The sequence below is a fragment of the Paenibacillus caui genome (assembly GCF_019904135.1).
Classification (GTDB): Bacteria; Bacillota; Bacilli; order Paenibacillales; family Paenibacillaceae; genus Fontibacillus; species Fontibacillus caui.
In genome coordinates this window covers 1-57,671 of sequence record NZ_JAIOGQ010000003.1, presented here as the reverse complement: position 1 = coordinate 57,671, position 57,671 = coordinate 1, and the positions used below count along the sequence as shown (strand labels likewise).

The 57,671-nt window shown below is 52.2% G+C and carries 51 protein-coding genes, 2 tRNA genes and 1 pseudogene; 3 read left to right on the top strand and 51 right to left on the bottom strand.

What is annotated here, in order from left to right; translation table 11 throughout:
* Positions 1 to 241 precede the first annotated feature (241 nt).
* Positions 242 to 1,507, top strand: a complete 1,266-nt coding sequence (locus K7397_RS02680; protein ID WP_223066401.1) for a sensor histidine kinase — start codon at positions 242 to 244, stop codon at positions 1,505 to 1,507.
* 146 nt (positions 1,508 to 1,653) lie between these two features.
* Here K7397_RS02680 and K7397_RS21265 read toward each other — a convergent pair whose 3' ends face one another.
* From K7397_RS21265 to K7397_RS02670, 3 genes are all read right to left on the bottom strand, one after another.
* Positions 1,654 to 1,824, bottom strand: coding sequence for a hypothetical protein (locus K7397_RS21265; RefSeq protein ID WP_237690623.1), 171 nt, complete (start codon positions 1,822 to 1,824; stop codon positions 1,654 to 1,656).
* Positions 1,825 to 1,855: 31 nt separating this feature from the next.
* Positions 1,856 to 2,260: a hypothetical protein gene (locus K7397_RS21260; protein WP_237690622.1), complete on the bottom strand. Its 405-nt coding sequence runs from the start codon at positions 2,258 to 2,260 to the stop codon at positions 1,856 to 1,858.
* A gap of 232 nt (positions 2,261 to 2,492) precedes the next feature.
* Positions 2,493 to 2,600: a YjcZ family sporulation protein gene (locus tag K7397_RS02670; protein ID WP_223066400.1), complete on the bottom strand. Its 108-nt coding sequence runs from the start codon at positions 2,598 to 2,600 to the stop codon at positions 2,493 to 2,495.
* A 192-nt stretch (positions 2,601 to 2,792) separates the two neighbouring features.
* On the opposite strand from K7397_RS02670, the gene K7397_RS02665 reads away from it, so the two are divergent.
* The gene (locus K7397_RS02665) at positions 2,793 to 3,194 is read left to right on the top strand and encodes a YmaF family protein (protein ID WP_223066508.1); all 402 of its coding nucleotides are present in this window, start codon (positions 2,793 to 2,795) and stop codon (positions 3,192 to 3,194) included.
* 57 nt (positions 3,195 to 3,251) lie between these two features.
* Here the strand turns inward: K7397_RS02665 and K7397_RS02660 are convergent.
* The 17 genes from K7397_RS02660 to lspA all read right to left on the bottom strand — a co-directional run bounded on the left by K7397_RS02660 (position 3,252) and on the right by lspA (position 22,111).
* Positions 3,252 to 3,325: transfer RNA gene (locus K7397_RS02660), tRNA-Ile, on the bottom strand.
* A 20-nt stretch (positions 3,326 to 3,345) separates the two neighbouring features.
* A tRNA-Met gene (locus K7397_RS02655) sits at positions 3,346 to 3,419 on the bottom strand.
* A 60-nt stretch (positions 3,420 to 3,479) separates the two neighbouring features.
* Positions 3,480 to 3,689: a hypothetical protein gene (locus K7397_RS02650; protein ID WP_223066513.1), complete on the bottom strand. Its 210-nt coding sequence runs from the start codon at positions 3,687 to 3,689 to the stop codon at positions 3,480 to 3,482.
* Positions 3,690 to 3,876: 187 nt separating this feature from the next.
* Positions 3,877 to 5,376: an ABC transporter substrate-binding protein gene (locus K7397_RS02645; protein WP_223066399.1), complete on the bottom strand. Its 1,500-nt coding sequence runs from the start codon at positions 5,374 to 5,376 to the stop codon at positions 3,877 to 3,879.
* Entirely contained in the window at positions 5,373 to 6,266 is an 894-nt protein-coding gene (locus tag K7397_RS02640) for an ABC transporter ATP-binding protein (RefSeq protein ID WP_223066398.1), read from the bottom strand. The genes K7397_RS02645 and K7397_RS02640 overlap by 4 nt, the downstream gene beginning before the upstream one ends.
* A gap of 3 nt (positions 6,267 to 6,269) precedes the next feature.
* The gene (locus K7397_RS02635; protein WP_223066397.1) at positions 6,270 to 9,191 is read right to left on the bottom strand and encodes an ABC transporter permease; all 2,922 of its coding nucleotides are present in this window, start codon (positions 9,189 to 9,191) and stop codon (positions 6,270 to 6,272) included.
* The gene (locus tag K7397_RS02630; protein WP_223066396.1) at positions 9,191 to 10,333 is read right to left on the bottom strand and encodes an efflux RND transporter periplasmic adaptor subunit; all 1,143 of its coding nucleotides are present in this window, start codon (positions 10,331 to 10,333) and stop codon (positions 9,191 to 9,193) included. The genes K7397_RS02635 and K7397_RS02630 overlap by 1 nt, the downstream gene beginning before the upstream one ends.
* On the bottom strand, positions 10,299 to 11,207 hold the full coding sequence (locus tag K7397_RS02625) for an ABC transporter ATP-binding protein (protein WP_237690621.1): 909 nt from the start codon (positions 11,205 to 11,207) through the stop codon (positions 10,299 to 10,301). The genes K7397_RS02630 and K7397_RS02625 overlap by 35 nt, the downstream gene beginning before the upstream one ends.
* A gap of 249 nt (positions 11,208 to 11,456) precedes the next feature.
* Positions 11,457 to 12,098, bottom strand: a complete 642-nt coding sequence (gene pyrE / locus K7397_RS02620) for an orotate phosphoribosyltransferase (RefSeq protein ID WP_223066395.1) — start codon at positions 12,096 to 12,098, stop codon at positions 11,457 to 11,459.
* The gene (gene pyrF, locus K7397_RS02615; RefSeq protein WP_237690632.1) at positions 12,091 to 12,816 is read right to left on the bottom strand and encodes an orotidine-5'-phosphate decarboxylase; all 726 of its coding nucleotides are present in this window, start codon (positions 12,814 to 12,816) and stop codon (positions 12,091 to 12,093) included. The genes pyrE and pyrF overlap by 8 nt, the downstream gene beginning before the upstream one ends.
* Before the next feature lie 74 nt (positions 12,817 to 12,890).
* Complete coding sequence (carB, locus tag K7397_RS02610; RefSeq protein WP_223066393.1) at positions 12,891 to 16,112, bottom strand: carbamoyl-phosphate synthase large subunit; 3,222 nt, start codon at positions 16,110 to 16,112, stop codon at positions 12,891 to 12,893.
* Between the two features lie 2 nt (positions 16,113 to 16,114).
* Positions 16,115 to 17,251 carry a carbamoyl phosphate synthase small subunit gene (locus K7397_RS02605; RefSeq protein WP_223066392.1) on the bottom strand — a complete coding sequence of 379 codons (1,137 nt, stop codon included), beginning with the start codon at positions 17,249 to 17,251 and terminating at the stop codon, positions 16,115 to 16,117.
* A gap of 46 nt (positions 17,252 to 17,297) precedes the next feature.
* The gene (locus K7397_RS02600) at positions 17,298 to 18,593 is read right to left on the bottom strand and encodes a dihydroorotase (protein ID WP_223066391.1); all 1,296 of its coding nucleotides are present in this window, start codon (positions 18,591 to 18,593) and stop codon (positions 17,298 to 17,300) included.
* 91 nt (positions 18,594 to 18,684) lie between these two features.
* A complete protein-coding gene (locus tag K7397_RS02595) occupies positions 18,685 to 19,599 on the bottom strand; it encodes an aspartate carbamoyltransferase catalytic subunit (protein WP_223066390.1) in 915 nt (304 codons plus the stop codon).
* Positions 19,596 to 20,150 (bottom strand): bifunctional pyr operon transcriptional regulator/uracil phosphoribosyltransferase PyrR, encoded by a 555-nt coding sequence (pyrR, locus tag K7397_RS02590; RefSeq protein WP_223066389.1) that lies wholly within the window; start codon positions 20,148 to 20,150, stop codon positions 19,596 to 19,598. The genes K7397_RS02595 and pyrR overlap by 4 nt, the downstream gene beginning before the upstream one ends.
* Positions 20,151 to 20,648: 498 nt before the next feature.
* Positions 20,649 to 21,611, bottom strand: a complete 963-nt coding sequence (locus K7397_RS02585) for an RluA family pseudouridine synthase (RefSeq protein WP_237690630.1) — start codon at positions 21,609 to 21,611, stop codon at positions 20,649 to 20,651.
* Positions 21,612 to 21,616: 5 nt separating this feature from the next.
* A complete protein-coding gene (lspA, locus tag K7397_RS02580) occupies positions 21,617 to 22,111 on the bottom strand; it encodes a signal peptidase II (protein ID WP_223066387.1) in 495 nt (164 codons plus the stop codon).
* Between the two features lie 223 nt (positions 22,112 to 22,334).
* Between lspA and K7397_RS02575 the strand changes: the two genes are divergently transcribed.
* Positions 22,335 to 23,072, top strand: coding sequence for a TraR/DksA C4-type zinc finger protein (locus K7397_RS02575; protein WP_223066386.1), 738 nt, complete (start codon positions 22,335 to 22,337; stop codon positions 23,070 to 23,072).
* Here the strand turns inward: K7397_RS02575 and K7397_RS02570 are convergent.
* The 31 genes and pseudogenes from K7397_RS02570 to K7397_RS21975 form a co-directional block, all read right to left on the bottom strand.
* On the bottom strand, positions 23,059 to 23,427 hold the full coding sequence (locus tag K7397_RS02570; protein ID WP_223066385.1) for a DUF5665 domain-containing protein: 369 nt from the start codon (positions 23,425 to 23,427) through the stop codon (positions 23,059 to 23,061). The genes K7397_RS02575 and K7397_RS02570 overlap by 14 nt on opposite strands.
* A gap of 150 nt (positions 23,428 to 23,577) precedes the next feature.
* Positions 23,578 to 26,676 (bottom strand): isoleucine--tRNA ligase, encoded by a 3,099-nt coding sequence (ileS, locus tag K7397_RS02565; protein ID WP_223066384.1) that lies wholly within the window; start codon positions 26,674 to 26,676, stop codon positions 23,578 to 23,580.
* A 462-nt stretch (positions 26,677 to 27,138) separates the two neighbouring features.
* Entirely contained in the window at positions 27,139 to 27,633 is a 495-nt protein-coding gene (locus K7397_RS02560) for a DivIVA domain-containing protein (protein ID WP_223066383.1), read from the bottom strand.
* 180 nt (positions 27,634 to 27,813) lie between these two features.
* Positions 27,814 to 28,599 carry a YlmH family RNA-binding protein gene (locus K7397_RS02555; protein ID WP_223066382.1) on the bottom strand — a complete coding sequence of 262 codons (786 nt, stop codon included), beginning with the start codon at positions 28,597 to 28,599 and terminating at the stop codon, positions 27,814 to 27,816.
* Positions 28,600 to 28,607: 8 nt separating this feature from the next.
* A complete protein-coding gene (locus K7397_RS02550) occupies positions 28,608 to 28,868 on the bottom strand; it encodes a YggT family protein (RefSeq protein ID WP_273545563.1) in 261 nt (86 codons plus the stop codon).
* Between the two features lie 8 nt (positions 28,869 to 28,876).
* Positions 28,877 to 29,326 carry a cell division protein SepF gene (locus K7397_RS02545; protein WP_223066380.1) on the bottom strand — a complete coding sequence of 150 codons (450 nt, stop codon included), beginning with the start codon at positions 29,324 to 29,326 and terminating at the stop codon, positions 28,877 to 28,879.
* Positions 29,326 to 30,021, bottom strand: coding sequence for a YggS family pyridoxal phosphate-dependent enzyme (locus K7397_RS02540; protein WP_223066506.1), 696 nt, complete (start codon positions 30,019 to 30,021; stop codon positions 29,326 to 29,328). The genes K7397_RS02545 and K7397_RS02540 overlap by 1 nt, the downstream gene beginning before the upstream one ends.
* Positions 30,022 to 30,027: 6 nt before the next feature.
* Positions 30,028 to 30,882 (bottom strand): peptidoglycan editing factor PgeF, encoded by an 855-nt coding sequence (gene pgeF / locus K7397_RS02535; RefSeq protein WP_223066379.1) that lies wholly within the window; start codon positions 30,880 to 30,882, stop codon positions 30,028 to 30,030.
* A gap of 101 nt (positions 30,883 to 30,983) precedes the next feature.
* The gene (locus K7397_RS02530; protein ID WP_223066378.1) at positions 30,984 to 31,328 is read right to left on the bottom strand and encodes a YlmC/YmxH family sporulation protein; all 345 of its coding nucleotides are present in this window, start codon (positions 31,326 to 31,328) and stop codon (positions 30,984 to 30,986) included.
* 123 nt (positions 31,329 to 31,451) lie between these two features.
* Complete coding sequence (gene sigG, locus K7397_RS02525; RefSeq protein ID WP_223066505.1) at positions 31,452 to 32,234, bottom strand: RNA polymerase sporulation sigma factor SigG; 783 nt, start codon at positions 32,232 to 32,234, stop codon at positions 31,452 to 31,454.
* 105 nt (positions 32,235 to 32,339) lie between these two features.
* Positions 32,340 to 33,062: an RNA polymerase sporulation sigma factor SigE gene (gene sigE, locus K7397_RS02520; protein ID WP_223066377.1), complete on the bottom strand. Its 723-nt coding sequence runs from the start codon at positions 33,060 to 33,062 to the stop codon at positions 32,340 to 32,342.
* Positions 33,063 to 33,168: 106 nt separating this feature from the next.
* Positions 33,169 to 34,137 (bottom strand): sigma-E processing peptidase SpoIIGA, encoded by a 969-nt coding sequence (gene spoIIGA, locus K7397_RS02515; protein ID WP_223066376.1) that lies wholly within the window; start codon positions 34,135 to 34,137, stop codon positions 33,169 to 33,171.
* A 278-nt stretch (positions 34,138 to 34,415) separates the two neighbouring features.
* Positions 34,416 to 35,525, bottom strand: a complete 1,110-nt coding sequence (gene ftsZ / locus K7397_RS02510; RefSeq protein ID WP_223066375.1) for a cell division protein FtsZ — start codon at positions 35,523 to 35,525, stop codon at positions 34,416 to 34,418.
* A gap of 63 nt (positions 35,526 to 35,588) precedes the next feature.
* On the bottom strand, positions 35,589 to 36,842 hold the full coding sequence (gene ftsA, locus K7397_RS02505; protein ID WP_223066374.1) for a cell division protein FtsA: 1,254 nt from the start codon (positions 36,840 to 36,842) through the stop codon (positions 35,589 to 35,591).
* Between the two features lie 220 nt (positions 36,843 to 37,062).
* On the bottom strand, positions 37,063 to 37,827 hold the full coding sequence (locus tag K7397_RS02500) for a cell division protein FtsQ/DivIB (protein WP_223066373.1): 765 nt from the start codon (positions 37,825 to 37,827) through the stop codon (positions 37,063 to 37,065).
* A 62-nt stretch (positions 37,828 to 37,889) separates the two neighbouring features.
* Positions 37,890 to 39,170: a UDP-N-acetylglucosamine 1-carboxyvinyltransferase gene (murA, locus tag K7397_RS02495; protein WP_223066372.1), complete on the bottom strand. Its 1,281-nt coding sequence runs from the start codon at positions 39,168 to 39,170 to the stop codon at positions 37,890 to 37,892.
* A gap of 16 nt (positions 39,171 to 39,186) precedes the next feature.
* Complete coding sequence (gene murB / locus K7397_RS02490; RefSeq protein ID WP_223066371.1) at positions 39,187 to 40,092, bottom strand: UDP-N-acetylmuramate dehydrogenase; 906 nt, start codon at positions 40,090 to 40,092, stop codon at positions 39,187 to 39,189.
* 178 nt (positions 40,093 to 40,270) lie between these two features.
* Positions 40,271 to 41,383, bottom strand: coding sequence for an undecaprenyldiphospho-muramoylpentapeptide beta-N-acetylglucosaminyltransferase (murG, locus tag K7397_RS02485; RefSeq protein WP_223066370.1), 1,113 nt, complete (start codon positions 41,381 to 41,383; stop codon positions 40,271 to 40,273).
* Between the two features lie 4 nt (positions 41,384 to 41,387).
* Positions 41,388 to 42,485, bottom strand: a complete 1,098-nt coding sequence (spoVE, locus tag K7397_RS02480; protein ID WP_223066369.1) for a stage V sporulation protein E — start codon at positions 42,483 to 42,485, stop codon at positions 41,388 to 41,390.
* Between the two features lie 51 nt (positions 42,486 to 42,536).
* Positions 42,537 to 43,958 (bottom strand): UDP-N-acetylmuramoyl-L-alanine--D-glutamate ligase, encoded by a 1,422-nt coding sequence (gene murD, locus K7397_RS02475; RefSeq protein WP_223066368.1) that lies wholly within the window; start codon positions 43,956 to 43,958, stop codon positions 42,537 to 42,539.
* A 12-nt stretch (positions 43,959 to 43,970) separates the two neighbouring features.
* On the bottom strand, positions 43,971 to 44,930 hold the full coding sequence (mraY, locus tag K7397_RS02470; protein ID WP_223066367.1) for a phospho-N-acetylmuramoyl-pentapeptide-transferase: 960 nt from the start codon (positions 44,928 to 44,930) through the stop codon (positions 43,971 to 43,973).
* 16 nt (positions 44,931 to 44,946) lie between these two features.
* Positions 44,947 to 46,356, bottom strand: a complete 1,410-nt coding sequence (locus K7397_RS02465) for a UDP-N-acetylmuramoyl-tripeptide--D-alanyl-D-alanine ligase (RefSeq protein WP_337926667.1) — start codon at positions 46,354 to 46,356, stop codon at positions 44,947 to 44,949.
* Entirely contained in the window at positions 46,356 to 47,846 is a 1,491-nt protein-coding gene (locus K7397_RS02460; protein WP_223066365.1) for a UDP-N-acetylmuramoyl-L-alanyl-D-glutamate--2,6-diaminopimelate ligase, read from the bottom strand. Before K7397_RS02460 ends, K7397_RS02465 begins: the two co-directional genes overlap by 1 nt.
* A gap of 113 nt (positions 47,847 to 47,959) precedes the next feature.
* Complete coding sequence (locus tag K7397_RS02455; protein ID WP_223066364.1) at positions 47,960 to 49,933, bottom strand: stage V sporulation protein D; 1,974 nt, start codon at positions 49,931 to 49,933, stop codon at positions 47,960 to 47,962.
* A 150-nt stretch (positions 49,934 to 50,083) separates the two neighbouring features.
* Positions 50,084 to 52,309 carry a penicillin-binding transpeptidase domain-containing protein gene (locus K7397_RS02450; RefSeq protein WP_223066363.1) on the bottom strand — a complete coding sequence of 742 codons (2,226 nt, stop codon included), beginning with the start codon at positions 52,307 to 52,309 and terminating at the stop codon, positions 50,084 to 50,086.
* A gap of 21 nt (positions 52,310 to 52,330) precedes the next feature.
* Positions 52,331 to 52,756 carry a hypothetical protein gene (locus K7397_RS02445; RefSeq protein WP_223066362.1) on the bottom strand — a complete coding sequence of 142 codons (426 nt, stop codon included), beginning with the start codon at positions 52,754 to 52,756 and terminating at the stop codon, positions 52,331 to 52,333.
* A gap of 27 nt (positions 52,757 to 52,783) precedes the next feature.
* A complete protein-coding gene (rsmH, locus tag K7397_RS02440; RefSeq protein ID WP_223066361.1) occupies positions 52,784 to 53,737 on the bottom strand; it encodes a 16S rRNA (cytosine(1402)-N(4))-methyltransferase RsmH in 954 nt (317 codons plus the stop codon).
* A gap of 38 nt (positions 53,738 to 53,775) precedes the next feature.
* Positions 53,776 to 54,213 carry a division/cell wall cluster transcriptional repressor MraZ gene (gene mraZ, locus K7397_RS02435; RefSeq protein WP_223066360.1) on the bottom strand — a complete coding sequence of 146 codons (438 nt, stop codon included), beginning with the start codon at positions 54,211 to 54,213 and terminating at the stop codon, positions 53,776 to 53,778.
* A gap of 215 nt (positions 54,214 to 54,428) precedes the next feature.
* Positions 54,429 to 55,694 (bottom strand): adenosylhomocysteinase, encoded by a 1,266-nt coding sequence (locus tag K7397_RS02430; protein WP_223066359.1) that lies wholly within the window; start codon positions 55,692 to 55,694, stop codon positions 54,429 to 54,431.
* Between the two features lie 54 nt (positions 55,695 to 55,748).
* Positions 55,749 to 57,377, bottom strand: a complete 1,629-nt coding sequence (gene bshC / locus K7397_RS02425) for a bacillithiol biosynthesis cysteine-adding enzyme BshC (RefSeq protein WP_223066358.1) — start codon at positions 57,375 to 57,377, stop codon at positions 55,749 to 55,751.
* A 182-nt stretch (positions 57,378 to 57,559) separates the two neighbouring features.
* Positions 57,560 to 57,671, bottom strand: a pseudogene (locus K7397_RS21975) (group II intron maturase-specific domain-containing protein); the annotation flags it as partial.

Sequence of the window (57,671 nt, the reverse complement as noted above, 5' to 3'; positions counted from 1 at the left end):
CGCGGCTTCCATGTTTATTTCTGCAGGTTCAGCTCCCAGGTTTGAAAACCCCAACCTTCGCATATTATGCAATGGCATTCTTCTAAATTATTCGCCTATTACTCAAACTTTTCTAAAACAAATTTAGAACTTCGTCATGAAACGACAGCTTTCCATATAAAAGTTTAGTATTTTTATTCTACATAGGTGAATGCATCAGATCGAAGGTACAGATTCTGGAATAAGGGGTTCGAACAAGGCCATGTTGCTGGAAAAATTACTTCTTAATGTCCTTATTGTGTTAGCTCCTGTTCTGGTCCATACAGCTTTTGGCGAACGCAGACGTTTTTTTCAGTCTCCCTATTTGATAGGCGTGCTGCAAGGAGCTTCATCTTCACTATGCTTGATTTTCTCCTATTACGCGCTGGATCTTTACTGGGATCTCAGATATGTTCCGCTTGTCATTTCCACGATTTATGGCGGGCCGCTCGCAGGCTTTATCAACTACCTCATGATTATGATTACCCGCAGCTATCTGTCCGGAAGTTTCATATGGTACGGATATATAAGCGTTACATTGACTTTTTTGGGAACTTTATTATTTTGCAAAATGACCAAACGATTAACCGGAAGCCGCCGAATCAAGGCAGCAACTCTTGTTTCCCTGCTTCCCTCTATAGTGATGCTGCTTGTGCTCCTTTCATCTTCAGCCCTTAAACAGGTTCAAAAGCCTGTTGGTTTTGATCCCTTTGTGGCAGTCCTGTTTCTAGGATCGATTCAAAGCTTGGGGACCTGGTTATCGTGCATGCTTCTGGAATTCAACCATGAACGAACCAGCATGAGAGAGGAGATTCAACGCGCGGAAAAGCTTAAAACATTAGGTGAAGTCGCGGCATCCATTGCGCATGAAATCCGCAACCCGCTTACGGTAGTTCAGGGTTTTTTGCAGTTGATGAGCGTTACGGGCTGCGAGGGCAAAAAACAAAATTATTTGCATATCGCGCTCGAAGAGCTGGCACGGGCAGAATCGGTCATCCATGATTATCTGAATTTTTCAAAACCGAAATTGACGAAGTGCGAGACGTTTTGCTTGTCTGAACTCATTGAGAATATCATTATCCTGTTAACGCCGCTGGCCAGCTACAAAGGAATACGCTTCGATAGCCGAACGCAAGGGCCCATACTCATTTATACCGATCGCAGTCAGCTCCAGCAGGCTTTAGTCAACGTAATTAAGAACGCGGTGGAAGCTTCAACCGAGAACGCAGTTGTACAGATTAATCTGGAGTTAAAAGGCAAACAGGTTGAGCTTAAAATTATTGACGAGGGCAAAGGTATGACCCCGGAAGAGATCCGCCGGATCGGAACGCTGTTTTACACGACAAAAGAAAATGGAACCGGTCTAGGCACCTCCGTTGCTGTACGAATCGTCGAGGAAATGAAGGGAAGAATGAATTATGAAAGTGAAAAAGGCAAAGGCACGGTCTGCATCATTTGCTTGCCTTTAGAATTGCAAGACAGCATATGACTTCTGTCAAGCATAATCCGTCCTATTTTATTTCTGCCTCCACCCCTTTCAGCTTAGCAAATCGGATTCCTCTGCCCGAGCAAAAAGGACGAGCCGTCAAAAGCTCATCCTTTTCGGGTAAAGAATTCATTCGTGTAACCGCCCGTTTAGCCAAGAAAGGCCGACGGAAACTGCCGGATGATCCCGCTTGTCATTACGTCAGCCATGCCAAGCGCCTGGGACTCAATCTGGTCGCTTAAGGCGATGTTCTCGGCATAGTTTCCGGCAAGACGAGTCGTAACTTCTTTGCTGAGCAGTCTCAGATGCTCAAAGAGCATCTGTCTCCACTCCTCTTTGGACCAATAGGGATTAATCCGGCTCAAAAAGTCGGCAATGGCTTCCGCATTGGCATACCAACGTTTCTGGGCGTCTGCCGCTGCCGCGGAGTTCCCGGCCTGCAGCGCCTTGACGAGTTCGGCCGCGATTGTGGATATGTTCCGTGAACAATTCGGCGAACTTGGCCGCGATGGCTGATCCATACAATGGTTTTAGGACAGCCGCGAAATCTTCCGGGTTTCGGAGAAGCCTCTTGGTGGTTTCATTCTCATCCGGGAGACGGTCAACAATGCTGTTCACCGTCAATCTTGTCCAGTACACATGCTGCTCCCATAAAGCCCGGAGCTTCCTGTTCAGCTCTACTTTTGAAGGTGTCCAATCCAAGGGATAGACCGGTCTGAAAGCGTAAGGGGAATAGGCTGGAGAATAACCGTACATATTGTATCGCTGCTCCTTCTTTTTTGTTCCTTACAATATATAGGCAAATCCCCTATTTTGTGCTTGTGTTGGAGTTTAAAATATGTTCCCCCTTAGGCAAAATATCCCCTCCCGGAGACTTACGCTAAGTCCATCTTGCCAATGTCCTTTTCGTATGTCTGCCTGAAGGGGACCATCCATACATACCAACTGCAACCCTTTGTTTATCGATGTTCCTGATGAACTACAAATGTCAGATGAAAATGGTCCGAGTAATGATCACCAACAAAATGAAGAGAACTAGAATGACCCCAGTCGACGTGAACGGATGACGATATTCGGGCTCAATAACCTCACTCATCTTCAACCCTCCTGCAATTTAGATTACATACCTACTTTATGTACTAGAACGGAACACGGAAATGGACATATGACCAGTACGAAGGCCCAAATGAGCGAAAGCTGATGAAATATGCGAATGACCTGAAACATTAATTACAGGCCCGAATATATCTAAATCATCACAACTATAGAAGGGATGCATGACTTGGAAATGGAAATACCGATTACCGGTCTTATTATTCACTCCGATGATTCTGATGATTTCAAGGATTCCGAATCCAGGCACCTGCATAAACTATATATTACTTCTTGGAACGGAAGGCAGGTGCATACTCATCCTTTTTCGGGAAATACGTCTTATGATGATGGCCATAGCCACTACTATGTAGGAATGACAGACCCAGCGCCAAATGGAGTTCAGCACGTTCATTCCTATCAAGCCAAAACATCCTTCAACAACGGTCACTCTCATACAATAAGAGGCACTACTGGCCCTGCGATTCCCTTGCCTACAGGAGGTCATTACCATTACTTTAGAGGTTATACCACCATAGACGGCATCAGGCCCCACAGACATGAGTACCGCGGGAACACTGGAAATGAGACACAATAAGTAGAAGGTTCCAAAAAACAGCAAAAAACCCTTGCACAGCAAGGGTTTCTGACGCAATGGGCCCTGAGGGACTTGAACCCCCGACCAATCGGTTATGAGCCGACCGCTCTAACCAACTGAGCTAAGGGCCCCCATCAAATATAAATAAGAATTGCGGGGGCAGGATTTGAACCTGCGGCCTTCGGGTTATGAGCCCGACGAGCTACCGGGCTGCTCCACCCCGCGTCAGTAAATAGCGACATATAATAATATACATTATTTCACTAGCCTACGTCAAGTCAAAATTTAAGGCAAAAAACGAACACCATATCTTCCCTTTTTCGAACGGTATACCTCAATTTCGCGCATTTCCCTGAATCCATAAATCCACCCGTCATGTTCCAGTCTTCGCGCCAGACAACCGGCCTGAAACCTGGATTTGTACAATTTGTTGTAATACACCCAAGACATTTTATGATCTCTCGCTTTCTTCATGATCTGTGCAAAGGTTGACACTCCCTAACATTCCCCATTTTGCACAAAATAACCTTGAAAAAAAGCAGATCCTGCACTCAGGGCATGAATTTCGAGCCAACTCTAAAGTTCCAAAATTTGTCGCCAGCAAAAAAATAGCCGGCGGACTCAGCCGCCGACTATTTATCGTTCTACCTCACACGAGGCAGCCGCAAGCAAGCTTGCCTCATTATTTTTTGCCACCATTATCCTGCGGCACATAAGGTGTTCCATCTTCCTGGAACATCGTTTTTGGATTGTTTTTGATCGCCTGAAGCATTTCATTGCCCTTTTGCTCATATTCCTTCAGAGCCTCGGCAGGTGTCTTCTTGTTATCAACCACTTCTTTAAAATATTTTTGTCCGAATTGAGTAACTGAGTACAGCCCCTGTTTCTGAACAAAAAGCTTGTCGTCCGAGGTGCTTGCAGGCGGAACCGGCTTGAGTGAATAGAACGCCTGGATGTTGTAATCCTTCCCGTCCTTCGGCTTAATGTACGACTTGCGGGCGACCATTTCATAAGAACTGCGGGACTTGATTTTTGCCCAATCCTCGCTGTTCTGGAATTTCACGAAATCCCAAGCTGAATCCGCATTTGGCGCACTGGCATTAATGGCAAACGCATTGTTCAGATAGATGCTGCCCCCAATCCCGGGTTTCTCCGGATGGGTGGGAAGCGTTACGACATCCCAATCCACCGCCTTGAAGTTCTTGATCTTGGAGGCGTTGTTGTTGGCGTCTGTCAATTCGTTAACATAGCTGTTGAAGCTAATGGTCATAGCGGTTCTGCCAGACAGGAACAGATCCTGGCTGATCGGGTTGTAGCTTTCTGCCATTGCGCCTTGTTGTTCCTGCATCAGTTGATTGCCATCCGGCAAAATCTTGTCGATAGAAAGCTTGCTGATCGTGCTCCAAACCTTCTCCCACTGCGGTGTATTTACAGTCATCTTTTCAGCCTTGTCATCGAAATAACGAAGCTGGAGGGCTGAAGTGTAGTTCTGCATATCCCAATAGGGATCCGAACCCATATAGTTGTTAAAAGAGAATCCGTAAATGCGGTTTTTGCCTTCCCCTTTGCTTACGCGGCGTGCCAGACTAAATACCTCATCCCACGTCATGCCGTCATGAGGCGGCTCTACGCCCGCATCCTGAAATATTTTTTTATTGAAAAAGAGCGCGGAAGAATTAAAGGTCGGCGCCAGAGCGTACAACTTTCCTTCTCCCAAATCTTTGAGTCCTTCGATAACGGTCGGAACATAATCCGAAGTATCGAACTTATCCTCCTGCATGAGCGGATCGAGCTCTTTCAGCATATTTTCCTGAATCAACTGTTTCAAGGTTCCGGTATCGGCAACTACAACATCTACCGGATTGCTGCCGGTCATGATCTTTTTCATACTTTCCAGATTGTCAGGCTGCTGGATCGGCTCAGAACCGTTATTATAGCGATACATGCTTTGGTCAATGGCCGGCACAATTTCAATTTCGACATTCGGATGCGTCAGTTCGTAGGCGTCGGTATATTGCTGCCTGATATAGGAGTCATCAGGGCCTCCATACAGCATACCGATTCTGAGCACCTTCTGCTCATTGTCCTTAGCCTTTGAACCGGAACAACCGGAAACTACCGAAAGTAACAACGTAAGCGCTAGCCCCGTTACAACAGCTTTCCTCAATTTGCTATTCTTCATTTTGAATCCCCCTCTAATGATTTTGGCGCCGTAATAACAATTTTCTCGCCGTCAAATTCCATGCTTGCTCTTCCGCTGATTCCTACAGACTCCAGATATTCTTTAGGGACCTGGAGCCGGCCGACACGATCAACCACAACGAATGCTTCATGGATTTCCTGCAGTCCGCCCGCTTGTGCGGAGAAACCGCCCGATTCCCCATCCAGGTTCGGATTCCGCTTGAGAAATTCCGTACTGGTCAGGCCATCGCGAATGGCCACAACCCGGTCTACTTTCCCGGCTAACGTCAGGTCATGGGTAACAATAACAATCGTGATGCCAAGCTCCCGGTTAACCTCCCGAAAAATACGCATAATCTGATCCGAGGTTTGAGTATCTACCGAACCGGTAGGCTCATCGGCAAGCAGCAAGCTCGGCCTGTTGGATAACCCGATCGCAATCGCCACCCGCTGCTGCTCGCCGCCGGAAAGCTGCTGCAGCTTGTTGTGCATGCGGTCTTTCAGGCCGACCCACTCCAGCAATTGCTTGGCATAAGCCCGGTCCAGCTTGCCGCTGAGCATCATCGGCAGTTCGACGTTTTCCAGCGCCGTCAAATAAGGCAGCAGGTTGCGGGCGTTATTCTGCCACACAAATCCGACGGTTTTGCGCTTGTATTCAACAAGCTGCTCATCCTTGATTTTCAGCAGATCCCATCCGCCTACATGGACCTGCCCGGCGGAAGGGCGGTCAAGGCCGCCCAAAATATTGAGCAGCGTAGATTTGCCGCTACCGCTGTTGCCGATGATCGCCATCATTTCGCCTTTTTCCACATCGAGATTCAGCCCCTGCAGGGCTACAACTTCAATATCCTCGGACTTGAAGATTTTGACCAGTCCTTCGCAGTGAATCATACGCTACCGCTCCTCTCCCAGTTTTACGGCCTGATGAACCTTCAAACGCCGAATTTGCCAGAACAAGAGTCCCGCTCCAAGCAGAAGCATGACAGAGACGACAACGTAAAGCTGCAGCGAATCGCTCGAGTTAAACACGATCCGGAAAGGCGGTATCTGGGATGTAACATTGTCGGCTGTCTGCAGAAAGGGCAGATACAGCTTGCCTACCAGCTTGCCGATTCCGATACCGAGTCCGATGGATAGCCCCGCCGTCAAAATTTGTTCAGCCAGCAGCATCAGAGTCAGCTGACGCCGGGATAATCCCATCGCCCTCAAAATACCGAACTGTACGACGCGTCCAGACAGGTTAAAGAACCAGTAGAGAATATAACCGATCAGGGACACTACAACCGAGAGCAGAAAGCCCAGACTGAGAATCCCGAACACGCCGCCCCGCGTCGGCAGCTTGCTTTGCAATGCGAGCTCGCTGCGAACATCCTCCACAGAGGACAGTTCGATTCCTTTTTCCGTCAATGCGCTGATCAGCGGAGCCACCTTGGCTCCCGGTTTCATTTTCAGCCAAACCTCATACGGAATTAGCGGAACCTGGTCGTAGATATAGTCGAGATTCGCAATAACAAACGGCGTTTTGTCCGGGTACTCTGTCGGCCAATAAGGAATAATGCCGTAGACGGTAAAATCGACCATTTGATCCTGCAGCGACACCGAGATGATATCCCCCAGCTTTAGCTGGTATTTCTTCGCCAAATTGGAGGGGACCAGCGCCGCACTTTCATTCATCCCGAGAAACTGCAAATAATAGAACGGATGCACGGGAAACAAATCGTTCCGGAACCAGGCCACTTTGGAGAAATCGAGATTGTCGATCCCCATGACGCTGCCCTGACCTGCCGATTTGCCCGATATAATGATGCTTCCTTTGGTCTTCAGAACTCTCGCTGCAGACTCGACGCCTTCCAGACTGCGGAATACTTCAAAAGGCGGCTCGCTATATATAATTTTGGTCGGCTTGGATTGCTGGCCGCCGGGACCTCCCGGGCCCCCGCCGGGACCGCCTCCGACTCCCCCGCCCTGGGGATTGCCTCCTGTTTGGCCGCCAGGTCCTCCTCCGGCTCCTCCGGAACCGCTGCCCCCGTTTCCGGAGGACGGAGATACCTCAGGCGTCCCTTCCCAAACGGTCTGCATGACGACATCCGAACCGTATTTATACAGGGTGCGTTCCGTCGAATTCAGATCAATCGTCCGGGCGGCCGAAGCGTTGTAAATGCCCAGCCCCAGCGTCAGTACAAGGAGTATCATCAGCGGATAGTAGGACGAAGCCGAGCGGGACAGCTGGGTCAGACTGAGATAATAGGGGACGGGCAGCCAGCGTTTGCCGATCCACCCGATCAGTTTCAGCAGCCACGGGAATATTCGCAAGAATACCAGTCCGCCGGCAAAGATAGCCAAGGCAGGCACAAAAAACAGAAACGGCTGTACCTGCAGCTCGTCTGTCGTCATACCAGTCTGAAAGGTTAACATTTGACGATCATAGAACAGATAGTATCCGTATCCCGCCAAACCAAGCAGCAGCACATCGATGAACCATCTCTGCCACCCCGGGCTTCTGTCCTTGCGCGCCTGCTTGCGCTTAGCGCTTACAATCGAGGATCGCGCATAGGAGATGGCCGGGATCAAGGTTGAAAGAATGGCGATCAGTACGGCTGCGCCGCCTAGGGCGATCGCATCACCGTTAAAGCCGACCGGAAGCGACTTGCGGTCTACAAACGTTAAAAATCCGTCCGCAGAGCCGATCGATTTCGCCATAAACCAGCCGAGGAACGGCCCGGCAACCATCGAAATCACGCCGAGAATAATACTTTCCAGCAAATAAACAAAAATAATCTGCTTCGTGGAGGCCCCGCGGCTGCGCAGAACCGCGATATCGCTTTGCTGCTTGTCGAGCGCCTGGCGCGAGTTCATAACGATAAAATAGAACACCATGGCAATCATCGGCGCCGCCAGCGTAAACAGCAGCGTTTGCAGCTGCAGACTCTGCTTCCGGAAATCATTGAGCAGATCGCCGAATGAAATATCGACCTTCGTGTCTTTCAGCCTTTGGTACAATTCAATGTCTAGCCGGTCCAGCGTACCGGACAAGGCGGACAGCTGGCTCGTTTTGATCTCCGACAGATCAAACGCGTAATACCACTGTGAACCATGCAGCGGTACGGATTGCTTCGCAATGAGCCCTTCATCAAAAGCTTTGTCGCTGATATAAAAGCTGTTCATCATGCCTTCAAAGCCCTGATACCAGTACGGGTCATTCTCATCCAGCGGCTTGAATGAGCCAACGATCTTGACCCGCAGCGTGAGATCAAGCCCGCTGTAAACCGGGTACTCCATGATGTCCCCGACATGCAGATCATTGCGGTACATGCCTTCTTCCATCATCACCGCTTCGATGACCCCGTCTTCTCCCTGATCTGCAAACAGTTTGCCGTTTGTGAATTCAACGTGATCTTTCAAGCCGGACATAGACATGATCGACATCGTTCTCGTCCGGCTCGCATCGACCTTGGTCGGGTCTTCCGGGGAAACTTCCGTGTTGCGGATAGAACGCGTATTGACATACATCTCATAAGGAAAACCGATTTCCTTCGGAACCTCATGCTGAATATATGCATCGACCGCTTTGTATCCCGCTTGATCCGTTTTCGTGCCGCCCGCTGCCTGATAGCTCATTAGCAGTGATCCGGCAGGAAGTCCGGAGCTTTGTTCCTCAAGCGATTTGGCGACAACCCTTTTCAGGGCTCCGTCGGTATACATAGGAATACTTACGGTAAAAGAAACAGCAACAATCAAACCAAGCAGCGTGCTGAGCGTCAGCCATTTCGTGTTCCACATTTTGCGAAGCAAAAACCTGAGCAGCGGCATTCCCATCAGCGGCCCACAACTTTCTGCCCGGGCGTGAGCCCTTTAACGATTTCCACATCCGTAGAGGTCTGCTGCCCGACTTCTACGTCAACCTCGCGTTTGCTGCCGTCATTCTCCACCACCTGGACATAAGTCCGGGAACCGATGGAGCGAAGCGCTGAAGTCGGAATGAGAATCGCGTTCTCCTTGCGCTCCGTCACGATCTTCACGCTGAGCGGGGTTCCCCGGTTCAGGCCGGCAGGCATTTTATCAAGCTGAACAATCAAATATTTGCTGAGCGAATCCTGTCCGGAAGCGGCGCCGCTTCCGCCGTTCTGCCCGTTGCCCCCGGCGCTGCCATTACCATTGCCATTGCCATTACTGCCATTGCCGTTGTCGTCATCCGTATTGACCGGCATTACTTTTACCTTGCCGTCAAAAACGCCTGCTCCGTTAATATCCACGGCAGCCTTCATGCCTACGGCGATCTTCTCCAGATCTTCTTTGGCAAAGGAGGCCGCAACGATCAGGTTGGACGCGTCGGCGATGATCGCCACCGGATCGTACGCTTTAGCAGTATCACCGTTCTTAACATTTACGGTAAGCACGGTTCCGGCAAACGGAGCGGTCAGCACGCCTTTCGCTATATCCGCCTCCATATCCACCAGTTCCTGCTTGGCTTCTTCAAATACAATGGATGCCTCCTCGAATTCGATCGGATCCATTTCATCCTTCTTGCGCAGCGTCTCCTTCATCGTCGCTTCCTGCTTCCGGAACTCCAGCTTCTTCTTCCGGAGCTGTTTCTGCAGATCTTCAACATCCAGCTGCGCAATTACCGCGCCGGCTGCGATCTTGTCCCCGGCCTTAACCTTGACACTCTTGACATGAAGGCCATCGGTGGTAAAGTAAACCGGTTCCTCCCGCTGGCTCTTCAGATTGCCTACCGCATTGACCGACGTTTCTATCGTCTCGGCTCTCACCGTATATTCCGGCTTCTTAGCAATCGTAGGCGGCGTTATGACCGGCAGCGCTTCCTCCTCCTCTTCCTTGGGAAGCAGCCCGCAACCTGATGCCGCAAGCAGGGTGACGGCAAGGAAGATCACTCCCATGGACCGCGGGAAGCCACTCCTCCTGCTAAATAAATTTTCCGTCAACCATTTCGTAAACATGGTCCGCTACCTCCAAAATTGTAGGATCGTGTGTTGTCATGCATATTGTGACTTGTTCGGATTCAATGATATTGCGAAATACCGACATGACCTGGGCGCCCATTTGCGAGTCAAGATTCGCTGTAGGCTCATCCGCGAGCAACAGATGGGGCCTGTGGGCAATCGCTTTGGCAATCGCCACCCGCTGCTGCTCGCCCCCGGATAATTCGCTTGGACGGTGATTCATCCGTTTGGCGAGACCGACAAGCTCCAGGCAATGAGCGACCCGCGCCTTCCATTCCGAAGCAGGCACCGCCGCCATGCGCAAGGACAGCTCTACGTTCTCCCTCGCCGAGAGAAGCGGCAGAAGCGCATAGGCCTGAAAAACAAAGCCGATCTGGTTCCGGCGCAGCAGCGTGCGCTTGACGTCGCTCAGTTTATGCAGCGGCTGGCCGCGAAACCAGATCTCGCCTTTCGTAGGCTGATCCAGGCCGCCCAGCATGTTGAGCAGCGTCGTTTTTCCAGAGCCGGAACGTCCTTTCAGCATAACGAGCTGCCCGGGCAGCACCTCCATGCGAATGCCTTTCAGCACGTGCAGTTCAGATCCGCCCACGGGAAACGACCGGTGAACATCGTTGACCGCCAAAATAGGCTGTCCGAGAGCATCGGATGCTGACTCGACACTCTTTTGTTGATGGGGCTCCCCGATACCCGGCCCCTCCCCTTCAAAAGATGCCAGCGGTTCTGTCTCTTTCCCCTTTGATTTGCGTTCATTTGTGCCGGCAGCCGGAACGGGTTCCCCAATCAAGCGGGGTTGTTCGATTTCCCCGGCCATCAAGGACTCTTCCGGTGCATCCGCAGTGCCGGAAGGATGCTTCCGAAACCATCGCTTCATGTGACCAGCTCTCCCTACCTTTTTTGCTATGTATAGTGATTGTTCGCTCCTAGCATTATAAACGAAACAGCTTGCCAAAAAGTTACAATCTTTTTTCCCTAAAGGAATAAATTTGTTTTCAGGAAAATGGATCTACACGAGACTCTGGTAAAATAGTCTCAAAACATTTAAAAGTTTGTAAAAAAAGACCGGGCAGCCTATCATTTTGCCCGGTCTTTCACGCGTTTTGCAATTAGCTAATGTTCATGTTTATTTTCCAAACGAGGCGGGATCCTGGCGCCAGGACTGCAGCAGCTCTAGATCCTCCGGCTTGATTTTGCCCTCTTTGACGGCCGTTTCAACCAGAGCGGTATAATTGGACAACGTCTGCAAAGAGACGCCCGCTTCCGCAAATGCGCTAGCCGCCTTGTCCAATTGATAGGTGAAGATAGCCAGAACAGCCAGAGGCTCTGCTCCCGCTTCCTTAACGGCCAAAGCCGCTTTCAGCGAGCTGCCTCCCGTTGAAATCAGATCTTCAATAACGATAACCTTCTGCCCCCGCTTGATCAGTCCTTCAATCTGGTTCTCTTTGCCGTGCCCCTTCGCTTTGTCGCGAATATAAACCATCGGCAGACCCAGCTTCTGCGATACAAAAGCGGCATGCGGAATCCCCGCCGTCGCCGTACCCGCGATAACCTCCGCATCCGGGTACTGATCGCGGATGATGGCTGCAAAAGATTCAGCAATCAGGTCGCGCACCTCAGGGTAAGACATGGTCAGCCTGTTGTCGCAGTAAATCGGGGACTTGATTCCCGAAGTCCAGGTAAACGGCTGGTGCGGACGCAGCGCCACCGCTTCGATCTCAAGGAGCGAGGCCGCAATTTGTCCAGCGATATTCTCTAAATTAGGCATGTCGTTTCATCTCCTCAACAATTTGCAGGGCAGCTTCCCTAGGATCCTTAGCCGCGGTGATCGGCCGTCCGACAACGATATAGTCCGTTCCTTGCTGGATCGCCTGGCCCGGAGTCAAAATGCGCGATTGGTCGGCCGTTTCGCTGCCGGCCGGGCGGATGCCCGGCGTTACCGTCAGAAAAGCAGGTCCGTATGCCGCTTTAATCGCCTTTGCTTCCAGAGGCGACGCTACTACGCCGTCAAGTCCGGATTCCTTCGCCAATCCGGCATAGCGCACGACGGCTTCCTCCACGCTGCCCGGAATGCCGATTTCCCGATTCAGCATTTGCTGATCCGTGCTGGTCAACTGGGTAACGGCAATAATTTGCGGCATTTTAAGCGTGCTGTCCTGCTGAACAGCGCCAAGCGCGCCTTCACGCGCGGCCAGCATCATTTTGATGCCGCCTGCGGCATGGACATTGAACATGTCCACGCCGAGCCGGGTCACGCTATCCGCTCCGCCTCTGACGGTGTTGGGGATATCGTGCATTTTCAAATCCAGAAAAACGGAGTATCCCTTTGCTTTCAGTTCCCTGACAAAATCCGGACCTGCAGCGTAATAAAGCTGCATGCCTACTTTCATGAAGCAGGGAATGCCCGCAAGACGCTGGATCAGCGCCTGCGCCTCCCCTGCCGTCTTATAATCGAGAGCTACCATCAACCGGCCCTCAACCGGCATATCCGTACTTAACAATTCCGTTCCCCCCTTAAATTCCATTCGCTTTCAAATCAGGCCTCCCGGCCTAATCCTGCTTAACGGCTCGCAGGGAGAGATGGCATTGCTTCCGACGAGAAGTTGATTGTCTCAAGCATGTTCAGCAGCGCTGCCGCAGTATCGAGGGAGGTCATACAGAACACTCCGTTCTCGACCGCTTCCCGGCGGATCCGGAATCCGTCTCTGGCCGGCTCCTTGCCTTTGGTCAGCGTATTGATTACGAAATGCGCTTGTCCTCCGCGGATCATATCCAGAATGTTCGGTGTTCCTTCGCTCAGCTTGTTGACGGTTGTGACGACCAGCCCCTCGTCTTCCAGGGCCGATGCCGTTCCACCGGTCGCAATGATTTTGTAACCCAGCTTGTAGAAGCCTTTCAGCAGCTCGATCGCTTCCGCCTTGTCTTTATCCGCAACCGTAGCGATAATGGCGCCCGTTGTCGGAATCTTCATGCCTGCGCCGATCAGGCCTTTGTACAGCGCCTTGGCATACTGCGGATCGCGTCCCATGACTTCCCCTGTCGACTTCATTTCCGGTCCCAGCGTCGTGTCTACGCGGCGCAGCTTGGCGAACGAGAAGACCGGCACCTTTACGGAAACGTAACCCGGCTCCGGCCACATTCCTTCCTTATAACCCTGGCTTGCCAGCGATGTGCCCAAAATGGCTTTTGTCGCCAGATTGGCCATTGGTATGTTGGTAACCTTGCTGAGGAAAGGAACCGTTCTGGAAGAGCGCGGGTTGACCTCGATGACATACACTTCATTTTTATAGATAACGAACTGGATGTTCACCAGACCCACTGTTTTCAGCTCTTTGGAGATCTTGATCGTGATCTCCACAATTTTGTCCTTGAGCGACTGTTCCAAATGCTGCGGCGGATATACCGCGATGGAGTCGCCCGAGTGAACGCCGGCCCGTTCCACATGCTCCATGATGCCAGGGATCAGGACAGTTTCACCGTCACAGATGGCATCGACTTCCACTTCCTTGCCGAGCATGTAGCGGTCAATCAATACCGGATGCTCGGGATTGATCCGTACTGCTTCTTCCATGTACTTCAGCAGTTCTTCATCCGAATAGACGATCTGCATGGCGCGGCCGCCAAGTACGTATGACGGGCGAACCAGCACCGGATAGCCAAGCGAGCTTGCCGTTCCGACAGCTTCGTCTACGGAAGTAACCGTGCCGCCTTTCGGTTGAGGGATGTCCAGTCTGGACAGCAGCGCCTCGAATCTCTTGCGGTCTTCCGCTTCGTCAATGCTTTCGAGTGAAGTACCCAGAATTTTCACGCCCGCCGCCTTGAGCGGAGCTGCCAGGTTGATGGCGGTTTGTCCCCCGAACTGCACGATGACGCCAACCGGCTTCTCCTGGTCGATCACGTTCATGACATCCTCGAAAAACAACGGTTCAAAATACAGGCGGTCCGAAGTGTTAAAGTCGGTCGACACCGTTTCCGGATTGTTGTTGATGATGACCGCTTCATACCCGGCATTTTGAATCGCCCAAACGGCATGAACCGTGGAGTAGTCGAACTCAATGCCCTGACCGATCCGGATAGGACCTGAACCGAGCACGACCACTTTTTCTTTAGCCGACGGCGTTACTTCATTTTCGGTTTCATAAGTCGAGTAATAGTAAGGCGTCGTTGCTTCAAACTCGGCAGCGCAGGTATCGACCATTTTGTAGACCGGACGAAGGCCGTTTTCCAGCCGGTATTCCCGTACGCTCTGCTCCGTGACAAAGCTGCTGTAGCCTGCAAGCTTGCGGAGTTCGGCAATCGAACGGTCCGTGAAGCCCTTCCTTTTCGCCTCATACAGTGTGTCGTAGCCAAGTTCAGGCTCGCTTCCGAGTTTTCCTTCAAATGCGATGATTTGCTCGATTTTGTCCAGGAACCACCAGTCAATGCTGGTCAGGTCGTGGATTTGCTGCAGCTCGTAGCCGCGGCGGAAAGCCTCGGCAATCAGGAACAGACGCTCGTCATCGGCTTTGATGAGACGGGCCTCCAGCGTTTCCTGATCCAGCTTCTCCGCATCTTTCAGGTACAGGCGATGCGTGCCGATTTCAAGCGAGCGCACCGCTTTGTGAATGGATTCTTCAAAGGTCCGGCCAATCGCCATCACTTCGCCGGTCGCTTTCATCTGCGTACCCAGCTTGCGGTTGGCGTGGATGAACTTGTCAAACGGCCAGCGCGGAATTTTGCTGACAATATAGTCGAGAGTCGGCTCGAAGCAGGCATATGTCTGCCCCGTTACCGGATTCACGATTTCATCCAGCGTGTAGCCCAGCGCAATCTTGGCCGCCATTTTCGCAATCGGGTAGCCGGTTGCTTTGGAGGCGAGCGCCGAAGACCGGCTGACACGCGGGTTAACCTCGATGACATAGTATTGGAAGCTTTGCGGATCAAGCGCGAACTGTACGTTGCAGCCGCCTTCGATGTTCAGCGCGCGGATGATCTTGAGCGAGGCTGAACGCAGCATTTGGTACTCACGGTCGGAAAGCGTCTGGCTTGGGGCTACGACGATACTGTCGCCGGTATGAACGCCAACCGGGTCGAAGTTCTCCATGTTGCAGACCACGATGCAGTTGTCGTTCGCGTCGCGCATCACTTCGTATTCGACTTCCTTCATGCCGGCAATCGACTTCTCGATCAGGCACTGGCCGATCGGGCTGTAGCGAAGACCGGAAGCAACCGTTTCGCGAAGCTCCTCTTCGGTGGCGCAAATCCCCCCGCCTGTTCCGCCCAGCGTGTAGGCCGGACGAACGATCAAGGGATAGCCGATTTCGGCGGCAAAATCGAGGGCTTCCTCAAGCGTCGTTACAATCGTGCTTTCAGGCACAGGCTGCTCCAGCTCGCCCATCAGGTCGCGGAACAAATCGCGGTCTTCCGCTTTCTCAATGGAAGTCAGCTGCGTCCCGAGCAGCTTTACATTTTCCTGTTCCAGAACGCCTGCACGAGCCAATTCCACCGCCATGTTCAGGCCGGTCTGGCCGCCAAGCGTCGGCAGAAGACCGTCCGGACGCTCCTGACGGATGATTTGCGTTACGAAATCAAGCGTAATCGGCTCGATATATACTTTATCCGCCATGTTGGTGTCGGTCATAATCGTGGCGGGATTGCTGTTGATCAGAATAACTTCGACGCCTTCTTCCTTGAGCGCCTGGCAGGCCTGCGTGCCCGCGTAGTCAAATTCGGCAGCCTGGCCGATAACGATCGGACCGGAGCCGATAACAAGAATTTTCTTCAGGTCTTTGTTGATAGGCATGTTTAGAGTGCTCCTTTCGCCGCGGCCATCAGTTCTGCCTGACGCGGCTTCTGTGGGTGAAGACGTTTATGCTCACGAATCATTTCCAGGAAACGGTCGAACAGATAGCTGCTGTCATAAGGGCCCGGCGCCGCCTCCGGATGATACTGAACGGAGAAAGCCGGATACTTGGTATGCTTAAGCCCTTCGACCGTTTTGTCATTGTTGTTGATATGAGTCACTTCCAGATCCGTTCCGGCGATGGAGGCCTCGTTCACGGTATAGCCATGATTTTGGGAAGTGATGTAGCAGCGTCCGGATTCCAGTTCCTTCACCGGATGGTTGCCGCCGCGATGGCCGAACTTGAGTTTCTCCGTATCCGCGCCGCAGGCCAGGGCAAACAGCTGATGTCCGAGGCAGATGCCGAAGATCGGATATTCCCCGATAAGCTCGGATATCATTTTCACAGCGTAAGGAACATCTTTAGGATCCCCGGGGCCGTTGGACAACTGAATGCCGTCCGGATGCAGACGCCGAATTTCTTCAGCCGTTGTATCATGAGGAACAACCACCACATCGCAGCGGCGTTTGGTCAGCTCGCGCAGGATGCCGCTTTTTGCTCCAAAATCGACGAGGACAATGCGTTCTCCAGCTCCGGGACTTGCATAGATATGCTTCGTTGAAGTCCGCGCCACCTGGTTGCGCAGTTCATTAATACTTGTATGGTCGATCATTTCCTTCAGCTCATCCACCGATTTGGAAGACGTCGTCAAAATCCCCTTCATCGTACCGTGCTGGCGGATTATCCGCGTCAGCATCCGTGTATCGATGCCGCTGATGCCTGGAATGCCGTACTCTTTCAGCAGATTTTCGATGCTGTATTGGGCGCGCCAGTTGCTGGGCACCGGCTCATGGCGGCGAACCACAAATCCGTGGATGGACGGTACCACCGATTCGAAATCATCCCGGGAGATGCCGTAGTTGCCGATCAGCGGATAAGTCATCGTTACGATCTGTCCGCAGTAGGACGGATCCGACAGCACTTCCTGATATCCGGTAATTCCTGTATTAAAAACGACCTCGCCGGTCTTCTCCACATCCGCTCCGAAAGACGTTCCCGTAAACAGTGTTCCGTCTTCCAACAATAATCTTGCTTGCACCTTCGTGATCACTCCCTGTGTATTAAAGTATGTGTATTCCCAAAGTCTAGTTCAATAAGTTCTCTTCGGCCCATACTACTCGGCCGCCTGTAATCGTGGCAACCGGCCAGCCTTTCAGGCTCCAGCCTGCAAAAGGAGTGTTGCGGCCCTTGCTGGCAAATGTAGCAGGGTCTACGGTTTTCTCGGTCTTGAGATCGACAATGGTCAGATCGGCAGGAGCTCCCTCAGCGAGCTTTCCGCTCCCCAGCCCAAATACCCGGGCGGGATCTGCCGTCATCCGCTGCACCAGTTTCGCAAGCGTCCAGCGACCGGTTTCGACAAATTTCGTATACAGCAGCGGAAAGGCCGTTTCAAATCCGACAATTCCGAAAGGCGCAAGCTGCATGCCCTTCGCCTTCTCTTCTTCGCTGTGGGGCGCGTGGTCCGTTACGATGATATCGATCGTGCCGTCCTCGATCGCGGCGATGCAGGCTTCCACATCGCGGGGCGAACGCAGTGGCGGGTTCATTTTCCAGTTGGCATCCAGCCCCGGAATATCTTCATCGGACAGCAGCAAATGGTGCGGGCAAACCTCAGCCGTTACGCCTATCCCAATTTCCTTCGCCTGGCGGATCAGGCGAATCGACTGCTCCGTGCTCACATGGCACACATGGTAGTGTACCCCTGTCGCTTCCGCAAGCAAAATATCCCGACCGACATGAATCGCTTCCGATTCGTTCGGAATTCCCTTAAGGCCATGGCGCCGGGCAAATTCGCCTTCCGCTACCGGAGCGCCCTCGACCAGCGAATTGTCTTCGCAGTGGGCGATGACCGGCATGCCGAGCGCTGCCGCCTGCTTCATCGCGTCCTTCATCATTTGGGCGCTCTGCACGCCGACGCCGTCGTCCGTGAACCCGATCGCTCCCGCTTCCTTCAGGGCGGCGAAGTCCGTCAGTTCCCGGCCCAGCTCATTGACCGTAATCGCCGCATAAGGCAGCACGTTCACGAGGCCGGCTTCTTCCGCCTTTTGCAGCACGAGCTTCACGGTCTCAGGATCATCGGTTACCGGACGGGTGTTCGGCATACAGGCAATCGTCGTAAATCCGCCTTTGGCAGCGGAGAGGCTGCCGGTGGCAATCGTCTCCTTGTGTTCAAATCCGGGTTCCCGCAAATGAACATGCATATCGATAAATCCAGGCGTTACCAGCTTGCCGCCTGCGTCGATGATTTCGCCGGATTCCGGAGCAAGCCCGGTCGAAGCGTCAGCCAGTTGCTTAATCAGGCCGTTTTCGATCGTAATGGTCTTCAGTTCCAGCTGTCCGTCTTCATTTAATACATTTGCGTTTATGATTGTTAATGGCATAAGGTACCTCCGCTATTTGTGTGCTGAATTGGAACTTGCTTCTGGTTGGTCGATCGGCCCTTCGCACTCTCCCCGCCCAGGCTTCGCAGGGTTACAGCCGCATGGCGCGTTCCATAACCGCCATCCGGATCGGAACCCCGTTTGTCATTTGCGGGAAAATACGGGACTTCGGACTTTCTACAACCGCGTCGTCGATTTCCACGTTCCGGTTCACCGGCGCGGGGTGCATGATGATTGTATGGCTCGCAAGCCCCGCTGCTCTTTCTTCCGTCAGTCCGTACTGCAGCCGGTATTGTTCTGCGGATTTCAGCATTCCGGTCGCATGGCGCTCAAGCTGCACCCGCAGCATCATGACCACATCGGCTTTCAGCGCTTCCTCCATCGTCACGTACGGAGCGTCGCTCTCCAGCTCGGGCGCCTTCATCACTTCAGGCGCGCAGAGCTTCACGATCGCGCCGAACTTGCGCAGAGCCCACAGATTGGAGCGCGCAACCCGGCTGTGCTTGATATCCCCGATGATCGATACCCGCAGCCCGTTCAGGCTGCCGAATTCCTTCTTCATCGTATAAAGATCAAGCAGCGCCTGCGTCGGATGCTCATTGTTGCCGTCGCCCGCATTGACGAGCGGAACGCCTACCTTCTCGGCCAGCTCCGCCAGGACGCCGATCGGCTTCAGGCGGATAACGCCGGCGTCGATGCCCATGGATTCCAGCGTACGGACGGTATCGTAGATCGACTCGCCCTTCTCGACGCTTGACGCGGCCGCTGCAAAGTTCAGCACCTCGGCGCCCAGACGCTTTTCCGCCATTTCAAACGAAAACCGGGTACGCGTGCTGTTCTCGAAGAACATGTTGGCTACAAAGCGGTCTTTCAGGATCGGCGTCACCTTGTCCGTTGACGCTTCCCAGTATGCGGCCCGGTTAATCAGCGATTCGATCTCGCTTCGGCTCAGGTCTTTAAGGCCAAGCAGACTGCGTTCCTTGATCAGAGATGATGTCAAAGTCATTTTGCATCACCCCGCTTTTGGGTAATTCTCACAAGGTCCACGCCGTCCCGTTCCTGAAGAAGCACTTCGATCTCTTCCTCTCTGGAGGTTGGCACGTTCTTGCCGATATAGTCCGGCCGGATGGGCAGCTCCCGATGTCCGCGGTCCGCTAGCACCGCAAGCTGAATCGATTCGGGACGCCCGCAGTCCATAATGGCATCCATTGCCGCGCGGATCGTTCTGCCTGTGTAGAGCACATCGTCAATGAGGATTACTTTCTTGCCGTGTACGTCCACGCCCGCCAAAAGCTGCCGGCCCTTGACTCCTTCTGTCTCACCGCTGCGGTCATCCCGATAAAGGGTGATATCCAGCTCACTCCAGGTTACAGGCATACCCTCGATTTCTTCCAAACGCTCCGCAAGCCGCTTCGCCAGATAAACTCCCCGGCTTCGGATACCAAGCAGCACACAACCCTCGATGCCTTTGTTTTTCTCCAAAATTTCATGCGCAATTCTGGTTAATGCCCGGCGAATCGCAGCTTCATCCATAATGACATGGGTTTCGACGCTCATGCTTACCCTCCTCAAAGATTTAGCACGCCTTAGCATTCCGTGAAAGGCCATAAAAAAAACTCCTCGCCCATTCCAGGCAAGGAGTTCTCCAGCCACGGCACAATACCGCGACTCTGTCACCTGAAGCCAGAAGAGCACATATCTGCGCAGCGCACAGCAGAGGAACTCTCCGGACCTCATTCACGTTACCTTGCCAGCCTCACGGGGCTGATTTAAAGGTGCTATTGATTTACGTGAATTATGACAGAATGCCGAGAACTTGTCAAGATTCGGGCAAGCCGTACAATCCTGTTGGTGTATGGATGATGCATGAAATTTGAATATCAAGCTAATAAAGACGTTTATTTATTAATAATTATACAATAATAACGAATATTTATCCATATGCTTTTTTAACTTTACGCATGAAAAAAAAGCCCAGGCGGATCAGAATCTGATACCACCGGACTTCTATTTTTCCAAATTTACAAGAATGATGATGTTCCCTGGTTCCCTGCTTCATCGTCCCCGCAGCATCAACAGAAGCTGCTCCATATCCTCCGGCAAAGCGGCCGAAAATTCCAAATATTCGCCCGACCGAGGATGAATAAATCCGAGCACCGCCGCATGGAGCGCCTGTCCATCCATCTTCATGCCCTTGCTTCGCCCGTACAGCGGATCCCCGACAAGCGGATGTCCGATAAACTTCATATGAACGCGAATCTGGTGGGTTCTTCCCGTCTCCAGCTTCAGTTCAAGCAGCGTATAATCGCCAAAGCGCTCTGCCACTTGAAAATGAGTAACCGCATGCTTGCTGCCCCGCTCCGTCACCGTAAACATTTTCCGGTCCAGCGGATCGCGGCCGATAGGCGCATCTACCGTTCCCTGGTCGTGGCTGACGTTGCCATGCACGAGCGCGAAATATTTTCTGGTTACCGAATGTTCCTTTAGCTGCCCGGCCAGGGAAGAGTGAGCAGCGTCATTTTTGGCGGCCATCAGCAGTCCTGACGTATCCTTGTCGATCCGGTGTACGATTCCCGGTCTAAGCTCTCCGTTAATTCCGGACAAATCCTTGCAATGATGCATCAGGGCATTAACCAGCGTGCCGGAAGCATGCCCGGGGGCTGGATGGACCACCATTCCTCTGGGTTTATTGACCACAATGACATCACTGTCTTCATAATAGATGTCCAAAGGGATATCCTCGGGAACGATTTCAACCGCGCTTGTTTCAGGTATATGAACCGCAATCTCGTCATCTGCCGCAAGCTTGTAGTTCGCCTTTACGATTTTGCCGTTTACCGTAACGTGTCCGCCTTCAATCCAAAGCTGGATCTGGCTGCGGGATACGTCTTCCTCCAGGCTCTCGCGAATATATTTGTCGATCCGCTGCTTGGCGTCCCCCTCGTCAACCGTGAATTCCAGAATATTCGGATTCTCCTCGGTTGATCGGCTTTCAGCCTCTGAACCGGACCGGTCCATACTCCTCATAAGCTGTCCTCCCGCGTTTGATCAAGAGGCTTTTTCTTCTCCCCCCGCATATCGAGAAAGGTATCCAGTATGATGAGCGCGACCCCGATCACGATGCTGGAATCCGCAATATTAAAGATCGGGAAAATATAACTGCCGAATGTAAACTGCAGAAAATCCACGACCTCGGCCATCAGCGCCCGATCCAGAAAATTGCCGATTGCGCCGCCCAGAATGAGCGAAAGCGCTATAGGGAGCAGCTTATGTCCGTTCTTTTTGACTTTCTGGATATACCAGACAATTCCGATCACTACAACAACCGTAATGACGATAAAAAACCAGCGTTGCCCCTGTAAAATGCCAAAAGCAGCGCCCTGATTACGGCTCGACGTAATGACGAAAAAATGCCCGATGACCGGGATTTCTTCTCCGATCTCCATCCGGGTTGCAATCAAATATTTCGTGCCCTGGTCGATCAGAAAGACGATAAGCGCGATTAAATAATATACCACTTTAGGTTGTCACCCCGTTTTTCATTTCAATGATTGGCGATTGGCAATTGACGTTTCCGAACGGCTTGCCTAAGCCGGAACAAGCTTCCTTATTGTAGCATAGCGCCCAATATAACGTCCATGCGCGAAAGGATTTTCCTTCTCTAAAAGCAGTGCTTTTGGCGCAATCTAATAGAAGCAACATGAATCTTGAATGACTTAGGGAAAGGAGTCTGATCGTCCCATGGATCACCTGACACAGTCCCAGTTGCAGGAGCTCGAAGAAATGCTGCTTTCTCAAAAGCAGGATCTGGAGTCACGGCTGGGAGATAACGACCATCTGGGTATTGAAGCGTCCCTCCGCGATAAAACCGGAGAACTTTCCACCAATGACAATCATCCGGCCGACGTTGGCACCGAGATGTACGAGCGTTCCAAGGATCTTGCCCTGCTCGAGCATGTGGAGCTTGAACTGACAAGAGTCAATGAAGCCCTCCTGCGGATGCAGAACGGATCTTACGGAATTTGCGAAACATGCGGAGCGCCCATTGATATCGACAGACTGTATGCTCTGCCTGAAACCTGCTTTTGCAAGGAGCATAGCCCCCAGTCAACGCCATCGCTTAGACGTCCTGTCGAGGAAGAACTCCTGTTCCCTCCATTCGGACGCACCAGCTTTGACGAAAGATCTGACGAAACCGAATTTGACGGCGAGGATGCGTGGCAAATCGTCGAAAGTTACGGCACCTCAAACAGCCCGGCAATGGCGGAAGACAATGAAATCGATGATTACAATGACATGGAAATTGAAGCCTCGGGAGAGCTCGACGGATTTACCGAGGAATTCGAAACCTTTGTCGCAACGGATATTTATGGGGAAAATGTGCATTTTTACCGAAACGGCATTTACCGCAAGCATATGAAAGCAACCAAACATCTGGAATCTGAAGATTCGCTCGGCACTGGATCTAATAAGTACTAAGCCGAAGCTGCCGCTGCACAATGCGGACAATATCGGCGATATAGTCGCCGATGATCGGCAAATTCAGGGCGCCGAGCGCCTGAAGCATATAAATAATGGTCGCGGCAAAAAAGGTCAGCCCGATTCCGTAGCCGATCCCCCGCGACGTCCCTGACAGCAGATTGAGCCAAATTAGCCGCCACGGCTTATGGAGGAGCTGTGTATACTCGGCTATTCGCGATTTTTCCAGCTCATTGGTCAGCCGGATCGTTAATTCATAAATCCGGTTTACTCTTTCTTCTACATTGTCAATGTGTTCTTCGGCAAGCTTTGGGTTTTCTTCTTCTGTTTGCCTGCCGTTCGGTTTGTAATCCATGCAAGCCTCATCCTTTATCAATCTTAGGGATTAGGGAAGCTGTATAGCGACAAACGAGCTGAAGCATCCGGTTTGTACCCGGAATGCCCAGCCCGTTTCCTATACTTTATCTTCTATTATGGCCCTGCAAAGGAAAGGTCATGCAGCCATTTAGCCTGCAATATGCACCCCGATCGTTTTGCTGCCCAAATCCACCTTTTCCATGGACTCTGCCTCGCCAAAAGATACATCCGTTACCAGCACATTTTCCTGAAGAACGTTCATGAAGGCGGTAATCGCCTGTTTCAGCTCTTCGTCTACGTGCAGTGTGAGCGATACCCGCTTCTCAATTGGCAGGTCCAGTTTCTTGCGGGTATCCTGAACCGCGCGAACGACTTCACGAACCCAACCTTCCTGTTCCAGCTCAGGGGTAATATCGGTGTTCAGCGCAACCGTGATGCCATAGCCTGAAGCGGAAGCAAAACCTTCCTTCGCCTTTTTCTCGACAAGCAGCTCCTCGGCAGTGATCTGCAGCTCCTCGCCTTCCGGGGTAACGACGCTGAGGCTGCCGTTGTCTACAGCACTGCGGGTATCTTCAGGCGCCATTTGCTTCAGGTAGCCTTGCAGGAATCCGACATTTTTGCCGTATTTCTTGCCGGCCACCTTCAGGTTCAATTTGAGCGTGAAATCAACAACACCACTGTCGCTGCTCTCGATATCAATGCTTTTAACGTTGATTTCTTCCTTGATTATGTCCTCGTAGTCCGCTGCGTCAAAATCCGTGCTCAAAGATACGACCAGTCCCGAAAGCGGCTGGCGGGTTTTGATCCCCGTCTCGTTCCGGACATTCCGGGCCAGCTCGACGATTTGCCGGGCGGTTTCCATATCCCGCTCCAGCGTCTTGTCGATGAGGGACTCATCGGCCTGCGGATAGTCGGCAAGATGGACGCTTTCCTCTCCGCTCAAATTCACATAGATATCTTCAGACAGCATCGGCGTATAAGGTGCCATCAGCTTCGAAAGCGTCAGCAGCACATTCGTCAGCGTCTGGTAAGCGGACAATTTATCCTCGCCCAGGCCTGACCCCCAGAAGCGGTCGCGAGAGCGGCGGATATACCAGTTGCTCAGCTCGTCGACGAAGCCTTCAATCGCTTTGGCCGGATTGAGAAAATCGTTGACCTTCAGCCCTTTGACTACGACCTGGATCAGGCTGTTCAGTCGCGACAAAATCCAGCGGTCCAGTTTGTTCTTGGACGGACGGAATGGATGCTCTTCCGGACGATAGCCGTCGATATTCGCGTACAAGGTCAGGAACGCATGGGTGTTAACCAGCGTGTCGATCACCTTGGATTTTGCTTCGGCTACAATCCCTTTGGAGAAGCGTTTGCTGTTCCAAGGCGCACTGTCCGACAGCAGCGCCCAGCGAAAAGCGTCCGTGCCGTACTCGTTAATGATCTCCCAAGGGTCGATGACATTGCCTTTGGATTTGGACATTTTCTGTCCGTTCTCATCCAGCACATGACCTGTGGCGATAACCGCCTTGTAAGCCGGCTTGCCGGTAAACAGTGTGGATACGGCCAGCAGACTGTAGAACCAGCCGCGCGTCTGGTCAATACCTTCAACGATCATGTCTGCCGGGTACTGCTCGCCGAACGTTTCCTCGTTCTCAAACGGGTAATGCTGCTGCGCAAAAGGCATGGAGCCGCTGTCGAACCAGACGTCGATCACTTCCGGCGTTCTTGTCATGACCGCGCCTTCCTGGAACGGCGACTTCAGTTTGATTTGATCCACATAAGGCTTGTGCAGCTCAATATTTTCGGGGACCTCACCGACAGCCCGCGCTCTTAGATCGGCAATGCTCTTAGGCGCGTATTCCTTGCCGGTGGCTTCACAGACCCATACGTTCAGCGGAGTTCCCCAGTAACGGTTGCGGCTGATATTCCAATCCACAAGGTCGTCCAGGAACTTGCCGAAACGGCCTTCACGGATATGATCCGGATACCAGTCCACGCCGTTGTTGTTGGCAATCAGTTGCTCCTTGACAGCCGTTGTCTTGATAAACCAGCTGTCCATCGCGTAATACAGAAGCGGCGTTTTGCAGCGCCAGCAGAACGGATAGCTGTGTTCATATTTTTCTTTGCCGTATAACAGTCCGCGCTCGGATAAAGCCTTAACGATATCTACGTCCAGATCAGGGTCTTTCACAAAACGGCCGGCAAAATCGGTAACCGTATCCGTATATCTCCCGCGGGAATCCACAACATTGATAAACTCTACCTCATGTTCGCGGCAAGTTTTATAGTCGTCGTCGCCGTGAGCAGGAGCCATATGGACAATGCCCGTACCGCTTGATTCCGTAACAAAGTCGGCGCCCAGAATCAGATGGCCGTTGGCCGGATGGATATAACCGAAAGGAGCTTCGTAAGACTTGCCAACGAGCTCGGTGCCTTTAAAAGTGGACAGCACCTCATAATCACCTTTCAGCACGCTCTCGGCCAAATTCTTCGCGACAACATAGATTTCTTCGCCCTGCTTTGCCCGTACATAATCAATGGCCGGATTCACCGCCAGCGCTGAGTTGGCAGGCAGTGTCCAAGGGGTCGTCGTCCAGGCCAATACGTAATCTCCGCTGTCTTTCAGCTTAAACTTGGCTGTTGCGCTCAAATCCTTCACATCTTCGTAGCCTTGCGCCACTTCGTGGGAGCTGAGCGTCGTCTGACAGCTCGGACAGTATGGGCTGACGCGATGCCCGCGATAAAGAAGGCCCTTCTCGTGGATCGTGCCCAGAATGTTCCATACACTTTCGATATAGTTGTTGTCCATCGTGATGTAGGGATGGTCGAGATCGGTCCAGTAGGCAATGGCCTCAGTCAATTCGCGCCACTGCTTTTCATATTCAAAAACGCTGGCTTTGCATTTTTTGATGAATTCCTCGATGCCGTAATTTTCGATTTCGTGCTTGCCGGAGATGCCAAGCTGCTTCTCCACGCCAAGTTCGACCGGAAGACCGTGCGTATCCCATCCGGCTTTGCGGACGACGCGGTATCCGTTCATCGTTTGGTAACGGCCGACAAAATCCTTGATGACACGACCAAGCACATGACCGATATGCGGCTTGCCGTTCGCTGTAGGCGGCCCTTCATAGAAAACAAAGTTCGGCCGGCCTTCCCGGCTCTCGATCGTTTTCTTAAATGTATTTTCCTGCTGCCATTTGGCCAGGATGCGCTGTTCGCGCGCTCTTGCTTTTTCTTTCACATCCACTTTTTGCAACTTGATAACATCCTTTCAGGTAGTTTGAAAAATAACAAAAAAAGCCCCGCCCCAAAGGGACGAGAACTTTGCTCGCGTTACCACCCTAATTCCATACATGCTCCCGCCAAACCGGAAGGGCAAATATGACTCTCTTAGCCCATGCGCAAATTGCACACGGGGCCGGTGTAACGGCCGGCGGGTCCGGTCAGACTTACACTTTCCAAGGCGGCAAGCCAAGGAAATTTCGGCCTCACATCTCCGGGATGATATACCTCTGCGTGCTGAACGTCGGCTTTCAGCATTAATGCCGACTCTCTGGGGAACAGCCCTTAGCAGCGTACGAATTCCCATCATCAATATTCAATCATATATAGATACGGTAAACTTTAAATGTATTCTATATTGTATATAACAACTGTCTTAAAAGTCAACATAAACAAACTGATATGGACAAGGGCACGCTCCTAAGCTCGGAACCGTTTAATAAACCTCTCTCGCTTCACGCTCCGGGTTTTTGTCCTCCAGCGACTCCCAGCCCTCCTGGCTTAACAGTTCAAGCTGCGCTTCCACCAATGTCCGGAAACGGGCCCGGTAAATCGACGCCTGCTTCTTAAGCTCCTCTACTTCGAGAGAAACTTTGCGGGATTTGGCTAGCGACTCATTAATGATGCGGTCAGCGTTCTTCTCCGCCTCCTTAATGATCAGCTGCGCTTCTTTCTTCGCGTTATTCTTGACTTCGTCCGCAGCTTCCTGCGCCACAATGATCGTCTTGCTCAGGGTCTCTTCAATATTGGCGAAATGATCAAGCTTCTCCTGAACAGCGAGCAGCTGGTTTTGCAGCTCCTTGTTCTCCCGGATAACAATCTCATAATCCTTGATGACCTGATCAAGAAATTCGTTTACCTCGTCCTCATCATAACCGCGAAGTCTGCGAGAAAACTCCTTGTTATGTATGTCCAGCGGCGTTAATGGCATGATAGGCACCTCCTGAATGATTGTAAAACCGTGAATATACACACACGCTTATCGCTCCTATGCCTCAGCCAAACAAGCGGAAAGCGCTGGATGATCGAGTAAGCATTAGGCTCGGATAACCTTTCACAGGCTCAGTAACTCAATCTATTCGACAGAAATCTGCGTTCTCCTGCTAACAGGCTAAACAAATTTCCCGATTTTTACGCGGTACCTGCCTTTTTTCGTCACGCCTTCAAGTTCCAGCACTTTAAATCTGCCAAATCCTTTAAGTGAAACAACGTCGCCTTCCTTTAAAGGCTTGGAAGGATCGTCCTCCGTCTTCCAGTTGACCCGGCATCGTCCCGCCCGGATCGGCAGAAGTACCTTGCTGCGGCTGAGGCGAAACACATCGCTGACAATCCCGTCCAAACGCAAAGAAGCCACCGTTAGATTGAGCGGCTCCTGGGCCGAAGAGACAGCCTTCAGTTGATCAAGCTCAATAATGTCCGTCAGCACGGAAACCCTGTGCACCTGACGCAGATGCAAATTCAGGAATGGCGAAATATCTTCGGAGACGATGACATGGCATCCGTCGTCCCGTACATGAATATCTCCGATCTTGTCCCGCTTCAGTCCAAGTCCCAGAATCGCTCCTAAATAATCACCGTGGTCCAGTTCCGCAATTTGCGTATCGTCCGATACAACGCTCAGCACCTTCATATGCATCGGTTCCGTATCAAGGTCCCGGTAATCGGGGGCAATCAAAGCCCGGCGGCGCTCAGCGGCCTCATACCCGCCCCATAACCGTAATGCTGCATCCGGATGGCGGTTCGCCAGATTGGTCAGAATGTGACATTGCCTCGGATCCAGAAAATCGGTCAGCTTGACCTCATGGTAGTCACCTGCATTTACAACCCATTCCCAGGCCCGGTCAATGAAGGGGCGCTCCTCGGGATGAAAATGTTCATAGATATCCTGTGCTTTCATCCGATGGATCACAGCACTCTTTGCAGGATGCTTGACAGCCCGACTGCAGCCAGTCTAAGCGCAAACAAGGCAATGATCGGCGAGATGTCAATCATGCCCATGATCGGAGGAATAAACCGGCGGAACGGAGCAAGGTACGGCTCGACCAGCTTGCCCAGCCATTCGCCGACAAAGCTCTCTCTGACGCTTGGAACCCAGGACATCAGGACATAGATAATAATCATATAGGAATAAATCGTCGTTAAAGTGCCAATCAATTGATCAACCAAATGCACGGTCACCTCATTCTGTTGTAGTCTTGTTCCTCTGTCAAAATCTCCGTGATGGCCCCTGAAATTTCAACGGTATCCGGCGTGCAGAGAAAAATATTCTCGCCAATCTTGGAAATACCGCCATTTAACGCGTATACGGTTCCGCTTAGAAAATCGATGATCCGCATTCCCTGGTCTTTACGGACCCGCTGCAGATTGACAACAACCGTCCGGTGCGAACGCAAATGATCGGCGATTTCCTGAGCTTCATCATAAGAGCGCGGCTCATTCAGGATAACTTTTACATTTTTTTGGGAATGAATGCTGACCACATTGCTCCCCCTCTGATTTTTACGAGAATCAAAGCTTGAGGTTTCAAATTCTTGCTCCGCTGGCTCATTAACTTTCTCCCGTTCAACAACTTCCTCTTCTTCCTGCAGCCCCAAAAAGTTCATGAACCGGTTCATAACGCCCATTACGATTCCTCCTCTCCTTTTCCTACCAAAAGAGAACCAAGGCGAACCCAGGTCGCCCCCTCCTGAACAGCGATTTCAAAATCATTGGACATGCCCATCGACAATTCCGTCAACGGTTCCTTCGTCACAGCAAGATCGTTCAGCTTGTCCCTCAAGTTACGAAGATCCCGGAACACTGGCCGGGTCTCCTCAGGCTCCGCCTCAAAAGGCGCCATTGTCATCAGGCCGACGATCTTAAGGTGACGGTATTCAGACAGGGCGCGCAGGAAATCGGGCGCTTCTTCAGGCGAAATTCCGGATTTGCTGTCTTCGCCGGAAATATTGACCTGTACAAAAACTTTAACCGTAATGCCGGCAGCCGCGCATCTTTTCTCAAGCTCCGCAGCTAAAGACATACGGTCAAGCGAATGAATATATTCAAATTTGTCGATTACATCCTTAACTTTTCTGGTCTGCAGGCTGCCTATGAAATGCCAGACTCCGCGTCCTTCAAGCGCTTCCCATTTGGGAGCGGCAACTTCAATCCGGTTCTCGCCGATATGCTTCAGACCCGCGTCAAGCACAGCAGCGGTCTCGGCTGTCGAGACATATTTCGTAACCGCTACAATGTTAACTTCGTCTCTCTTTCTTCCGCTTGCTTCGCAGGCGCGTCTGATCCGTGCTTCAACCTGCTCTATCCGTTCTTTCAGCGACAGAAAGAATCACCTCTCCTTCAACCCAATCCAGCTGGCCATACGGCCCGTTGCTCCATTCTCCTTCCGATAGGAGAAAAAGAGATCATTCCTTGTGCTTGTACACCAACTAGTACATTCGATATGACTCGGCAATATTCCTGCTTTTATCATAATCATTCGATTTAATTCTTTCAAGTTCAGCATCCAGCGGCCGGGATTTGCAGATTCCTGAAAGGGAAGGGTCACATCTGGCGCATCTCCGCATCCCTCCACGAGAGGCCGCACATGTGACATGACCGCCTCGTCAACTTCATAACAGCTTTCCCCGATCGATGGGCCGATTGCTGTACAAAGCTGTTCAGGCTTCGTTCCATAGGCTTCCGCCATCGTCTCCACAACCCGGGTGGCGATTTCAGCAACCGTCCCTTTCCAGCCTGCGTGGGCGAGACCCACCGCCTCGTGAATGGGGTCAAAGAAATAAAGCGGCACGCAGTCGGCATAAAAGGACGTCAGCAAAATGCCCGGCACATCCGTAACCATCGCATCCGTTGCCTGAAAGGCGGTTTCGCGGTCCATTCTCCCCCTGCCCGCATCTTCGGCCTTAACAACAGCCACCCTGCTGCCGTGCGTCTGTTCCCCGCTGGTCCAGCTTTTCGGATCAAATCCAAGATAGTTCGCCAGCTTCCGGCGGTTCTCAATCACATCTTCCTTCGAATCACCGACATGAAGAGCCAGATTCAGGCTGCTATAAGGCGGTTTGGAAACGCCTCCGCCCCTTCCGGTAAAGCCTGCGCTCAGCATCGGATTGGACGAAGTCCATTTTTCCAGCAGAAAAACCTGCGGCTCCCCCTCGTTATACGTTTTCCCAACAAACGGTTCCATATCCTCACCCCACTCTTCTCTAGCCCATTCTAACGATGGCGGCAAGAAGTCTTTACCTTACAGTGTATCATACTTTCCTCCTCTCATATCTGTTCCTAAAACTAACGCCTGTCTCCGCGCCCTTCCCGCATTTCGCGGAGTTCCCGGTATTCCCGGGCATCCCGTTCGGCATAAGCCAAGCCGTCAGGATCCGGCCCCCGGTTTTGCGCCCTGGCTTCATCCATCTTGACCAGCACGACATCGGAACCGATTTTCACGATATTTTTCCAGGGAATGATCAGATCACTGCCCCCTCCGAACAGTCCCATAAATTTGCTGTATCCCGGCACTACAATCGCTTCGATGACCCCCTTGTTCAGGTCCAGCTCCAGATCGCTGATCTGTCCGAGACGCCGCCCATCAACCACATTGATCACATCTTTTGTCTGGAAATCGGAAATCTTCATCTTTCCCCTCCTCTAACCCGCCGTCTTTCGTCTTTCTCTCTAATATATGTTGCCGGAGGACGGAAATATTAGAGCATTCCAAATATGGCAGACAAAAAAATAAAACGATCCGGAGGGGATCGTTTATGACTTCACATGCTTTTGCATTTGTACAATGGCGGATTTCTCAAGCCTCGATACCTGGGCCTGGGAGATGCCGATTTCTTCGGCTACCTCCATTTGGGTTTTGCCTTCAAAAAAACGCATGGAAAGAATCATCTTTTCACGCCGGCCCAGCCTCTGCATGGCCTCACGAAGCGCGATGCCTTCAATCCAGGAAACATCCTTGTTCCGGTCATCGCTGATCTGGTCCATGACATAAATCGGATCCCCGCCGTCATTATAGATTGGCTCGAAAAGCGAGACGGGATCCTGAATCGAATCGAGGGCAAATACAACATCTTCCTTAGGTAGTCCAAGAGCTGCCGATATTTCCATCACCGTCGGTTCCCTGGAGTTTTGATTGGTCAGGTTATCCCGCATCTGCAGCGCTTTATAAGCTATGTCGCGCAGCGACCGGGAGACCCGGATCGGATTGTTATCGCGCAAATACCTGCGGATTTCACCGATAATCATAGGTACAGCATAGGTTGAAAATTTAACATTCTGGGAGAGGTCAAAGTTGTCTATCGCCTTCATCAGCCCGATACAGCCTACCTGAAACAGATCGTCCACAAATTCTCCCCTGTTGTTGAACCGCTGGATGACGCTGAGCACGAGCCGCAGGTTTCCATTCACCAACTTTTCTCTTGCAGCACGCACGTGGTCTTGCTGTAAGGAAACAAACAGTTCACGCATTTCCGCATTCGTTAGTACTGGCAGCTTTGCGGTATCCACACCACAAATCTCGACTTTGTTTCGAGCCATCATGTCATTCCTCCCAAGGTGAAACATTAATGTTCAGTATCTCCTTGGGCTGTCTTTTTATTCCTGCCATTTCTGCCCGGAAACGGCCCCTTCTCCCGCCAAGCTTTATACCATCTTATTGAATTCCTTGCGCAGCCGCTTGATGATCCTCTTTTCCAGGCGCGAAATATAGGATTGGGAAATGCCCAGCAAATCGGCCACATCCTTTTGGGTCTTCTCTTCCCCTCCCTGAAGGCCAAACCGGAGCTCCATAATCATCCGTTCGCGATCCGATAGCTTGTCGAGCGCTTTATGCAGCAGCTTGCGGTCCACCTGCTCTTCAATATTGCGGTAAATGGTATCGTTCTCCGTGCCAAGCACATCCGACAGCAGCAGCTCATTGCCATCCCAATCGATATTTAGAGGTTCGTCAAAAGAGACTTCCGTCCGAATCTTGTTATTTCTGCGCAAATACATCAGAATTTCATTCTCTATACAACGCGAAGCGTATGTAGCGAGCTTGATCTTCTTCTCCGGGTCGAACGTATTGACCGCTTTAATAAGCCCGATGGCGCCAATCGAAACCAGATCTTCGATGTTGATGCCTGTATTCTCAAATTTTCTGGCAATATACACGACAAGACGCAGATTGCGTTCAATCAGCATGGCACGGGTAGCTGTGTCTCCCGACGACAGCTTCTGCAGCAAATATTCTTCTTCTTCCCGGGTCAGAGGCGGCGGCAGAGCCTCACTGCCTCCGATGTAATAGATTTCCTCGCTTTTAAGCCCGAATAAAAAGAGCAGTCGATAATACTGCAGCTGCAGCCGAAGTTTCAATTTTACGCCCATGTTAGTCTCCTCCCCAATGGTTGCCAGACAAGCCGTATTTTTATTTTTGAAAAGATAAGCTATCCTGTTCCGGACCCGATACTTTCTCCTTCGGCGTCCACTCCGGTCAGGATGACCGGGTCTGCGGCAGAATTTCTGCCGGAAGAGTCTGCTCCTCATGCTCCGTAAGCGTAGGATGAATGATCGCTCTGTACGCGCCTTCGGATGACAGACGCCCACCGTCCAAGCCGATCAGAACCCGCTCGGAAATGACCGTTCTGCCGTCAAGCGTTACGGCTACTTCGTCAGGCTTCAGGGCCAGCATAAATTGCGAGCCTTTATTAATGCCGCGGTAAGGCACAAGCCGCAAGCGGTCCCGCCAGGGAAAGTAAGCATTCTCGCCAAGCTCCAGAATAAGGTTGTCCGCCCGCCCTTCAGCCAGCTTCTCTTTCCAGCCCGCCGGGAGCTCCCTTTCCCATAACGAAGCTTCCATGACCATCACTGGCATTCTGGTAAGCGGATCGGTCAGCTGATTCCCGGTATCCACCAGACCTTTGCAGGCTACAATATGGTCTTCGATTCGAACTGTAACCTCTCCCACAAACGTCGATAAGCGTTCCTGCCTTTTCCGATTGTTCTGGACCACCCTGAACCACAAGATCACCACAAAAAAAACGACGAAGGAGAACAGCGAACCGATCTTGATCTCGAAGCTGAGTCCGCCGGATTGAGTGAACAAAATTCCGTTCCAAAGGTCGCTTGAACTTTGCAGGAGATAATGTATGCCTAATATCCCGCCGGCAGCTACAAAGTTGACGACATAGAAGGCGCCCAGATTCCGTAAATAGTTTTGCAGACTCCCGAACCCGAAAGCGATCCATAACATAACAACAGAGAATAGAAATTTAGTCAGAAACGTATACATAAATGACAGTTCAGGCAAAAACATCATCAGACAGTAAAGCGCTCCTACCGTGGCCGACAGACAAATTCTCCATTTCCTCAGCCTTTGCTTGCGCATCCAGGCCGTTGTCAGCAGAAGGGCTCCGTCAATTAGCAGATTCGTGATGAATATCAAATCGATATAAACAACCATTCGCGGTCACCTGCCTGTTATCCCCAGGCTGCTCTCTATTCCAAAGTTACCAATTATACCTGCAGGATGTTTTTAAGTATAAAGACATCCAGGCATGAAGTCTGTCAAACAATGAATGCGCCTGCCCGACTTTTTTTGTCGAAGCCGCTTGGATTAATGCGAATAACGGATAGGAAGAATGAGGAAAATAGCAGGATGCCAGAGCAAGCCGGAGCAAAAATGAAAAAAAAGCCGATCCCTTGAAACGACAAGGGTCCGGCTTATAGTTATTAATTCAATTAATCGTTATTATTGCGGCGATTGCGAAGGAAAGTCGGAATATCCAGCTGATCGTGGCTCGGCTGGTTGCCGAAAGGTCTCAAAGTAGAAGTCCGGTTGTCCGCAGGCTCGCTGATTCCCGGAGCAGGTTTGCGAGGGGGAATTGCTGAGGCAGATTTATTTTCAAACCCTGTTGCAATTACCGTTACCTTGATTTCCTCTTTCAAATTCTCATCAATAATCGCACCGAAAATCATGTTGACTTCAGGATCCGACGCCGAAATGACAATTTCAGCCGCCTCGTTAACTTCATAAAGCGATAGACTAGAGCCGCCGGTAATATTCATGATGACGCCTCGGGCGCCTTCAATGGAAGTTTCCAGGAGCGGACTCATAATCGCTTTGCGGGCCGCCTCCGCCGCCCTGTTCTCACCGGTAGCAAGGCCGATGCCCATCAGGGCGGAGCCGCGTTCGGTCATAATGGTCTTGACGTCGGCAAAGTCGAGGTTGATCAGCCCCGGTACCGCAATCAGGTCCGAAATGCCCTGCACCGCTTGGCGAAGCACATTATCCGCTTGAAGGAAAGCCTCCAGCATCGGGGTCTTCTTATCGACAATCTCAAGCAGGCGGTCATTAGGAATGACGATCAGCGTGTCCACTTTCTCTTTCAGTCCCTCGATCCCCAGCTCAGCTTGGGAAGAACGCTTGCGTCCTTCAAATGTAAACGGACGGGTAACGACGCCCACTGTAAGCGCTCCGCACTCTTTCGCAATTTCGGCGATGACCGGAGCGGCACCTGTTCCGGTTCCTCCGCCCATGCCGGCGGTAACAAACACCATGTCGGCGCCCTTCAGCGTGTTGGCGATCAGCTCGCGGGACTCTTCCGCAGCCTTCTTGCCTACTTCAGGGTTAGCGCCGGCGCCAAGACCGCGTGTCAGCTTGTCGCCGATCTGCAGCTTGTGCTCCGACTTGGCCAGATGCAGGGCCTGGGCATCTGTATTCACCGTAATGAATTCAACACCTTGAACTCCATTCTCAATCATTCGGTTGACCGCATTGCTGCCGCCACCGCCTACGCCAATTACTTTAATTTTTGCCAAGCTTTCCATTTCAAAATCAAATTCCAACATACTCTTCCATCTCCCCCTCAAGTGTGCATGGATGGCCCGTCCATCGTTATGGGTGCCTTAGCGTTATATAAACTCACTGAATATATTCTTGATCCGCTCCATAAAGCCCGTCTTGCGAGTGTTTTCCTGAGAAGGGGCCGACTTGCCTCGATTGGCCGGTTTCTTGGGTGCTCCACCGCTGCTCCGAACCCGCAGATTACGAATTACATTATACAGGATGCCTACCCCGCTTGTGAAACCCGGATCCCGGACACCAATGTAATCCGGGACTGCAATTCGGACGGAAGCGGCCAACTCATTCTGGGCGACTTGCAGCACTCCCGGCATCGAAGCCGTTCCGCCCGTCAGGATATAACCGCCGGGAAGTTCATTGTACCCGAGCCGTTTCACTTCCTGACGGATCAACTGAAAGATCTCCTGCACACGCGGTTCTGCAATGGCGGCAAGGTCCTCCTGGGTAAATTCCTTATCGACATTGCTGCCGATTCGGGTCACCTTGAAGGTTACGTCCGCAGCGGCGGCCTCGATAAGCGCGCAGCCATACTTCAGCTTCACTCTTTCCGCCTGGTCTGTCAACGTTCTCAAACCGTATGCAATATCGCTCGTAATAAACTCTCCCCCGACCGGAAGAGTGGATGTTGCGGCAATTGTGCCGTTTTCAAAAACGGCAATGGTGGTAGCACCAGCGCCGATATCAACCAGCACCGATCCCATTGTTTTCTCGTCTTTGGAAAGAGCCAATTGGCCGGCCCCCAAGGACAGAAGGACCAGATCCTTAATCTTAAGCCCAGCTTTCTCCACACAACGCAAAAGGTTATGTATCGCTGTCTTGGATCCGGTCACAATCGTCGCTTCCACCTCCAGGCGGACGCCTATCATTCCTCTTGGGTCCTGTATGCCCTCCAGACCATCCACTACGTACTGCTTGGCCACTACATCGATAATTTCGCGTTCCGGCGGAACGGCGATTACCTCGGATGCTTTCAGAACACGCTCAATGTCCTCTTCCCCGATCTCGCGATCCTCGTTCGATACGGCCACGACGCCATGGCTCGTTTGAAGTCCAATGTGATTCCCGGAAATGCCGACATATACCTCCGATATTTGAATACCCACCATACGTTCTGCGTGATCTACCGCATTTTTAATAGACTGTACGGTTTGGTCAATATCTACAATCGCACCTTTGCGAATTCCTTCCGAGTCGGCAGATCCAACTCCAATAATATTAAAGGTTCCATTGCTGATTTCCCCAATAATAGCCCGAACTTTGGATGTACCGATGTCCAAACTAACAATGATGTCATTGTTGCTCAAGTCCTTGGCACCTCCCATAACCAATAATAATGACTCTATTTGAACATATACTAAACTATTATATTCAACGCGGCTAACTCTTTCCCTCTTTTTTCTACATAATTTTTACACCTTGGGTATTCCAATTTCATCCAAATAGGAAATAAAAAGGGAAGTATCATGCAAAAAAAAGAAAGTACGACTGGCAGACAGTCCATAAAATGTATTCTACCATTGTTTTTTACTCATGAGTAGTGCTATTTTCCCCTTCTTCGGCCGAGGACGCACCCGCAAAAGGAACATAAGTGTCCGCTTCGAGCATCGTAATAAGTCCGGGCTCTTGGGTCTCTATAATGCCGTTCAGATACTCCGTCTTTTTAGGCAAAAGAGAGATCGTCGTAATGACTTCAAACCCGGACCGGGTATACAGCCGGATCCGGTCGGGGAATGACAGGGTCGGCGAAGGTAAAATTTCGGAAATATCCGAAGTCAGCTCAGCGGACATTTTGGCCAAAGTGCTGCAAAGCTTCAGCAGATTGACCTGATCCTTGTCCCATCCCGAGAGCATCGGCTTCTCGAGCGAAATCCCATTTTTAACCAGAACTTTACTTCCATTCGACAAGTACGCCATTAGTTTGCCGTCCGAAGCAAGCTCGTAGGCAACGGAAGGATATTCGTGCACTGTAATTTCAACGACTCCGGGAAAACGCTTGTCCACCGTTACGCTTTCAATAGCCTGCACGCCTGCCAATCTTTTACGGATCGTCCCGGCGCTTGTCCCGAAAAAGGACATACCGACCTTGAGCCCGCTTTCTTTCAGAAGCTCTTCGTTAGTAGAGTATGAGCTTCCGCGAAACTCTATATCGGTAATTTTACTGATAGACGACCTGAAAAACAACACGCCCAGCAAAACGGCAAACAGCGCCACTAGCAAAGCCGCCACTTTTTTGCTCGTATTTTTCTTCGGTTTTGGTTCCTTTAACACGGGAATATTGGATTTAGGCATTATTCATCTCCGAAAAAAGCCTTTGATCCCCTCCGCGGGTGGAGGGGATGACAGGCGTATATTCAAGCCGGATCCAGCTGTTTGATCAGGGGCGATTCACGATAAACACTGGCGCCCAAAGACTGAAACAAATCTTCAATCCGCTCATATCCGCGGTCAATGTGATGCACTTGTTCCACGGTGGTTTTTCCCTGGGCTGCCAGACCGGCGATGACAAGCGCCGCTCCTGCGCGGAGATCGGTAGCTTCCACGGTGGCTCCAAACAATCTTGGTACACCGCGAACAATCGCGGTATAGAGATCCACCGTTATATCGGCGCCCATGCGGACCAGTTCATCCACATGCTTGAAACGTCCTTCAAATACGGTTTCCTTGATAATGCTGGTGCCTTCGGCCAAAGACAACAGCACCATCACCTGCGACTGCAGATCGGTAGGGAAGGCCGGATAAGGCGAAGTAACGATGCGTTCCACCACTTTCGGCCTGGTGAGTCCGTTTACATTGATTATATCATCGTAGGCCCTGATTTGGATACCGGCGCGGCGCAGCACATGCAGCAGGGAAACAAGGTGCGAAGGATTGCAGTTTGTCAAAATAACGCTTCCCCGGGTGGCCGCCGCCGCGATCAGGACTGTCCCGGCGACGATTCGGTCCGGAAGAATTTCATACTCGCATGCACCCAGCTTCTTTACCCCGCGGATTGTAATCGTATCCGTGCCCGCACCGATGACCTGAGCGCCCATTTGATTCAGAAAATGCTGCAGATCCTGAATTTCCGGCTCCCGCGCGGCGTTGGTAATTATGGTAGTTCCCTCCGCCAGCACGGCTGCCATCATAATATTTTCCGTTGCCCCGACGCTAGGAAAATCCAGATGAATATCGGTTCCCGTCAATTTGTTCGCTGTGCACCGGATTTGGCTGCCCGTTTCCTCGATCGTTGCCCCCAGCGCTTCAAGTCCGTAGAGATGCAGATCGATTTTGCGCTCGCCAATGGCACAGCCTCCCGGCTGGTAAATGCACACTTCCCCGAATCTGGCCAGCAATGGCCCCATGAGAAAGATGGAGGAGCGCATCTGTTTCATCAAATCCTCAGGCACGTGGAAAGAATTAGCTTTGGAGGAGTCGATCACGACCTCTTCATCTTCTCTTGATGTGTCACAACCCAGACGACTTAAAATTCCAAGCATGACTTCAATATCAAGCAGGCGTGGAACATTGAGAAGACGAACCTCGCCGTCCGCAAGCAAACTTGCCGCCATAATTGGCAGGGCAGCATTTTTCGCTCCATGGATCCGAATGGTTCCTGAGAGGGGTTTCCCGCCTTCAATCACCAATTTGTCCAATGTATCACCTCCGAGTTTACCGTTCACCCACGAAAAACACTTCGGGCACGAGCACAATGCCGTTTTGTGTTCTGATTGTCTCCCTGATTTTTTCCATGAGGGTGAGAACGTCCTCCGCTGTCGCTTGCCCGGTGTTGACAATGAAATTGGCGTGAACCTCCGAAACCTCGGCTCCTCCGGCCCTCATCCCTTTAAGACCCGCCGACTCTATCAGTCTCGCAGCGTAATCGCCCGGCGGATTCCTGAATACACTTCCGGCACAAGGCATTTGAAGCGGCTGCGTGCTTCTTCGGCGATCCTTGAACGCAGCCATGGAGGCCTTGATTTCCTCCATGCTCCCCTCGCTGAGCGAAAATACAACCCCGGCAACGATGCCTTTTGTTTCATGAAGCACGGAATGCCGGTAGGCAAAAGCCATCTCATCCGGTCCATAGGTGACCAATTCACCGTTCTCCAGTACAATTTCGGCGGACTTGAATACACGCGACACATCAGACCCGTGAGCACCGGCATTCATATAGACGGCCCCTCCAACCGTACCCGGTATACCTGAAGCGAACTCCATACCTGTAAGTCCCCGTTTGCCTGCCATCATACTCAGGCTGACAAAGGAGGTTCCTCCCCCGGATTCCACTTCCGTACCCATGAATTCGGTCTGCTCGAATCCCTTGCCCAGCTTGATGACAGCGCCCCGAATGCCTTTGTCGGAAACAAGCATGTTCGATCCTTTCCCGACAAGCATCCACGGCACATTTTGTTTATGGAGAATGCGGACCAGCTTGCTCAGTTGCTCCTTGTTCTCCGGTACAATCAAGGCATCTGCCGGACCGCCAATTTTCCATGTTGTATATTTGGCCATTGATTCGTTAGGCAGGACGGTTCCGACCTCTTGTTCGGATAAGTGGGATATCCATTGCTGCATCGTAAAATTCCTCCTTAACATAAGCTTTGGCCCCGTGTGCGCATCAGCTTTCCGGCTTCTTGCCGTTTCTTGGTTTCAGCCAGCGTCTGCCCGAGTGATTGTCACGATTATAGGGTATTTTATGAAGTCCCGACGTGGAGTGTGACAATTGCCCGAAAGCTTACCCTGGCGTCATGCTTTATGCTTGATCGGCTGCCAAACGCCGGAGCTGCTGTACAATGACATGCGCCGAATCCGGCTTGCCCATTGTACGCGCTGCTTCGGCCATTTCCTGCCGCTTGTAATCATCTTTGACAATGCGCTGCACTTCGGCAAACAGGGATTGCCCCGACAGTGCGGACTCCAGAATGACGGATGCCGCCCCGGCCTGCTCCAGGCTGCGCGCATTTTTCTCCTGATGGTTATTCGTCACATTGGGTGACGGGATAAGGATAGACGGAATGCCGAGCGATGTGATTTCCGCCAGAAAAGAAGCTCCGGAGCGTCCGGCGATCACCGTTGTTGCGGCGAGCACCTCCGGCATATTGTGAATGTAAGGAAGCACATGCACTCTTGAAGGCATCCGGCCCGCTTTCCTGCGGATTTCCTGAAGGGTCGCTTCATAATAGCTCTCGCCTGTTACATACACAAAATGCACGTCCGGGAGCTTCTCGGTCAAAAGGGACATTTCGATCATGGCTTCATTAATCGCCTTCGCTCCGCGGCTCCCGCCTGCAACCAGAACCATTTTGCTGCCTGGCGCAAGGCCGAGGGATGCGAATCCCCGCTCCTTGTCCGCTTTGAACACGGTTGTAGCCCGCGGATTTCCCGTATACATGACATGTTTGGCGTTCGGAAACGCCTGCTCGGTGCCTTCAAAGCTTACGGCCACCGTGCTGACATATTTGCTGAGGAACTTGTTCGTAAGCCCCGGCACCGCATTCTGCTCATGAATGATGGTGGGGATTCCCAGCTTCGCGGCGGCATAGACGACCGGACCGCATACGTAACCGCCGGTGCCGATGACGGCGTCCGGCTTGAATTCCTTAAGGAGCTGTTTGGATCTGCCGACGCCTTTTATGAAACGGAGCACGGTTTTCACATTGTCCATGGACAGCTTCCGGCGAAAGCCCGTAATTTCAATAGCTTCGAACCGGATATTTTCCTTGGGGACCAGCTTGCTTTCCAGTCCTCTTGTTCCCCCGATGTACAGAAACTCCGCATCAGGATCTTCCTCACTGAATTGTTTGGCAACGGCCAGCGCAGGATATATATGTCCTCCTGTACCGCCGCCGCTAAGCACAATTCGCATACAATCACCTCGCATGACGGGATAGATTTAACAGGATGCCGAGCGCCGTCAGCATCAGCGTAAGCGAAGAACCTCCGTAGCTGATGAGCGGGAGGGTTATGCCCGTAACCGGCATCAGGCCTATAACTACCCCGATATTTATCACTACCTGAATGGCGACCATGCCGACAATGCCGACGGCCAGAAAACTGCCGAACTTGTCGTCCAGCGTCATGGCGACCCGCATCCCCCGCCAAACCAGAATCAGAAACAGCAGGAGGACGAGCGTTCCGCCGATAAATCCAAGCTCTTCGGCCAGAATGGAGAATATAAAATCCGTCTGCGGTTCCGGCACATAGCTGTATTTCTGGCGGCTCATGCCAAGCCCGAGTCCGGCCAGCCCGCCGGGTCCAATCGCATATAAAGACTGAATGATCTGGTATCCCACGCCGAGCGGATCCGACCACGGATCCAGAAAGCCGGTAATCCGCTTAAGCCGGTAGGGTGCCGTCAGAATGAGTCCCACAAAACCTGTAACTCCAAGCAGGGCAAGTCCGAACAAATGCTTGAACCGAGCCCCGGCCGTAAAAATAATAAGCAGCGCCGCCCCCATCATGACCGTGCCGGTACCGAGATCGGGCTGAAGCATGATCAGTCCGAAAGCGGCTCCGCTGATGGCTAGCGGAGGAAGCAGCCCTGTTGTGAAGCGGGTAATATCGTAATCGTCCCTGCTCAGCCAGTAGGACAGAAACAGGATCATGCCCAGCTTCATAAACTCCGAAGGCTGAATGCCGAACGAGCTGATGCCCAGCCAGCTTCGGGCTCCGCCGCGGACGGCGCCGATTCCCGGAATCAGCACGATGACCAGCAGGCCGAAGCAGACGAGCAGGCCCAGCTTGGCGTATTTTCGCAAACGCCGGTAATCAAAATTCATCATAAAAAACATCGCCACAAGTCCCAGAACGGCGAACAGCAGCTGTCTTTTTAGAAAATAGAAGGGATCTCCGTAATCGTGAAAACCAAGCACGGAACCCGCGCTGTAGACCATAACCATTCCTATCGTCAGCAGGCTAAGTATGCTGATCAAAAGCCAGATATCCGGCGCACGGCGCAAATTGCTCATAAGCGGAAGCCACCTCATATGGATAAGTAGGGGCTTGTCACGCCCCCCTACTTAAAGGGTATGCACCGCCTCTTTAAAAATGCGTCCGCGCTCTTCATACGAAGCGAACATGTCCCAGCTCGCACAAGCGGGAGACAGCAGGACGATCTCCCCGGAACCGGCCAGGGAGCTGGCTTCGCGAATCGCGCGGCGCAGCGTGTCAGCGGCGTCCTCCTCATTATCGACGACGATAATCCGGCTTATGCCCGCAAGCTCCGCTACTCTGGCTATTTTCTCTTTCGTTTGTCCCAAAGCGACAACCGCCTTGACCTTGTCTTTGAAGACCGGCACAAGCTCCATATAATCCGAACCACGGTCAAGTCCACCGGCTATGAGCACAATCGGCGCTGAAAGAGCGCCAAGCGCCATCACCGTTGCTTTCGAATTGGTAGCTTTGGAGTTGTTGTAGTAGGTTACCCCGTCTTTGACCTCCACCAGTTCCAGACGGTGCTCCACGCCCCGGAAGCTCTTCAGAGGCTCGGCCAGCCGCTTAGGATCGGCCCCCGCGGCGATCGCGCAGGCGGCGGCGGCCAGAGCGTTCTCGACATTAAACCGGCCGGGCAGGCCGATTTCGGACGTATTTACGATGACGGAAGTCTCTCCGTCAGGCTTTCGGTAAATGACGTTCCGGCTAAGGCCGTCGTCAGCACCGCCATACGGAGGATCGACATAAACGCCGCCCTGAGGCAGGCTTTCGGTCATCGAGAACGGAAGAAGCTGCGCCTTGATGCTTCGCGCAAGCCCCCGGCATACCGGATCATCCCAGTTCAGGACAGCCGTATCGCTCACCTGCTGGTTCACGAACAGCTTCGCCTTGGACGCAATATAGTCTTCCATCGTCCCGTGATAATCCAGATGGGTTTCGGCCAAGTTCAGCAGGCAGGCAATCCGCGGACGGAACGCCTCGGTTCCTTTGAGCTGGAAGCTGCTCAGCTCCACCACCATCCAGTCCTCCGCTGTCGCATGGGCAGCGGCCTCACTCAGCGGGATCCCGATGTTTCCGGCGACAATCGGCGAGAGGCCCGCCGCTTCCAGCATGCGTCCGACCCAGGTCGTTGTTGTCGTTTTGCCGTTTGAACCGGTGATCCCGATCATCGGGGCCTTGCAGAGCAGATAGGCAACCTCCACCTCGGTCACAACCTCAATGCCCAGCTCCAGCGCTTTTTGAACCGGCGGCACAGTGTAGGGAATCCCCGGGTTCTTTATAACCAGGGCAGTGCCTTCGTGAATCAGCCCTTCCGGATGACCGCCGCATAGAACAGAAATTCCCAAAGCCTCCAGTTCGGATGCTTCGGGACACTCGGCTCTGTCTTTTTTGTCATTTACGGTAACGTTCGCGCCAAGCTCATGCATCACCTTGGCGACCTGGACCCCGCTTCTGGCAAGCCCCAGGACAACGACGTCTTGTCCGCGGTAATTTTCCGGATGTTTCATAACTACAACCCCTTACCTAAGATAAAGCCCAATACCCGCAAATACGAGACCTACTGCCCAGAACGTGACGACGACGCGCCACTCCGACCAGCCGGACAATTCGAAATGATGGTGAATCGGACTCATTTTAAAAATTCGTTTGCCGCGCAGCTTGAAGGAGCCGACCTGAAGAACGACCGAGAGCATTTCGATAACAAAAATGCCCCCGATGACAAGAAACAGCAGCTCGCTCTTCGTTACAATCGCTATTGCGGCAATGGCTCCGCCAATGCCCAGCGAACCGGTGTCTCCCATGAACACTTTGGCAGGATGCGCATTGAAGACGAGAAAACCGAGCACCGCCCCGATCATCGCCGCAGCGCATACCGCAGCGGGCAGAGAAGTGGCCTGCATCGCTACAACGGCAAATGCCCCGAAAGCGATGGCGCTGACGCCGGACAGCAGGCCGTCCAGGCCGTCCGTAAAGTTGACCGCATTGCTGATGGCAAGCATCATGATCACGATAAACGGATAGTAAAACCAGCCGCCCCAGTCAAACGAGATATCCGTTCCCGGAATGCCGATTGCCGTGCTGTGGCCATTGCGGGCGAGCAGCAAGCATACAATTGCGGCAAACAGCAGCTGACCGAACAGCTTTTGTCTGGCCGTGAGACCCAGAGAACGTTTAAATACAATTTTGATATAATCGTCAAGAAACCCGACCAGGCCGAAGCCGAGCGAGGCAATAAGCAGAACATAGAAATCCGTATTCATTGCGGCCGAAAATTTCAGGAAAGCAATCGTAAAGGCAAGCATAATGATGATGCCGCCCATCGTTGGCGTTCCCGCTTTTTTCAGGTGGCTCTGCGGCCCCTCTCCCCTGATCTGCTGACCGAATTTCATCCGGCGCAGCAGAGGAATGAACAGCGGCGCGGCAATCACGGCGAGAATAAAGGAAACGCCGATGGTTAGAAGGATAAGTTGAAAGTCCATGATGGCTCTCCTTTCGCTATGATTGGTTCAGTGGACTGTTTTTAAGATGCAGGGCGACTTCTTCCAGCCGATTTCCGCGCGAAGCCTTGACCAGCACGATATCGCCGGGCTGAAGAAATTGCTCAAGCTCTTGAATAAGCTTGGACTTGTCGGTATAAGCATGAACGGCGGAAGCGGGCAAGCGTTCTGCTGCGCCCTCCGCGATATAAGTTCCAAGTGCGCCGTATGCAAAAAGAAAGTCGGCTTTCTCCGGCGTCAGATACTGGCCAACCTCGCGGTGAAACTGCTCAGCGCCCTCCCCAAGCTCCAGCATGTCGCCCAGAACGGCGATTTTCCGGCGGAAGCCCTTCATGGACTGCAGCACCTCAATCGCCGCCCTCATTGAGGTCGGACTCGCGTTGTAGGCGTCGTTCAGTATCGTCAGGCCGCTGACTCCCTTCATGACTTCAATCCGCATGCCGGTAAGCAGAAGGTCCTCCAGCCCCTTGCGGATCTGTTCACCGCTGACCCCGTAATGGAAAGCGACCGCCATGGCTCCAAGCGCATTGGCTACATTATGGCGGCCCAGCAGGGGAAGCGAAAAGACAATATCAGGGCCGAACCGGTGAGAAGTAAATACCGTTCCCCCGCTCTGGAACATGATGCCTGTCGGATAATCGTCATTATCCGGCTGCAGACCGAATGTAAAAGTATTCAGCTGCTGCGGCTTTACCGTCCTTCCCTCGCGAAGAGCTTCCGGAATCAGCGGTTCATCGCCATTATAGACCAGCAGGCCCCCCGGCTTCATGCCGGAAACAATTTCAAGCTTGGCCCGGGCAATTTCCTGACGGGAGCCCAAATATTCGAGATGCGACTCTCCGATATTGGTGATGATCGCCGTCTCGGGCTGAGCAAGACCGGAAAGCAGGGCGATTTCCCCTCGTGCGCTCATGCCCATTTCCAGTACGGCAAATTCTCTGTCCTCCGGCATGGACAGAATCGTCAGCGGAAGACCGATATGGTTATTAAAATTCCCTTGCGTCTTGTGCACTTTATAAGCGGTCGACAGCAAGGAAGTTACGATATCTTTGGTTGTCGTTTTGCCGTTGCTGCCCGTAATGCCGATCACACGGGCACGGCTTGCCTGCAAATAGGCCGACGACAAACGCTGCAGCGCGGCCAATGTGTCATCGACCAGGATAACCGGCCCCTCCGCGGGCGGCACCCCATGATCCTTCTGCCACATGACAGCTGCAGCACCGCGCCGCAATGCTTCCGCCGCAAAATCATGGCCGTCGAATTTCTCTCCCGCCAGCGGCACAAACAAGCAGCCCTCCGTCAATTTTCGCGAATCTGTAATGACGCCTTGAACGGGGAGGTCTTCCCCCGCAAGGGAGACGGCTTCCCCGCCGCTCATGGCCGCCATTTCCTTCAATGTTCTTTTAATCACTTTGTCAAACCCCTTATGGCTTCTTTGGCGACAAGACGGTCATCGAAATCATAGACCTTCCCGCCTATTAACTGATAGGTTTCATGTCCTTTCCCCGCAATCAATACTACATCTCCGGGGCTTGCCATTTCAATAGCTTTATGAATGGCTTCATGCCGGTCAGAGGCAAGCTGGTACCGGGATGCAGGCACATTGTTTTCTTTCAGGCCCGCCTCAATATCCAGCAAAATGTTATGCGGGTTCTCCGTTCGTGGATTGTCCGATGTCACGATAACATAATCGCTATATTTCGCCGCGATCGCCCCCATAAGCGGACGTTTCGTCCGGTCCCGGTCCCCGCCGCATCCGAACACGGTGAGCACCCGGCCTTCCGCGAACTCCTTGACCGTTCTGAGCACATTCTCCAAACCGTCAGGGGTGTGGGCGTAGTCCACAATAACCGCGTAAGGCTGCCCTTCGTTAACCGCTTCGACCCGGCCGTCCACTCCTTTGACCGCTTCGAGGCTTTGCTTGATCCGATCCAGCGGAATATCCTCAAGCAAGGCTGCGGTAATGGCGGCAAGCGCATTGTAAACATTGAACTTGCCGACCATCTGAAGCGCAATGTCCGCGCTGCCCCGGAATGTGTCCACGTGGAATTCCGTACCTTTGGCCGTAACTCTGATTCCGGATGCGCGCACATCCGCCTTGTTGTCCACCCCGTATGTAAGGACCTCTGCGGCAGTCTGCTTGGCAAAATAAACGGAAGCGGGATCGTCGGCATTCAGCACAGCGTATTTGCGCGATTCCGCGTCTTCCGAGAAACGGTTCCCCAAACGGGAGAACAACAGCGCCTTTGCGGCCCTGTATTCCTCCATCGTCTTGTGATAGTCCAGATGATCCTGGGTCAGATTGGTAAAGATCGCCGTCCGGAAATCGGTTCCTTTCACTCTGCCCTGCTCCAGGGCGTGTGATGACACTTCCATGACGCAATATTCCGACTTCGCCTCTACCATTTCATACAAATATCTTTGCAGGTCGAGCGCTTCGGGCGTAGTCCCTGAAATCGCATAGGTTTTCCCGTTCACCTTGCGCTGAATGGTCCCGATCAACCCGTTCTTTCTGCCTTCATTTTGCAAAATGCTTTCGATCAGATAGGAGGTTGTCGTCTTTCCGTTCGTTCCTGTAATGCCGATCACTTTAAGACGCGTACTCGGAAAATGATAATACACATTGGCCAGAACAGCCATGGCAAGCCGGGAGTCCTTTACCAGCAGCTGCGGGAGCCCGATTCCTTCGAGCGGCCGTTCCACAACCAGAGCGCTCGCTCCGTTCGCCTCGGCCTGAAGGGCAAAGTCATGTCCGTCCACCGTATAGCCCGGCAGGCAAATGAACAGGTCCCCGGGGCCGACTTTCCGCGAATCGATCTGAATGTTCAAACAAGAGGAGCTCCCGTCACCGATAATCACCGAACCGGCCAGACGGGCCGCCAAATCTTTAAGCTGCATATCAAACCCCTCCATCATTATTCGTTAATAGATATTATTTAGTATAGTCATTATTCCTTTGGTTCAGGCGCTTTCGGGCACTTTCCGTCATGCCGGCAGCCGCAATCCCGGTACTACGGGTTCTGCAGGTTCTTCTGGTTGTCCTGTTTCACCTTGGCCTCCGCCTCCTGCTCGCTGCCCATATAAATCCGGATCGTGGAGCCTCTTTCCACACGCGAGCCTGCCTTCGGCGCCTGACTGATCACATATTTGCCCGACCCTGATTTGGCCAGTGAAAAGTTCATGTTCATGTCTTCATAAATGTCTTCCACCGAATGGCCGACCAAATCCGGCACGGTTACAACCGGAGTTTCTCCGTATTTATATTTCTTGTTCAGCTGATTGGTGCGCGGGGCGACGCCCATATATTCCAGGGAATCTTTCATAATTTTCTTCACGATCGGCGCGGCTACGACACCCCCAAACTGTATCCCTTGCGGATTATCCACGGCTGTATACACGATGATCTGCGGATCATCCGCAGGCGCAAAACCTATAAAGGAAACGATATGCTCGTTAGCCGAATAGCGTCCGTTTACAACTTTCTGGGCCGTCCCTGTCTTGCCTCCCACGCGGTAACCGTCAATGAATGCATTTCCGCCCGTACCGTTCGCCACTACGCTTTCCAGTGCGGAACGGATTTTGGCGGAGGTATCCTCCGAAATGACCCTGCGCACCAGTTCGGGCTGAATCGTTTCAACCGTCTGGCCCGTCTCCGGGTTGATCCACGCTTTTGCCACATGCGGCTTATACAGATTGCCTCCGTTAATAGCCGCCGAAACTGCCGCTACCTGCTGGATCGGGGTAACCGATACTCCTTGACCGAAAGAGGTAGTCGCCAGCTCAACCGGGCCAACCTGTGACGGTTTGAACAAAATGCCGTTCTCTTCCCCGCCCAGATCAATGCCGGTTTTGCTGCCGAAGCCGAAGTCTCTAATATACTTGAAAAGAGTGTCTTTGCCAAGCTTTTGCCCCAGAGCGACAAAACCCGGGTTGCAGGAATTTTCTACAACCTGAAGAAAGGTTTCGCTGCCGTGGCCTCCTCTTTTCCAGCAGCGGAGCGTGGCGCCGGCCACTTTGACATATCCCGGATCAAAAAAATGATCTTTAAGCAGATCCACCTTTTTCTCTTCCAGAGCGGCCGCCAGCGTAATAATCTTGAAGGTAGACCCTGGCTCATACGTCATCCAGATCGGAAGATTGCGGTTGTATACTTCGGTAGCATAGTCCTGGTAGGAACCCGGTTCATAGCCCGGACGCGCGGCCATTCCCAAGATTTCTCCGTTCTTCGGATTCATCGCGATCGTCCAGGCGCCATCCGCTTGCAAATCATTCATCGCTTTGTCAAGTTCGCGTTCGATTATGCTTTGAATGGATTTGTCTACGGTCAGTTCAAGATTCAGGCCGTCCTTCGGCTCGGTGTACTTCTCATTGGCCCCCGGCATCAGCCTCCCGGCAGCATCGGAAAGAAAAGAAACCTTTCCGTTTATGCCGCTTAAAAGCTCGTTATATCTCTTCTCCACACCGGTCAGCCCCTGATTGTCAATGCCGGTAAAGCCCAAAATATGCGCGGCAAGTCCTACATAAGGATAATACCTTTTGTTGTCCTCGGCAACAACAATGCCCGGCAGCGCCAAATCACGAATCTGCTGCGCCTTCTCCATCGTAATTTTGCGTCCACCGGGCTGCAGGCGCACGATTGATTCTTTTTTTGATAGCAGGGCCAAAGCCTTTTCCTGCGTCATGTTCAGTAGCGGCGCAAGCTTGTTTGCAGTACCCGCCTTGTCCTTCACCTGAACCGGGATCGCCATGATCGTTGGTGTCGTCACGTTATAGGCGAGCACTGTTCCGTTGCGGTCGACGATTTCGCCCCGTTTGGCCGAAAAAGGAATATTTCTGCGCCAGGAATCCTCGGCCTGCGCTGACAATTCCCCGCCTTTCACGAGCTGAACAAAAGCCAGCCTGACGACCAGCGCAGCAAACATAAGACAGAGCAGGAACAACAGCCACAGCAGTCTCTTGCGGATCGCAAGTCCAGATATTTTCATTCTACGCCTACCCCTTTCGTCCTTAAGCACATGGTGCTTAAGGCAACCTGTAAGACAGTCACATCCCGCGACTTGTCTACTGCCATTTAGTACCATGCTTATTCAGGACAAACTGGGGTTAGAACAAGCTATCCTGACGCTATCCGAACGCTATCCGGACGGCCCGCTTCCCTGTTCCTGCTGCTTTTCTTCGCTTTCCGCGCCGGATTCGTGTTCCCTTTTGCCGGCAGCCGTCGTTTCAGGCGGCTTAAGCGTCAGCTTTACGCTTCTTACGCCATCCTTCCCTTTGCTCTCCTTCTGACTCACGACATAGCCTTCGCCGTCAGCCGTAACGGCTACCCCCATCAGCGTCAGCACTTCCACAGCATCCCGCAGTGATGATCCCTTCAAATCGGGCACGGCCATCTTATTGCTCTCTTCGGTCAGCAGATAGACTCGCTGTCCCCCTTCCAGCGGGGTTCCCTCTTTTGGAAATTGCGTGATGACTTTGCTGCCTTTCCCGAGCGTTTCATAAGCAATGCCCTGCTTCATCAACTGACCGGTCGCATTTGCGAGCGTAGCTCCTTCCAAGGAAGGGGCTTTAAGCAGGGAAGCTTCCTTCGTGCCCGCCTTTTTGGTTGTCGGGGTTGACTTCGGAACCCCCATATATTGCAGGCTCTTGCTGACAATTTCCTTAAAGACCGGTGCGGCGGCCGTTCCGCCGCCCAGCTCCGAATTTTGCGGCTGGTCAATCACTACAAGCACCAGAATTTTCGGATCGTTAACCGGCGCATAACCGATAAAAGACACCACTTGCTTGGTATAGTCATATTCACCGTTAACGACTTTAACCGCGGTGCCCGTTTTTCCGGCTACGCGGTAGCCGTCAATATAAGCATGCCGTCCGGTGCCTATTTTCTGGTCGGCAACGACCTGTTCCAGATAGCTTCCCACTTCTTTGGCTTTTTCCGGCGATATCACCTGTCTGACAACCTTCGGCTCGGTCTTGACCGTTTTGCCGGTATTCGGATCGGTTACCGACTTGATGATATGCGGTTCCATCAGCTTGCCGCCGTTGGCGACGGCAGCAACTGCCGCAACCTGCTGAATCGGCGTCACCAGCAGCTGGCCGTGACCGTAGGAAGCGGCGGCATAGTCCGCATCATACTGCATGTTTACCGTACCTTTAAGCTCGCCAGGCAAGTCGATGCCGGTCTTTTGACCAAAGCCGAATTTTTCGATATAATCCTTGAGCTTCTCGGGACCAAGCTTCTCGTAGCCAAGCTTGACAAAGGCGACATTACTGGAACGTTTCACCCCTTCCAGGAAAGAAATGGTCCCCCAGCCGGATCTGTTGATATCGTGGATTGTACGGCCGGGGACACGTATTCTCCCGGATTTATAGGTTTCGTTCGGATTGAACAAGCCTTCCTCTACCGCTCCGGCCAAAGTTACGATTTTGAAGGTTGAACCCGGTTCAAAGGCGGATGATACGGCATGATTCGTAAAGTTCTCCGGCTTTGCATCCTCCCAATACGTATTTGGATTATAGGTCGGCATATTCGCCATTCCAAGAATTTCCATCGTGTTGGGATCGGCTGCAATCACCGTCATGCTGATCGGCTTGAGATTGTCGAAGGCCGCTTTCATCGCCGATTCGATATAGTACTGAATCGTATAGTCAATCGTCAGGCGAATGTCGTCTCCGTTCTTGACCGGCTTATACACTTTGTCGGCCTTGGGCACTTCAATTCCTTTCGGGTCGCTTTCGTATTGCAGTTCACCGTTCTGTCCCTGCAGCTGTTCGTTGTAAAAGGCTTCAAGCCCTGTCACCGGCGCGCCCTCGCGGTTCACGTATCCGAGAATATGGGCGGCCAGGTTTTGCTTGGGATAATAGCGTTTCTGCTCATTGACAAAGGAAATTCCGGCATCTTTGATATGATGGCTTTCCTTTAATTGTTTGCTGAAGGCTTCGACTTTGTTTTTCAAATCCAGATCAATTTTCCAGCCTTCAAGCCGGACCTCGCGCTGCGGATAAAAAGTGCCGTCGTCCTTTTTGGCATTGACGATTGACAGCAGCTCGCTTTCCGGTTTGCCGAGAATCTTGTGCAATCCTTGCACAATTTCGGCCTGCAATCCGAACTCATTGATCAGCTTCGGGTTGACCGCTACCGTATAAGCCGGGATGTCCACAGCCAGCGTCTCCCCGTTCCGGTCCGTAATGGTCCCCCTCGTCGCCGTGATAATCTTCTTCTTGGACCACTGCAATTCCGCATAGCTCTGCCAGAAATCAGCGTTCACCACCTGAATCCAAAACACCCTTGTAATCAGTGCAACAAAAAAGAGGGTCGTGACTCCCCCTATTAGCAGTGTACGAAGCTGTATTCTTCTGGTCATCTTTCAACCCTCTTTGCTTCATTATTTCTTGGCTGTAGACGGCACGTCTTCTGCCGCAGCCTCTGTAGACGCTGCATTTCCTTCATTAACATGGATGCCGTCAATCTCCGGCGTCACATAACCATACTCTGCCGCTTTCTCGGGAATGAGATCAAGCAGCTTTTGTTTCTGAACTTCATATTCGGTAATTTGAGAGTTAATGGCCTTGGTATTCTTCTGCGCATTGTGTATCTGCATCTTTACTTCATAGATATTAGCGTTCCTCCAGACCAGAAAACCGGATATCGCCACAACGCAGGCTACTGTCAGCATATACAATAGCTTCTCACGCATCGGAAGCTGCGTCCTGCGGGTGACAACCTTGGTAGTTTCCCTATATTTGGGCGCTCCATGTACTCGTTCAGATGTCTTCTCCCTAACTGCAAGGTTGCCCCGCGTATAAGCCATATTCGTTAACCTCCACAACTTGTTGTTCTACAATTTCTCCGCGACGCGCAGCTTGGCAGAACGGGCCCGCGGGTTAAATGCGATTTCTTCTTCGGACGGAAGGCTAGGCTTCCGGTTGATCAGCTTGAGCAGTCCTTTGGCTCCGCATGCACACATCGGCAGATCGGGCGGACAGACGCACTTTTCCACATATTCCGCTAAGATCTGTTTGCACATGCGGTCTTCGAGGGAATGAAAAGTAATGACGGACACCCGCCCGCCGGGAGCAAGACAGCGTACCGCCTGGTGAAGTGTATCCTCGAATGCGCCAAGCTCATCATTGACCGCGATCCGCAAAGCCTGAAAGCTTCGCTTGGCCGGATGTCCGCCCGTACGCCGGGCGGCTGCCGGAATCCCTTCCTTGATCAGTTCAACCAGCTCACCGGTTGTTTCAACCGGCGCTTGTTGGCGCCGCTCCGCAATAACCCTGGCAATTCTGCGCGAAAATTTCTCTTCTCCGTACTTGAACAGGATGCGCGCGATTTCCTTCTCCGGCCATTCATTTACAATTTCCCGTGCAGTCAGTTCCGAGGTGCGGTCCATCCGCATATCCAGCGGGGCGTCGGCATTGTAGCTGAACCCGCGTTCCCCTTCGTCAAACTGGGGTGAAGACACGCCCAGATCGAACAAAATGCCGTCCACCTGCGGAATGCCATCGTGCTGCGGAACAAAGGAAATCTCGCTCAGCTTCTCTTCCAGATGCCTGAAATTGCTCTTGACCAGTGTCAACCTGTCGGCATATTCCTTCAGCCTTTCCTTGGCATTGTCATGCGCCCAGTCATCCTGATCGAAAGCAATTAATCTGCCTTCGGGACCCAGCTTCGACAAGATTACCGAGCTGTGGCCTCCCCCGCCAAGCGTGCAATCGACATAGATGCCGTCAGGCTTAATGTGCAGCCCTTCCGTCGCTTCTTCTTTGAGCACTGTGATGTGATGAAACAAGCTGCAAACCTCCAGATGTTGATGCATTTTTTATTTCTTTACAAATCAAAATTAAAATCAACCAGTTTCTCGGCAATTTCGTTAAACGTATCCTCGGATTCGCTGAAGTACTGCTGCCAAATATCGCGGTTCCAGATCTCCACGCGGTTGGATACGCCGAGAACGACGCATTCCTTCTCTAGCTTGGCGTATTCTCTTAAATTTGCCGGTAAATTTACCCTTCCCTGTTTATCCCATTCGCATTCTGTCGCCCCCGAGAAAAAAAAGCGGGTAAACGCGCGCGCATCGGATTTCATAAGCGGCAGAGCCTTCAGCTTATTCTCCAGCACGCCCCATTCCTCGAGCGGATATACGAAAAGGCAGTGGTCAAGACCGCGGGTTACGACAAAAGAGGCTCCCAAGGAGTCGCGAAACTTGGCCGGAATCGTGATCCGTCCTTTGTCATCAATGCTATGTTGGAATTCCCCCATAAACATCAGACTGTCTCACTCCTTACCTCTTTCCCCCACTTTAACCCACTTTCCACCACTTATGAGTAATACTAATTCTGCATCCCCCTCTGATTTCCTGCTAAGCCGCAAAAAAATATAGTGGTAATTTCAGACAATGCCTATAAAAAAAGAAAAGCCTTCTTCCCCGCAAGCATACGGAAAAGAAGACTTTGAGCTTGAGCTGCAGCGAAAGGGGTACCTTAAGCCTGCCAGCTGTCCAAATATTTTTTCTGTTCCTCGGTTAACGTATCAATCGTAATTCCCAAGCCTTCCAGCTTGTATCTGGCCACCTGTTCATCCAGATCATAAGGGACGTTAACCACAGTCTTGCCGATTTCGCGGTAATGATCGTTCACGTATTTCAAAGACAGCGCCTGGAGCGCAAACGTCGTGTCCATAATTTCAGCAGGATGCCCGTCAGCTGCAGCCAGATTCACCAGGCGGCCTTCGCCGATCGCAAAAATTTTACGGCCGTCCTTCAGGCGGTATTCCTCAATGTTCTTGCGGACCGTACGGATCGATTCGCTGCGGGCCTCGAGATCCGGCTTGCTGAATTCGACGTCGAAATGTCCTGCGTTCGCCAGAATCGCTCCGTCCTTCATGACATCGTAGTGCTCGCCGCTAATCACATACTTGTTGCCGGTTACCGTGATGAAGAAATCGCCCAGCTTGGCCGCTTCGACCATCGGCATGACGCGAAAACCGTCCATATGCGCTTCAACCGCCTTAATCGCATCCACTTCCGTTACAATGACGTTCGCTCCAAGACCTTTGGCGCGCATGGCAACTCCCTTGCCGCACCAGCCATAGCCGACGACAACTACCGTCTTGCCGGCCACGACCAGATTGGTCGTGCGGATGATGCCGTCCCAGGCCGACTGTCCGGTACCGTAACGGTTGTCGAACAGGTATTTGCAGTAAGCGTCGTTCACAGCAACCATAGGGAACTTGAGCAGTCCTTGTTTGTTCAAGGCTTTCAATCGAATGATCCCCGTCGTTGTTTCCTCCGCCCCGCCGCGGATATTCACGCCAAGCTCCGGACATTCGGACTGCAGCAGCGTCACCAGATCGCCGCCGTCATCGATAATCAGATCCGGCTTAGACTCCAGCGATTTTCTGACCAGTTGCTTGTATTCTTCAGGCTCCGGATCGTATTTGGCAAATACGGTAATCCCGTCTTCCACGAGCGCAGCGCATACGTCATCCTGTGTGGAAAGCGGGTTGCTGCCCGTAATTGTCACTTCCGCGCCTCCGGCCTGAACCACCTTGGCCAGATAAGCCGTCTTGGCTTCCAGGTGAAGGCAAATCGTTACCTTCAGCCCCTTGAAAGGCTGTTCTTGTTCAAATTTTTCCCGGACCCGGTTCAGTACAGGCATATGAGCCTCCACCCAGTCAATTTTCAGATGTCCTTCCGGAGCCAGTCCGATGTCCTTGATAAGACTGTTTTCTTTTGCGTTTGCCGCCATGAATTCATCCTCCTTAATATATAGATAAAGATCAAACGCCCATTCCGATCCGGCCTAGAGCAAGATCAACCGATGACCTCCATTGGTCTCATAGGGAATAGACATGATTTGGTCGATCCAATCATCCTGTCCATACCGGTTCAGGTAATAGAACACATTATAAACCCGCTCCTGCAGCTTGCCGTGCGGCTGAAGCGACAAATAAATCCGGTCCCAATGCCGAAGCGAAGCTTCATTGCTTTTGGCCAGCGCATCCTTGGCTTTGTCCCGCAAATACTCAATCTGGTCATAAATTTTTTCTTTGTTGGACGTTCCAAGCTTAAGCAGACCGTTCTGGATCGTCCCGAGCTGTTCTACAAGCGGTTCGTACATGCTCCCGAATGCGGCCTTCACTTCATCAAACCGGGTGTCCAAATGCAGCGAGTCCTGCTCGGCAAGCCAGGCCTCTCTTCTTTCCTGATATCGTTCCTCTACATCCTCAAACGAAAGCCCGAATTTATCCATATACTTCTGCAGCGTTCCCTCCACCACGGTAAAAGACATCCGGGGCAGCAGAATCGGCATCTTAAAGCCAAGCACGCCAAACGCCTTTTTCAATAGTCCCCAGTAGGCAATCTCGCCATCCCCAAGCACGAACCCGAGTACAGGCAGCAGCGCCTCCTGCATGAGCGGACGGGTCAGCACATTGTTGCTGAAGCGTTCGGGACACTTGGCAGCAAGCTGAATCAGCTCGTCTTTGGAAAAAGAAACCCGGCCTTTTCGGTCGGCATAACGGTCTTCATGCTTGAACAGCAGCAGGCGCTCCCCTTCATGGATATAAAACAGATTGGCGCCATCCTCCGCAACGTCTGCTTGGGTCTCAAGTCCAAGCTGGCGAACCTCCCGGGCCGCTTCCATATAACAGGCTGTTAATTCATCGTTGCGCTTCACAAGCTCTTCAAACACCGGCTTTTCCAGCCGGCGCAGCTCAGGATCGGATGAATCGAGCAAAATGAGTCCAAAGCGTCCAAACAGGTTCCCTATCAGCGTAGCAAAACTCGCCGTAAGCGTTCCACCGGAGCTTGACTGCAGCTGATTGATCAGCTGCGGCTTGAACTCCGTATCCGGAAGCAGTTCATCCAATTCCTGAATGACTCTGTTCCATTCCTCCTCTTCCACCTTCGTACAGCCTACCGGCGTTCGGAGATCGTCTTCCCTGTGCAGACGGATTCGGGTCACTTTCAGATCTCTGGAAAGGACATATGTATGATTCACTTCATCCCAGTCATGGTCCTCCCCAGCGATCCAGAATACCGGGACTACGGGACGGCCAAGCTCGGCCTCCGCCTTTTTCGCCGCCAGAATGATCGTTGCCGCTTTATAAATGACAAGCAGGGGACCCGTGAACAGCCCCGATTGCTGTCCGCCTACGATGGCAACCGTTCCCGTCTGTTCCAGCCGGTTCAAAGAGTCGGCTACTTGCGGATACGAATTATACCGATTGTTATAATTGCGGAGGATTTGCACAAGCGACTTGCGGTCCAAGCGGCTTTTCTCGGTTTCATCCAGCCATGCCGCTCTTGCGCTCCAGCTTGCCTGATCAGCCGCATCACTTTCATATAAATGCCCTACACGGGCAAAATCCGCTGTTAACGCGGCGGCCAAAGGCTGCCGTGAGGATAGCGGATTATTGACAACATTCATCCTTTTGTCAGTCCTCCTGTCGGATTTAACCTTGAAACCTTTCTTGATTGTACCGGAGCGATGCCACTCCCGTCAAAGCATCGGACTAATCATTATTCTTATAATCGAGTAGGAGGGGGCGGCTAACCCCCGTCCTCTCACACCACCGTACATGCGGGTCCGCATACGGCGGTTCCAAAAGGTTAACGAAGTTCCAAATAACGAGAAAGCAAACTTTTCAGCCCTTTCGCTTCCCAGAAAGAAGTCGGAAGGGCATTATTTGTGTTTCGAGACATTTCCCATGCACCACGCCGG

Coding starts and splice junctions, on each gene's coding strand:
- K7397_RS02680 (WP_223066401.1), top strand. CDS start 242: ATGTTGCTGGAAAAATTACTTCTTAATGTCCTTATTGTGTTAGCTCCT.
- K7397_RS21265 (WP_237690623.1), bottom strand. CDS start 1,824: ATGCTCTTTGAGCATCTGAGACTGCTCAGCAAAGAAGTTACGACTCGT.
- K7397_RS21260 (WP_237690622.1), bottom strand. CDS start 2,260: ATGTACGGTTATTCTCCAGCCTATTCCCCTTACGCTTTCAGACCGGTC.
- K7397_RS02670 (WP_223066400.1), bottom strand. CDS start 2,600: ATGAGTGAGGTTATTGAGCCCGAATATCGTCATCCGTTCACGTCGACT.
- K7397_RS02665 (WP_223066508.1), top strand. CDS start 2,793: ATGGAAATACCGATTACCGGTCTTATTATTCACTCCGATGATTCTGAT.
- K7397_RS02645 (WP_223066399.1), bottom strand. CDS start 5,376: ATGAAGAATAGCAAATTGAGGAAAGCTGTTGTAACGGGGCTAGCGCTT.
- K7397_RS02640 (WP_223066398.1), bottom strand. CDS start 6,266: ATGATTCACTGCGAAGGACTGGTCAAAATCTTCAAGTCCGAGGATATT.
- K7397_RS02635 (WP_223066397.1), bottom strand. CDS start 9,191: ATGGGAATGCCGCTGCTCAGGTTTTTGCTTCGCAAAATGTGGAACACG.
- K7397_RS02630 (WP_223066396.1), bottom strand. CDS start 10,333: ATGTTTACGAAATGGTTGACGGAAAATTTATTTAGCAGGAGGAGTGGC.
- K7397_RS02625 (WP_237690621.1), bottom strand. CDS start 11,207: ATGAAGCGATGGTTTCGGAAGCATCCTTCCGGCACTGCGGATGCACCG.
- pyrE (WP_223066395.1), bottom strand. CDS start 12,098: ATGCCTAATTTAGAGAATATCGCTGGACAAATTGCGGCCTCGCTCCTT.
- pyrF (WP_237690632.1), bottom strand. CDS start 12,816: ATGCCGGTTGAGGGCCGGTTGATGGTAGCTCTCGATTATAAGACGGCA.
- carB (WP_223066393.1), bottom strand. CDS start 16,112: ATGCCTATCAACAAAGACCTGAAGAAAATTCTTGTTATCGGCTCCGGT.
- K7397_RS02600 (WP_223066391.1), bottom strand. CDS start 18,593: ATGCCATTAACAATCATAAACGCAAATGTATTAAATGAAGACGGACAG.
- K7397_RS02595 (WP_223066390.1), bottom strand. CDS start 19,599: ATGACTTTGACATCATCTCTGATCAAGGAACGCAGTCTGCTTGGCCTT.
- pyrR (WP_223066389.1), bottom strand. CDS start 20,150: ATGAGCGTCGAAACCCATGTCATTATGGATGAAGCTGCGATTCGCCGG.
- K7397_RS02585 (WP_237690630.1), bottom strand. CDS start 21,611: ATGGACCGGTCCGGTTCAGAGGCTGAAAGCCGATCAACCGAGGAGAAT.
- K7397_RS02575 (WP_223066386.1), top strand. CDS start 22,335: ATGGATCACCTGACACAGTCCCAGTTGCAGGAGCTCGAAGAAATGCTG.
- K7397_RS02570 (WP_223066385.1), bottom strand. CDS start 23,427: ATGGATTACAAACCGAACGGCAGGCAAACAGAAGAAGAAAACCCAAAG.
- K7397_RS02560 (WP_223066383.1), bottom strand. CDS start 27,633: ATGCCATTAACGCCGCTGGACATACATAACAAGGAGTTTTCTCGCAGA.
- K7397_RS02555 (WP_223066382.1), bottom strand. CDS start 28,599: ATGAAAGCACAGGATATCTATGAACATTTTCATCCCGAGGAGCGCCCC.
- K7397_RS02545 (WP_223066380.1), bottom strand. CDS start 29,326: ATGGGCGTTATGAACCGGTTCATGAACTTTTTGGGGCTGCAGGAAGAA.
- pgeF (WP_223066379.1), bottom strand. CDS start 30,882: ATGGAACCGTTTGTTGGGAAAACGTATAACGAGGGGGAGCCGCAGGTT.
- K7397_RS02530 (WP_223066378.1), bottom strand. CDS start 31,328: ATGAAGATTTCCGATTTCCAGACAAAAGATGTGATCAATGTGGTTGAT.
- sigG (WP_223066505.1), bottom strand. CDS start 32,234: ATGGCTCGAAACAAAGTCGAGATTTGTGGTGTGGATACCGCAAAGCTG.
- sigE (WP_223066377.1), bottom strand. CDS start 33,062: ATGGGCGTAAAATTGAAACTTCGGCTGCAGCTGCAGTATTATCGACTG.
- spoIIGA (WP_223066376.1), bottom strand. CDS start 34,137: ATGGTTGTTTATATCGATTTGATATTCATCACGAATCTGCTAATTGAC.
- ftsZ (WP_223066375.1), bottom strand. CDS start 35,525: ATGTTGGAATTTGATTTTGAAATGGAAAGCTTGGCAAAAATTAAAGTA.
- K7397_RS02500 (WP_223066373.1), bottom strand. CDS start 37,827: ATGCCTAAATCCAATATTCCCGTGTTAAAGGAACCAAAACCGAAGAAA.
- murB (WP_223066371.1), bottom strand. CDS start 40,092: ATGCAGCAATGGATATCCCACTTATCCGAACAAGAGGTCGGAACCGTC.
- murG (WP_223066370.1), bottom strand. CDS start 41,383: ATGCGAATTGTGCTTAGCGGCGGCGGTACAGGAGGACATATATATCCT.
- spoVE (WP_223066369.1), bottom strand. CDS start 42,485: ATGAGCAATTTGCGCCGTGCGCCGGATATCTGGCTTTTGATCAGCATA.
- murD (WP_223066368.1), bottom strand. CDS start 43,958: ATGAAACATCCGGAAAATTACCGCGGACAAGACGTCGTTGTCCTGGGG.
- mraY (WP_223066367.1), bottom strand. CDS start 44,930: ATGGACTTTCAACTTATCCTTCTAACCATCGGCGTTTCCTTTATTCTC.
- K7397_RS02460 (WP_223066365.1), bottom strand. CDS start 47,846: ATGCAGCTTAAAGATTTGGCGGCCCGTCTGGCCGGTTCGGTGATTATC.
- K7397_RS02455 (WP_223066364.1), bottom strand. CDS start 49,933: ATGAAAATATCTGGACTTGCGATCCGCAAGAGACTGCTGTGGCTGTTG.
- K7397_RS02450 (WP_223066363.1), bottom strand. CDS start 52,309: ATGACCAGAAGAATACAGCTTCGTACACTGCTAATAGGGGGAGTCACG.
- K7397_RS02445 (WP_223066362.1), bottom strand. CDS start 52,756: ATGGCTTATACGCGGGGCAACCTTGCAGTTAGGGAGAAGACATCTGAA.
- mraZ (WP_223066360.1), bottom strand. CDS start 54,213: ATGTTTATGGGGGAATTCCAACATAGCATTGATGACAAAGGACGGATC.
- K7397_RS02430 (WP_223066359.1), bottom strand. CDS start 55,694: ATGGCGGCAAACGCAAAAGAAAACAGTCTTATCAAGGACATCGGACTG.
- bshC (WP_223066358.1), bottom strand. CDS start 57,377: ATGAATGTTGTCAATAATCCGCTATCCTCACGGCAGCCTTTGGCCGCC.